This is a genomic window from Micromonospora coerulea, from assembly GCF_016598485.1.
In the GTDB taxonomy this organism is placed as follows: domain Bacteria; phylum Actinomycetota; class Actinomycetes; order Mycobacteriales; family Micromonosporaceae; genus Micromonospora; species Micromonospora coerulea.
Map to the genome: position 1 here is coordinate 1 of NZ_JAEMUW010000019.1, position 53,857 is coordinate 53,857.

Below are 53,857 nucleotides of genomic sequence, written 5' to 3' on the forward strand. Positions count from 1 at the left end.
AGGCATCTCCGCTGCTAGAAGCCCATCTGCGCAGCTTGCCGGGTCGCCATCTTGATCTCATAATCCCTCGGTCGCGGGTTCGAGTCCCGCCCGCCCCACTTCGATCCTTGATGCAAAACGCCATGGAGCCGCGCCCCGGGTCGCCGAGCTGATGGCAGTCACCTGGCGCCGCCCACATCGATGTCACGCTGTCCAGCATCGGACACATTTGCAGCATCGGACACATCTCAGGCTCCGGTCCCGGGCCGGCCGAACTGACGAGGAGTCCATGGCGTACCGTGGCACCCCCATGATCGCCTGTACAGAAGTTTCTGTACGGAAGGAGGAGACGCACGAGGTGCTGGTACGCCAAACCCTGTGTCGCTCGGCGTGCCCGTCAGAACTTCCCTGCTGATTTCTCCAACCCAGTCCACGTCCCACACGGAGGGCCTTTGCCGGACGCCTACGCCCGAAATGTGATGGCCCAACCGGCCATGGCAGGTCCAGCACCGTCGCGGCCATCTCTGGCCGGGGGCCTGCCAGCCGCCGAGAGGACGTGTCAAATGACCTTTTTCGAATATCTGGAGAGCCGCCGCGACCTGCTGGTCGCCCAGACCATCGAGCACGCCACGATCGTGTTGATGGCGATAGCGCTGGCGACGCTCATCGGCATGTCCATCGCCGTCCTCACCTACCGCCACCGGCGCGCCCGGGGAATCGCCGTCGCGGTCGCCGCAGCTGTGCTGACCATTCCCTCCTTCGCGTTGCTCGGCCTGCTGATCACGCCGCTGGGCCTGGGGTACCTCCCCGCGTTGGTCGCGCTGACCCTGTATGCCCTGTTGCCGATCATCCGTAACACGGTGGTGGGACTGACCGAGATCGACCCCGCGCTGACCGAGGCCGCCCGCGGCATCGGGATGAGCTGGGTACGGTCGCTGTGCACGGTCGAGATACCGCTGGCCTGGCCGGTCATCCTGACCGGTATCCGGGTCTCCACCCAGATGACGATGGGCATCGCGGCGATCGCCGCGTACGTCGGCGGGCCGGGCCTGGGCAACCAGATCTTCTCCGGCCTGGCCAACCTCGGCGGCGTCAATTCGCTGAACCAGGCCCTGATCGGCACGCTCGGCGTGGTCGTCCTCGCCCTCGTCGTGGACCTCTGCCTGGGCCTGCTCGGTGTGCTGACCCGGGGCGGCCGGGGCAACCGGCGGCCCCGCTCGCGGTCAACCGCGCCGTCCACCGCCGGGCAACCGGACTCCGCCACGGCGCTCACCGGCACGCCGTCCCTCGCGGCCCCGTCCACCCCACAGGGAGGTCAACGATGACCGCTGACGTGATGATCGAGCTGCAACAGGTCAGCAAGCTCTACCGGGGTCAGAAGACCCCTGCGGTCGAGGACGTTTCGATGACCATCCGGCGCGGCGAGATAGTCGTGCTGGTCGGCCCTTCGGGCTGCGGCAAGACCACCACCATGAAGATGATCAATCGATTGATCGAGCCCACCTCCGGGCGGATCATGGTGGACGGATCCGACGTCACCTCGCTCAACCCGACCGAGCTGCGTCGGCGCATCGGGTACGTCATCCAGCAGGTCGGGCTCTTCCCGCACATGAGCGTGGCGACCAACGTCGGGTTGGTGCCGAAAATGCTCGGTTGGGACCGCAAGCGGATCGACGCCCGGGTGGACGAGCTGCTGCACCTGGTCGGGCTGGAGCCCGGCCAGTACCGGCACCGCCTGCCCCGCCAGCTTTCGGGCGGCCAGCAACAGCGCGTCGGGGTTGTCCGGGCGCTGGCTGCCGATCCGCCGGTGATGCTGATGGACGAGCCGTTCGGCGCCACCGATCCGTTGACCCGGGACCGGCTGCAGAACGAGTTCCTCCGGCTGCAGGAGAAGCTGCAGAAGACCATCGTCTTCGTCACCCACGACTTCGACGAGGCGATCAAGATGGGCAGCCGCATCGCGGTGCTCGGCGACCGGTCGAGCATCCGCCAGTTCGACACCCCCGAGCGGTTGCTGAGCAATCCCGCGGACAAGACGGTGGCCCAGTTCATCGGTGCCGGCGCCTCACTCAAGCAGCTCAACCTGCGGCGGGTCGACGCGGTCGACTGGGACGAGGCCGAGTTGGTCCGGCTGGATGACTCGCCGACATCGGCGCTGCGCCGGTTGGACGAGACCGGTGAGTGGGCCGTACTGAGCGTCGACAACGAGCGGCGTCCCGTGCATTGGATCACCGCTCGGGACCTGGATCCGCATCAGGACAACCTGCGCGGGATCGGCGGACCGGCCACCGTGGTGGAACCCCGTGCCACGCTGCACGACGCGCTCGACGCGATGCTCAGCAGCAGCAGTGGTGCTGCCGTGGTGGTCGACGACGGCGGCCGGTACCGCGGCACCTTGACCATCGACCGGCTCATGCGGGCGATCGGTGAGATGCGCGAGACCGAGCGGCACCGCGATCGGCCGGTGGCGGAGGCGCCGGAGACAGCGGACGAGCCGGGAGCCGATGCGGTGCCCGTGCAGCGCCGTGGCGCCCGGTCGCCGGCGGATCGGCAGACGCCATGAGCGTGGGTACCCTCGGCTCCGGTCAGCTCGCGGACGCCCCGCCATCGCGGTGGCGGGCTCTGCTGCGCCGGCATGCGACCATGCCGCTGGTGCTCGCGGCGGCGCTGCTCGCCACGTACCTCTGGGTGGGCTCGCTTGCCCTCGACGACATCGAGCGACGCTCGCTCAACGCCGGGCACCTGTTCCGGGTGACCGGCCAGCACGCCTCGATCTCCGTGATGACCGCCCTGCTGGTGGTGGTGATCGCGGTCAGCGCCGGCGTCCTGCTCACCCGCCCGGCGCTGCGCTGGCTGGCACCGTTCGTCACCGCTCTGGCCAACATCGGCCAGGCGACGCCGGCCATCGGGCTGCTGGTGCTGCTCAGTATCTGGCTGGGCATCGGCGCCGGCACGGCGCTGATCGGGCTGGTGGCCTATGCCGTGCTACCCGTGTTGCGTAACACGATCGTCGGGATCAACCAGGTCGACCGGCATCTGATCGAGGCAGGTCGGGGCATCGGCATGTCCCCGCTCGCGGTGCTGCTCCGGGTCGAGTTGCCGCTGGCGGTACCGGTGATTCTCGCCGGCGTACGCACCGCGCTCGTGCTCGCGGTCGGGGTCGCCACGCTCGCCATCTTCATCGACGCGGGCGGACTCGGCGGATTGATCGTGACCGGGATCAAGCTTCAGCGTGAGCCCGTCCTGATCACCGGTGCGGTACTCACCGCCGCTCTCGCCCTGACGCTGGACTGGCTCGGCGGTGTGATCGCCGATCTGCTCCGGCCGCCCGGGCTCGACTGATCCGCAGATCATCCACATCCCCTTTCCCCAACCGACGCCCCGTGCGTCGTGGAGGTTATTGATGCGTACCCGGACACCCCTTTCCCGGCTGGCCGCCGGCACCGCACTCGTCGCGCTGGCACTGACCGGTTGCTCGGTCACCACGGAGCACTCCGGCGGGGAGGTGGCGGTCGGAGCGGGGTCGATCAAGAAGGATGACGCACTCGCCGGCCAGACGCTCGTGGTCGGCTCCAAGGACTTCACCGAGAACATCGTTTTCGGTCACATCACCATGCTGGCGCTGAAGGCGGCGGGCGCGAACGTGACCGACAAGACCAACATCAAGGGGTCGGTCAACGTCCGCAAGGGACTGCTCGCCGGGGAGGTCGACGTGTACTGGGAGTACACCGGCACCGCCTGGATCACCTACCTGAACCACACCGACCCGATCCCGGACTCTCGCCAGCAGTACGACGCGGTGGTCAAGGAGGACAAGGAGAAGAACCAGGTCGTCTGGGGTGGCATCGCGCCGGCCAACAACACCTACGCGATGGCGGTGCGCGCGGAGAAGGCAAAGGAGTGGAACCTGCGGACCCTGTCCGACCTCGCCGCGTTCGCCAAGAGCAAGCCGGCCGACGCGACTTTCTGCCTGGAGAGCGAGTTCGCCGGACGGAACGACGGGTGGCCCGGCATGACGAAGATGTACGGCATGAACCTGCCGAAGTCCAACATCAGGACCGTCGACACCGGAGTCGTCTACACCGAGACGAAGAAGGGCGAGTCCTGCAACTTCGGTGAGGTGTTCACCACCGACGGCCGGATCAGCAACCTCGACCTGGTGGTGCTGGAGGACGACAAGAGCTTTTTCCCGATCTACAACCCGGCGCTGACGGTCAACGGCGCGACGGCCGCCAAGTACCCGAGCCTGACCAAGATCCTTGAACCGATCACCGCCAAGCTCGACGACGACACCATCCGCAAGCTCAACGAGCGCGTCGACGTCAAGGGCGAGCCGGTGGCGCAGGTCGCCGCGGACTGGTTGAAGGAAGAGGGCTTCATCGCCTGACTTCCCGCGCGACCGTGAGCGGCTCCCCGGGACCGGGGAGCCGCTCACGGTCGTACCTATCCAGGTCAATGGTGAGCCGCAATTCAGTTGCGGGCCGCAGCGCGCCAAACTGTGACCTGGGTAACTACCGGTCATGGGGCACCGGGGCGTCTCGTCTCTGTTGCTGAGCACAACGAGCGGAGACGTCATGAAGATCTTCATTGCCGGAGCGTCCGGCGCGATCGGCAGCCAACTCGTTCCCCAACTTGTGGCGCGCGGCCACGAGGTCGTCGGCACGACCCGCTCGGCGGCCAAGACCGGAGCGCTGCGCGCGCTCGGCGCCGAACCGGTCATCGTCGACGCGCTCGACCCCGACTCGGTGGCCGATGCCGTGGCCAAGGCCGAGCCCGAGGTGATCGTCCATCAGCTGACCGCGCTGAGCGGACCGCCAGATTTTCGGCATGCGAAGCGAATGGCGGCCGCCACCAACCGGCTGCGTACCGAGGGCACCGACCACCTGCTGGCCGCCGCCCGCGCCGTCGGCGTCCGTAAGTTCGTGGCGCAGAGCAACGCCGCATGGATGGAACGTACTGGCGGGCCGGTCGCCGACGAGAACGGCCGGATCGAGCCGAACCCGCCTGCGGACGTCGAGTCGGCGGTGGCCGCACTGCGCCACCTGGAGGACGCGGTGACCGGCATCAGCTGGGCCGAGGGCATCGCGCTTCGCTACGGTGGCTTCTACGGCCCAGGGACCGGCATCGAGGCCGTACCGGACGCCGTCATGGCCGAGCAGATCCGCAAGCGAAAGTTCCCGATCGTCGGCGGCGGCGGTGGGGTGTGGTCGCTGGTGCACATCACCGATGCCGCGTCGGCCACGGTCGCGGCCATCGAACGCGGCAAGCCCGGGATCTACCATGTCGCCGATGACGAGCCGGCACCGGTGCGCGACTGGCTGCCCGAGCTGGCCCGCGCGCTCGGCGCCAGGCCGCCGCGCCGCGTGCCGGCCTGGCTCGTCCGTCTGCTGGCCGGCAAGGCCGTGGTGGACATGATGACGCAGGCACGCGGGATCTCCAGCGAGAAGGCCAAACGCGAACTGGGCTGGACGCTGCGGTACCCGAGTTGGCGCACGGGCTTCATCGAGGGACTGGGCTGACTAGACATGTCCTCCTCCGATCTGTACGGCGAGCTGCGGCCGCGGGCGTTTGCCATCGCCTACCAGATGCTCGGCAGCGTCAGCGAAGCCGAGGACGTGGTGCAGGAGGCGTTCCTGCGGATGCACCAGACCCTGCGGCGGGACGAGCGGATCACCTCGCCGCGGGCGTACATCGCCACGCTGGTCACCCGGCTAGCCATCGATCAGCTTCGCTCGGCGCGCGTGCGGCGGGAGCGGTACGTCGGTGAGTGGCTGCCGGAGCCGCTGGTCACCGACCCGTCACCGGCCGAGCACGCCGAGACCGCCGACTCGCTGTCGCTGGCGTTCCTGGTGCTGCTGGAGAGCTTGTCGCCGCGGCAGCGGGCCGCGTTCCTGCTGCGCGAGGTATTCGACTATCCGTATGCGGAGGTCGCCGAGATCATCGGCACCGATGTGGACAGTACGCGGCACCTGGTCGCGCGGGCTCGCACCCATGTCCAGGAGCGCCGACCACGCTATTACGCCTCTCGGCGGCAGCGAGAGGAGCTGGCTCAGCGCTTCTTCGCCGCCGCCGAGCAGGGCGACCTGCGGGCACTGGAGGCGCTACTGGCGCAGGATGCGGCGCTGCACGGCGACGGTGGCGGCAAGGTGCCCGCGCTGGCCCGGCCGATCAACGGCCGGGACCGGGTGGCACGGACCCTGTTGGCCGGGATGTCCGCGCTGCCGCGCCTCGGCGTGCGCATCCAGGTCACCGAGGTCAACGGCCAGCCCGGCGCGATGGCGTTCGATTCGCAGGACCGGCTGGTCGCGGTCATCGGGCTCGGCATTGCCGACGGTCAGATCCAGACGATCCACTCCATCGTCAATCCCGACAAGCTGCGGCACTTCGACCGGGTCGGCGACCTGGGCGCCCTGGTACGCGCGGGCCGCCGACCCCGGCGAAGCCGACAACCCCTGCAAGGAGATCCCTCATGAACCTCGCTCTCTGGATCGTTACCGGACTGCTGGCCGCTGTCCTCCTGGTCAGCACCGCCAAGATGTTCGTGCCCAGGGAGAAGATGGCCTCCGTGGGCCACGCCGCCGAATGGGTCCTGGACTTCAGCCCCGGCGCCCTCAGGGCCATCGGAGCCCTCGAAATCCTTGCTGCGGCGGGCCTGATCCTGCCCGCCGTACTCGACATCGCGCCGGTTCTGGTGCCCGTGACTGCTACCTGTGTGGCGTTGCTGTTCGTCGGCGCGGCGACCATGCGCCTCCGTCGTGGCGAGAAGGTAACGATCGTGCCCGACCTGGTCTATCTCGCACTGGCCGTCTTCGTGGCCTGGGGCCGCTTCGGCCCCGAGTCCTTCACCGGCTGACCCAGCGCGGTGTCGGGCCGCCCCTGCCCCGGGGCGGCCCGGCCAACAGCAGGTCCATGCAGCCGTGACCTGTTCGATATGACAAGGAAAAACAGATGAGTGGCTTTCAGACGATGCCCCCGCTGATGCCGAGGACCAGGGCCGGGCGGCTGGTCGTGATCAGCTGGTCGACGAGGAACTGTGCTCGCCGGTCAGCCTCTACTGCCAGGTCGAACCCGGCGGTCACCGCCAGGTCCTCGGCGATGTGTCGCTGCCACCCAGCCGACGCGGCGTGTGCGTGGCTCACCGGTGCACCTGCTGAATCGGCTCGGGATAGCGGGCGCCGTTGACGGTGACGCGCAGCGTGTACAGGCTCGTGGCGGCGGTGATGAACAGGTGGTTGCGTTTGGGTCCGCCGAAGGTGAGGTTGCTGACGGACTCGGGCAGCAGCAGCTTGCCGATGAGGGTGCCGTCGGGGTCGAAGCAGTGCACGCCGTCCCAGGCTGCGGCCCAGACCCGGCCGGCGTCGTCGAGTCGTAGGCCGTCGAAGCGTCCGAAGTCGCATTCGGCGAAGATCTTCCCGCCGGTCAGGGCGCCTTCGGCGGTGACGTCGAAGACGCGGATGTGACTGGGTTCCTGGCGGGTGTCGGCGATGTAGAGTCGCTGCTCATCGCGGGAAAAGGCAAGACCGTTCGGCCGGCAGAAGTCGTCGGCGACCACTCGCAGGCCACCCGTGGCCGGGTCGAGGCGGAACACGTAGCAGGCGCCACCGAACTCGCTGTCGCCCTTGTTGCCCTCGTAGTCGCTGTGGATGCCGTAGATCGGATCGGTGAACCAGATCGTGCCGTCGGCGCGTACGACGACGTCGTTGGGGCTGTTGAGCCGCTTGCCGTGGTAGCGGTCGGCGAGCACGGTGATGGTGCCGTCGTGTTCGGTACGGGTGACCCGCCGGTTGCCCTGCTCGCAGGTGATGAGCCGGCCCTGGCGGTCGATGGTGTTGCCGTTGGCGTACCCGGAGCAGTGCCGGAACTCGCCGACGGCGCCGGTGGTTTCGTCCCAGCGCATGAGCCGGTCGTTGGGGATGTCGCTCCAGACGAGGTAGCGCCCGGCCGGGAAGTACACCGGGCCCTCCGACTTGCGTGAGCCGGTGTGCAGGCGTTCGACGACGTAGTCGCCGTCGCAGTAGCGGAAGCGCTCGTCGAATACCTGGAACTGGGCAGGGATGGTCTCAGCCGTCTCAGCCACCGAACTCTCCTCGCCTTGGCATGACGTTCGGTAAAAGATCCTCTCTGTAAAACCTGATATGGTCAACATCGGAGCTAACCGATTCACATATTGGAGCGCAGATGGACAGCATCGACCGAGCCTTGCTGGCGCAGCTGCAGGTCGACGCCACGCAGTCGTACGTGTCCCTGGGTCAGGCGGTCGGGCTGTCGGCGGGGTCGGCCCATGAGCGGGTGCGCAAGCTGCGCGAGCGCGGTGTCATCCGGCGTACGGCCGTCGACGTCGATCCAGCCGCGGCCGGCCGCGGCGTGCTGTCCTACGTCATGCTGCAGGGAAGCGTCTGGATGGGCGACCCGCCGACCCGCGACGCGCTGGCGGACATCCCTGAGATCCAGGAGGCGCACATCATCGCCGGGTCGGCGTCGTTGCTGGTGAAGATCCGTACCTCGACCACCGAGGAGCTGCAGGCGGTGCTGCGACGAGTCTTCGCCGTCGACGGCGTCACCGGCACCCAGACCATCGTCGTACTGGAGACCTTCTTCGAACGGCCCATGTACCTCGGCGGCAACGGTTCCAGCTGACCCCGCCTCGGGCGGCGACGTCCGATCCGTCTCGGTGGGCGACCACCTGCTCGCCGATCACGCGCCGCCGAACCGCCGCAACGATCGATGCCGGCTGTGGCTGGCCGCGGATCCGCCTGCGGGTGTATCGGCGGGGTCGATCGACACCGCGCCCTCGTCACCTGAACTGCCAAGAATTCAGTGGCCGGACCATCTCGTGCTCTTGTCGCTCGGTCCGAGGCGTCTGGTCAGGTTCCCGCCCGGCGAGCGGCGTGCAGGATGGCGGCCAGCTCGTGCGCGCGTGGGCCGCGTGCGGTGAGTACAGCCTTGGCATGGTCGCTGGCGTTGCTCGCGGCGAACTGCAGGGCCGCGATGTCGGACAGCGCGAGTCCCAGGTACAGGCGCCGTTCGAAGGTCGTTTCGACCAGGGTGCCTTCGGCGTCGATGCCCCAGGAGTGCTGGCGCCAGAGGCCATCGTCGGACAGGGCATACCCGGTCCCGATCGCAGCCACCGTCCCGTCGATCCAGAGGATGGCCGCGTTGGCGTGGCAGCCGTTGTCTGCGCCCTGCAGCAGCCGGAAGGCCGGTCCTTGTGGCTGGGCACCGGTGAGGAGTTGATCGAGGTCGGCGTCAGGCTGCATTGGCGGGACGACCAGGTTGCCGCCGTGGGTGAGCAGACGACGGCACCAGCGGCTCCACCGCTGCCGGAAGTCGTCATCCACGTCTGCGTAGTCAGCGACGCGGCTGCGGTAGAGCGCCAGCAGTCGGCCGTGTTCCTCATCGGCCAATGACATCGGGACGAAGGATAGCGGTCAGGTCGTCTCAACGATCCTGGCCGGCCGGCCTGAGAGTGCCGGAATCCGTCGGGTGCGCTTCGCTCACCGGCACCCCGTCCGCGCGTATGTTTCCGGCATGACGCAGTGGGTGGACGGTGCGGCATACGAGGCGTACGTGGGTCGGTGGAGCCGGCTCGTCGCGGCGGAGTTCCTGCGGCGGCTCGACCTGCCGACCGGGCTGCGCTGGCTCGACGTGGGCTGCGGCACCGGCGCGCTGACCTCGACGGTCCTCACCGCCGCGAAGCCCCGTCAGGTCACCGGCGTGGACCCGTCCGAGGGCTTCGTGGCGCACGGCCGCACCCGGCTCACCGACCCGCGAGCCGCTTTCGAGGTGGGGGACGCCCGGGCGCTGCCCCTGCCCGACCGCGCCGTCGACGTGGTCGTTAGCGGGCTGGCGCTGAACTTCGTGCCCGACCCGCCCCGGGCGGTGGCGGAGTTCGCCCGGGTTGCCGTGCCGGGCGGGGTGGTCGCCGCGTACGTCTGGGACTACGCCGAGGGCATGGCGATGATGCGCCACTTCTGGGACGCGGCCGTCGAGCTCGACCCGGCGGCGGCCGAGCGGGACGAGGGCCGCCGCTTCTCGTTGTGCCGGCCCGACCCGTTGCGTGCGCTGTGGAGTGACGCCGGGCTGATGGAGGCGTCGGTCGAGGCGATCGAGGTGCCGACGGTCTTCACCGACTTCGACGACTACTGGAGGCCGTTCCTCGGCGGGCAGGGCGCCGCACCGGGCTACGTCGCTTCGCTGGACGAGCGGCATCGGGCCGAGCTGCGTGACCTGCTGTCCACGCGGATTCCCACCGGCCCGGACGGCTCGATCCGGCTCACCGCCAAGGCCTGGGCCGTGCGCGGGTCAGCGCCGGTGTGAGGCAGCCGGGCCGGGTGCCGCCAGCCCGCCGCTCACGACGGAAAACCGATCGCGGCGACATCGTCGGCGAGGTCCTCGACGGTCAGGTCGGGGTTCAGGCGTCGCACCACGTCATCGGTGAGCGGCCGCAGCGCGAAGACCGCGCCGAGGGCGGAATCGTCCACGCTGGTCTCGTAGTAGTCCTCCGCGAAGCGGTGATACGCCAGCGGCGTGGGGTCGACCAGCACCTCGAACAGCCAGTCGGCGCCGTCGGGGTCGGCGCCGTCAGGGAAGTCGATGTCGCCGGCGTGCCACCGGTCGTCGTCGCGCTGGCGCCACAGGCACACCGTCGCCTCCAAGCCGCCCGCGAAGCTGAACGCCGGCTCGTGAACCTGCGCCGAGAACACCTCCGGCACGGTGTCGACCAGGCCGGGCCACGGTTCGTCGTCGTTGCCAGCCGGGCTCATCGGCGACTCGTGATCGAACGCCCGGATGAACACCCCGGCGGACGTGAACACGACCGACCAGGCGTCACCCGAGCCGTTCCGCATCGATGCCATCTCCTCGCCCGGGCCCCAGCCGGTGTCGAAGGAGTAGTAGCGCGACTCCCAGTCCGGGCTCATGATCGAGTCCAGCACCGCCAGCGCGCGGCACCGGTCCCGAAGCGTCGCGATGTCGGGCAGGGACGCGGCTACGGCATGGGCGGTCACGACCCCATCCAACCCGACGTGCTTCTCGGGAGGTGTCGGTGGTGCCGACCGGTGATCGGCGGCCGCCGGCTGCGCGGATCCTGAGTAGGTGTACTCATCCCCGGCCGGCCCGACGAGCGAAAGGATCGGCCCGTGACCACGATGACCCGGAAACGTACGGCGCTCGGCGGCCTGATGCTCGCGGCGGCGACCTTCGGCACCTGGTGGGCCTGGCTGGGCTGGGACACCGGGTACACGGTCGACCCCGAGACCGGCGCGACCACCGGTCCGTACGCCGCGTGGCAGGTGGCCGGCTGCGTCCTCACCCTCGCCCTGCTCGCCGCCGTCGGCGGCTGGCTGCTCGACCCCTGGGTGGTGGTGCCGGTCATGACGGTCGCGTTCACCGTCGCCTGGGCGGCGCACGCCGCGTCGACCGACGACACCGGGCTCTGGGCGGTGGGCGCGGTCCTGGTCCTCGTCGGGACGGCCGCCGGGACCGCCGTGGTGAGTGTCGGCGCCCGGCTCCTCCGGCGTCGCCGTACGGGATAGTCCATTCGGCGGCCGTGCACGGCCTCGCGGCGAGCACCAAACGGCGTTCGCCATGGCTGATCATGGGCGACTGGCCGGCCGAACAGGTGCTTCAGGCGGTCGGCGTGCGGATCCCGGGGCCGGACGGCGACGGCGGGCGGATCGCTGACATCACCGTCTGGCGCAAGCCACCGTCCCGTGGCGCTGCAGACCGCTCCGGCCGACCACGTCGAGTGAGCTGAGCGGTCGCTCCCCAGCCCGCGTCGGCCGATCGCAGCAGCGGCCGGTACGCCTCGCGCCCGATCTGCCTGGCGCGATCGTCGCCTCGATCCTTCCCCGCCCGTGCTCGGCGGGCCCGCAAAGCAGGCCGGGCATACTTGCCCGATGTCCGAGCAGGCCCGACCCGCCCGACCGGAACCGGCCCCGCCGATGCTGGCCGCGCTACGCGCCGGCACCCGGGAGCACCATCTCGCCCTGGAGCGCGAGTGGAACATCCCCGGGCGCATCCGGTCCCGGGCCGACCTGTCCGCCGTGCTGTCCGCGATGCTCGCCTCCTGGGCTCCCCTGGAACGCCGGCTCGCCGCCGTCGACTGGACGGGCCTGCGGCTCGACCCCCGGCTCGGCGAGGCGGCGGACCTGATCCGGGCCGACTTGGCGGCCCTGCCGCCGCACCCGCACAGGGCGGGGACGGCACCGGCGGACGCCGACGTGCCCGCGTTCGACAGCCTGGCCCGCGCCGCCGGCGGCCGGTACGTCCTGCTCGGCAGCGCCCTCGGCGGGCGGGTCATCGCCCCGACCGTGGAGCGCCGACTGGACCTGCCCGAGGGGGTGGCGACCGGGTTCTTCCGCCGCCGCGGCATGGCGCCCGGGCGTGACTGGCGCGACTTCCGGATCGCGGTGGCCGCTCGGAACTGGTCCGCGGCGGAGCTGGCGCAGGCGACCGCCGCCGCCCGGGAGACCTTCGCGTTCGTCGACCGGGCCGCCGCGCCGTTCCTCGCCGACAATCTCGGGCCGTCGAGGCGAGTCGGGTAGACGACAGCGGCCGACGGCTGACCGGCGCCGACGGTAGGGTCCGCATTCCGTGTACCTGGGGGAGGACACATGGCGGGAGCGGGTGCTGTGCATCCGCCCGTGGGCCGTCCGGCCGGGCCGATCGCCGGCGCAGCCGCGGCGGAGTGGTGGGCGATCCCGCCGCGGCACCAGGTCAGTCATCTGTGCGGCGTCGACCCGGAGTTGCTGGCCGTGGCGGTGGACCCGTTGCCGCCTGCCGCGCCGGTGATCGTCCGCTACCGTCCGCACCGCGCCGTCCCCCTCGCCGGGCAGGTGGCCGCCGTCCTCGACGAGCTGGACTCGGTCGCCGTCGCGCTCTTCCCCCGGTGGCTGCCCGGCGCGGAACGGCTGGACGGGCCGGGAGAGCTCGGCGTGGCGGCGGTGCGCGCGCTCGCCCGCGAGGTGGCCGCCCGGTCGGCGCACTTCGGGCCGTTCCTGGCGGCGCTGGCCGAACGGGGTCTGGCCCGGGCCGCCGGCCGTCCGTCCCGGCCACCCGGCGGGTGGCCGGCCTTCCCGACGCAGGTACGCGCCGCGGGACTGATCCGGGTCCTCCAGGCGGCGTACGGGCGGGACTCCTGCGTGCTGCTGATCGACGTGCCGGACGATCTCGGCCCGTCCGACGAGCGCATCCTGGCGGGGACGGCCGAGTGGCTGATGGCGCACGGTCGCATCACGGTCTGGCTCGCCGGTCCGCCGCTGCGGGTCGTGGACCGGGTCCGGTCGGTGTCGATCTCCCTGCCGGACCGCCTCACCCGGCTCGCCCGGGACGCCGGCCGTACCGCCGCCGCCATCGAGCCGGCGCCGGGCCTGACGTGTCCGCCGCTGTCCGGACTGCCCCGCGCGGACAGCCCCGCCGAGCGGGCCCTCGAACGGGCGCTCGCACCACATGACTGGGCCCGCCAGCGGCGCTGGAACCACACCTACGACTGGCACCTCCTCGGCCGGCCCTACCGGCTGGACCTCTACTGGCCCGACGCCGGTCTTGCGGTGGAGGTCGACGGCCCGGAGCATCGGGGCCGGATCAGGTTCGCCGACGACCGGCGGCGGGACGTGCAACTACAGCTCCTCGGCCTGGACGTACTCCGGTTCACCAACGAGCAGGTGCTCACGGACGTCCAGACGGTGGTGGAGAAGATCCGGCAGCTGCTGGTCCGGCGACGCGCGGAACGTGAGGCACCGACAGAGATGAGACGCCATGTCGAGCAGTGAGGGCATCCCGAGCCTGACCCCCAACCAGATCAACGCCCTGGTGGTGCTGATGGTCGAGGCGCGGGAGCTCACCAACAGCGAGTTGCGCGACCTGGCCGGGTTCGCGCTCACCGGCAGCGACAACGCGGCCCTGGTGAAGCACGGGCTGGTGGAGACCGACCGGTCCCACCGCCCGTTCTCCCACCAGCTCAGCGAGGAGGGCTGGGCGGTCGTCCGCCGCCTGCATACCGTGCCGCCTCCGAAGCGCGGCGGTTCGGCGAGCCGCTCCCTGTTCACCCTGCTGGCGAGTCTGCACCGGTCGCTGGACCGGCAGGGGATCAGTCACGCGGACTTCTTCACCGGCACCGCCGTGGCGCCGACCTCCGCCGAGTCGCCGACCTCGGCGGCGCCGCCGGTCTCCGGTGACGCCGTCGACACCCCGGCCGCCGACCCCGAGGCGCTGATCCGCGCGGCGTACCGGGAGTTGGCGGCCGCCCCGGGCGACTGGGTCGGGCTGGCGGATCTCCGGGATCGCCTCGCCGGCCAGGAGCGTGCCAGTGTGGACGCGGCGCTGCGGTCGCTGGTCCGGCGGGAGGGTGTGCGGATCATCCCGGTCGCCAACACCAAGTCGTTGACCCCTCGCGACCGGGCGGCGGCGGTCCGCATCGGCGACGAGGACAACCACGCCCTGTCGATCGGTCCGGCATGATCGTCGACGACGAGCGCGGTGCGCTCGAGGCCCTGATCTTCCACCCGGCGGCCACCCCGGACGATGTCTGGCGCCCCGCACCGCACAACGTGCCGGAACTGCACGAGCGGGTGGTCGGCGAGATCCTGCGCGGGGTGGGTCGGGCCCGTACGGACGACACCAGCCGACCGCTCGGTGTGGCCATGCAGGGGCGGGCCGGCTCGGGCAAGACCCACCTGCTCGGGGCGGTCCGCGAGCGCATCCAGCAGGACGGCGGCTACTTCTTCCTGGTCGGCATGGTCAGCGGCAAGACCTTCTGGGAGAGCGTCGCGCTCGCCCTGGTAGAGGGCATGGGCAAGGAGACGATCGGCTGGGGTACCCAGCTGAAGAAGTTCCTGCGCCGGCTGACCGCGCAGCTCGGCATCCCGGCCGAGGTCCGGGACGCGGTCGCCGGCAGCCGCCCGGTTTCCCGGGCCGACCTGGACACGTTCGTGCGGGCGCTGCGGACGCACCACCGCGAGGTCGGGCGGGACTGTCAGGACACCGCCCGGGCGTTGGCGCTGCACGGCGCGACCGACTTCGAGGCCCAGGACGTCGGCTACGCCCACCTGATCAGCGAACCCGGCGACCCGGCCGGGCGATCGCAGTGGGGGCTGACCCCGGCGATCCGTACGCCCCAGCAGATCGTGCAGGACATCTCCCGGCTGGTGGCGTTGACGCTGGACCCCACCGTGATCGCCGTCGACCAGATGGACACGCTCTTCGCACAGACCAGCACCTCGATGTTCGACCAGCACACCGGCCTGGAGGATGAGCAGGCCAAGGTGGTCGGCCCGATCGCCGACGGACTGCTGACCCTGCGGGACGTGACCCGCCGGACGCTGATCGTGGTCTCCTGCCTGCCCGACACCTGGACCCTGCTGACCAGGAGCGCGCCCACGCCGGTGGCGGACCGGTTCCGCGAGTCGGTCCTGCCGGACCGGATCCCCACCGCCGAGATCGGCCGGGCGATCGTGCAAAAGCGGTTCACCGTCGCCTTCGCCGGGCGGAGCTTCGAGCCGCCGTACCCGACCTGGCCGATCCGGCCGGAGGCGTTCGCCGACGCGCCGAGTCTGACCCCGCGGGCGCTGCTGCGCCGGGTGGACCGGCACGTCGCCTGCTGCCGTGACCGGGATCAGGTGGTCGAGCTGGAGCGGCTCATCGCCGGTGAGGAGGCGTCCATCGACCGCACCCCGCCGGCAACCGCCGGGAATGCCGACCTGACGCCGCTGGACGAGCGCTTCGCCGAGCTGGTCTCGACGGCGGATGTGCGTGCCGCGCTGAGTCCGCGGACCGAGGACGAGCGGATGCCGCCTCTGCTCGCGGCGGGCCTTGCCGCCTGGATCGCCGAGCAGGCGCCGAGCGGCGCCACCTACAAGCACGATCCACTCCCCGGCCGGAAGCCCGCCCTGCACGCACGGTTGATCGAGGTGCTGGACGAGACCACCGAGAACGAGGCGCACTGGTGCTTCCGGGCGATCGCCCACCCGAACGCCATCGCGGTCACCGCGCGGGTGAAGGCGGCCTGCACCATGGCGGGTCTCGATCCGGCCCTCCCGCAGCGGCGGCTGGTGCTGCTGCGTAACGGCACCTGGCCGACCGGGAAGCGGACGACCGAGGTGCTGGACGCGTTCGACGCCGCCGGCGGCATCCGCTGCCCCATCTCGGAGGCGGACCTGCGGGTGTTCGACGCGCTGCGGCGGATGAGCGCCACCCCGGACGCGGCCCTCCAGGAATGGCTGGTCGCCCGCCGGCCGGCCAGCGGCACCGAGCTGTTCGCCACGGTGCTGCGGGAGCGGCCCAAGGCGCCGGCCGCGATGGTGGACGCCAACCCCGCCGGGGCCGCCCCGGGCGACGGTCAGTCAATCCGGCTCGGGCGGACCACGGACGGACGGGAACCCTTCCTGGTTGACCTGGAGTCGCTGCGGCGGCACACCGTCATCTTCGCCGGCTCGGGATCCGGCAAGACCGTGCTCATCCGGCGCCTGATCGAGGAGTGCGCCCGGCAGGGCGTGTCGACGATCGCGCTCGACCCCAACAACGACCTGGCCCGGCTGGGCGACGCTTGGCCGACGCCGCCGGCGGGCTGGGCGCCGGGTGACGAGGAACGGGCGGCCGACTATCTCGCGCAAACCGAGGTGGTCGTCTGGACGCCGCGGGTCACGGCCGGGCGTCCGCTGAGCTTCCAGCCGCTGCCGGACTTCACGCCGATCAGCGACTCGCCCGACGAGTTCGACCAGGCGATCCGCTCTGCCGTGGAGGCGCTCGCGCCCCGCGCCGGCGTCGACCGACCGACGAAGCTGGCGCGGCAGGGCAAGGCCGTACTGACCGAGGCGCTGCTCGCGTACGCGAAGAGCGGCATGGTCGGCCTGCCGGGGTTCACCGAGTTCCTCGCCGAGCTGCCCGACGGGGTGAGCCGGCTGGCGCGGGCCGACAAGCTCGCTCAGGAACTGGCCGAGACGCTCAAGGCGGCGATGGTCACCGACCCGCTGTTCGGCGGGACGGGAGCGCCGGCCGACCCGGGGATGCTGCTCACCCCGTCGCCCGGACGGCGGGCCCGGGTGTCCGTCATCAGCCTCGTCGGGCTGGCGTCAGACCAGGAACGACAGAGCTTCGTCAACCAGTTGCAGATGGCGTTGTTCGCCTGGATCAAGCGGCACCCGGCCGGCGACCGTCCGCTCGGCGGCCTGTTCGTGATGGACGAGGCGCAGACGCTCGCCCCGTCCACCGGTGCGACCGCCTGCACGGCGAGCTCCATCGCGCTCGCCTCACAGGCCCGCAAGTACGGGCTCGGCCTGGTCTTCGCCACCCAGGCCCCGAAGGGCCTGCACAACCGGATCAGCGGCAACGCCACGACCCAGTTCTTCGGGCTGCTCAACGCGCCGGCGCAGATCGAGGCGGCGCGGCAGTTGGCGGAGGCCAAGGGCGGCCGGCTGCCCGACATCGGGCTGATGACCAGCGGACAGTTCTACGCCGCCGGGGAGGGGTTCTCCTTCGTGAAGGTCGACACTCCAATGTGTCTGACCCACCACCCGAAGGCGCCGCTGAGCCCGGAGGAGGTGGTTGCCCGGTCGCGGTGACCGGCGACCGGGGAGGCCACCGGACACCGGGCGATGCGGTTGCGCTCGCGGCCGTGTCGGTCGGCATGTCCGGCCTCACGACCGCAGCCAACTACGCGATCGTCACCACGACGCTGGGCCTGCCGGCGACGTTTCTCGGCGTGCTGCTCAGCGCGCAGGGCGCCGGGTCCATCATCGGCGGTCTCCTGGTGGGTCGGCTCATCGTCCGGTGGAGTCCGGTCACCGTGGGGATCGCCGGTACCGCGCTGTTCGCCGTCAACTGCCTGGTGCGCTGCCTGCCCTGGTGGCCCGGCACGGTTGCCGCCTCCGTCGTCGCCGGCATCGGCCTGCCCTGGACCCTGGTGGCGGCGGTGACCGCCGTGCAGACGCACACGCCGGCGGCGCTGCTCGGCCGGGTGGCCGGGACCGCCAACACCGCGATGTTCGCACCCGTCGCTGTGGCGTTCCCACTGGGTTACGCGGTCGTCCACCTCGGCGGCCGCGCCACGCTCCTCGCGGCCGCCGCCATCTGCCTGGCGTCCGGTGCCGTCATCGGCAGGGATCAGCACACCCGGGTGCGGCCACGCGCTGCTCCGGTCAGGTGGTGAACCCGGCGGTGACCGTGCGCATCGCAAGGATCAGGTCCCGCGGCGTGGGAACGCTGTCCGGGTCGACGAGCCACTGGGTCGCCAGCCCGCCCAGCAGCGCCTGGTGGAAGGCGCCGAGAGCCAACGCCTGCGCCTCGTCCGTCGCCGGGTCGAGCTGGTGGAAGATCTCGGCCAACCCCAGCCGGGCCTGCCGGTTCGCGGCGGCGAACGCCTCGCGCAGTTCCGGGGCCCGGTCCATCTGGGCGATCAGCTCGAACTGGATGGCCCACAACGGCCGGAGCCGGGCGAAGGACTCGATGACCCGGGTCCACGTCGCCTCGAACCGCTCTTCGGGGGTGGCGTCAGGGCCGGTGTCCGCCGCCAGCGTCCGGTGCAGTTCCTCGCCCCACTCCGCCATCGCCTCGATGAGGGCCTCGTTGAGCAGCGCCTTCGTGGTGCGGAAGTGGTAGCCGATGGCGGCGAGGCTGGTGCCGGAGGCGGCGCTGATGTCCCGCGCGGTGGTGCCGGCGTACCCCTTCTCCATCAGGCAGCGCTTGGCGCCAGCCAGCAGGTCTTCCCGGTTTCCCATGGGGGCAGCCTAGCCGATCCGTAGGACAAATGTCTTGCACAGGCGTCTGACACGTACGTACAGTGAGCGGCATGACAACCGTCCTGATCTCCGGCGCCAGCGTCGCCGGCCCCGCGCTCGCCTGGTGGCTGCGCCGCCACGGCTTCCGTCCGACCGTCGTCGAGCGCGCCCCGGCGCTGCGCCCCGGCGGCTACAAGGTGGACATCCGGGGTGCCGCCCTGACCGTGGTGGACCGGATGGGCCTGCGTGAGCAGGTCGAGCGGCACGACACCGGCATGCGCTCCGCGCACTTCGTCGACGCGCGCGGCGCGCGGCTCGCCACCATGGATGCCGCGCTCTTCGGCGGCCGGGAGGGTGACGACGCCGAGATCATGCGCGGTGACCTGGCCCGCATCCTGGCCGACGCCACCCGCGACGTGGAGTACGTCTTCGACGACTCGATCGCCGCGCTGGCCCCGTCGGCCGACGCGGTCGAGGTCAGCTTCGAGCGCGGTCCGCGCCGGACGTTCGACCTGGTGATCGGCGCGGACGGGCTGCACTCGAACGTACGACGGCTGGCCTTCGGCCCCGAGTCGGCCCACCTGCGGTCGCTCGGGCACCACATCGCGATCTTCACCGTGCCGGCGGAGTTCGGCGCGGAGGGGATCGAGCTGATGCACCCCGCGCCGGGGCGCAGCGTCGGCGTCTACCGCACCGCCGGCGCCCCGGACGCCCGGGCGCTCTTCCTCTTCCCGTCGCCCCCGGGCGCCGCCGAGCGCCGGGACGTCGCCGGCCGCAAGGCGCTGCTGGCGGAAGCGTTCGCCGGCGCCGGGTGGCGGGTGCCGGCCCTGCTCGACGCGATGTGGGACGCGCCGGACTTCTACTTCGACGCGATGAGCCAGGTCCGGATGGACCGCTGGTCGACCGGGCGGATCGGCCTGGTCGGGGACGCCGCGTACGGGCCGTCGCCGGCGTCCGGGCAGGGCACCAGCCTGAGCCTGGTCGGGGCGTACGTGCTGGCCAGCTCGCTGGCGGCGGCGCCGGGCGACCCGGCGGCCGGCTTCGCCGACTACGAGTGGCGGATGCGCCCCTTCGTCGAGGTGAACCAGTCGCTCGCCGAGCGCAACCTGAAGGGCATGGTGCTGGGGTCGGCCGCGCAGATCCGGTTCCAGACCACGATGCTGCGGCTGATGCCGCGCCTGCCCGGCCGGGAGCGGATGATCCGTCGGGTGACCGAGCCGATTCGCCGGGCGGCCACCGCCATCACCCTCCCGGAGATCCCGGCGCCGCGCGAGGCGTGAGGTCGCGGGTCAGCGCGGCGACGCGTCGTCGTCCAGGCGTTCGGCGTACGCGGCCCGCAGCTCCTCCCAGCCGAAGTTCTTCGCCTCGGCGCCCCGGATCGGGCCGACCGGGTCGCCGTCGAGCAGATGGCCGGCGACGTCCAGGCAGAGGTGCCAGCCGGCGGCCATGATCGGCGCCAGCTCGGGCTTGTCGACGGCGTGCCGCAGGGTCAGCCGGGTGCCGGCGCCCGCCGGGGTCAGCTCCCAGCGCAGCAGGCCGTCGCCCCAGGTGTACTCCAGCAGGGTCGGCCGCTCGGCGCGGAGCACGGTCGCCGCCTCGGGGAACGTCTCGTTGCCGTTGACCGTGCTGAGCGTGGCCGCGCCCGGCGTACCGAGGTCGCGGCTGGCGAGGAAGGGGGCCCACTGGGCGAGCTGGTCCGGCTCGGTGAGCGCCGCCCACACCTTCTCCGGCGGGTGCCGGAGGTCCCGGACGAAGACCAGGTCCCAGCCGTCGTCGGCGGGCACCCGGGCGACGTCGGTCAGCGGGCCGGGCCGGAAGTGGTCGCGGTCCATCGTCACTCCTGACGGTCGAGATGGCGTTCGAGGGCGTCGAGGTGGTCGGCCCAGAGTCGGCGGTACGGCCCGAGCCAGTCGTCCACGGCTCGCAGCGGGCGTACGTCGATGCGGTAGATGCGCTGCTGGGCCGCCGTGCGGACGGTGACGAAGCCGGCCTCGCGGAGCACCCTGAGGTGCTTGGAGACGGCCGGCTGGCTCATCCCCAGCGCGTCCACCAGGTCGCCGACGCTGCTCTCGGCGTGGCGCAGCCGTTCCAGGATGCGGCGCCGGCTCGGCTCGGCCAGCACGGCGAAGGCGTCTACCGTCACCGCCCTAGCATGCCTCGTGGTTCATATGACTGTCAAGGAATACGGGGGCCCGTTATCCCGACCGGACCTGCCAGGAGTCAGCCGTCGAGGTGGTGGGTGACGATCAGTACGACCCGCCGTCGGCCACCCGGGGCGCCGGTCCGGGTCCCGGCGCGGGAGCGGGCTCCGGTTCCGGCGTCGGCACCGGCACCGGCACCGGCGCCGTCGGGTACGCCGACGGCGCGGGATCGGGACCGACGCCGGTCGGCTCAATCTCCTCCTCCGAGGGGTACACGTCGCCGCGGAGGGCCGGATCGCGGTAGCTGCTCATCGGCGTAGGGTTCCCGATCGGCGCCCGGCGTAACCGTGCCCGATCGACCGGTGTCCAGCCCTTGACAGGGCGACGGATGATGCATCCGACGACGGCGTCGCGAACGGGGGTACGAGATGGAGCTGCGCCGCAACCGGGGGCCGCTGGTGCTGGCCGTCGTCTGCGTCGTGGGTGGCGTGACCGTGCTCGCCGTCGATGGCGACAACCGGTTCCTGCCGACGCTGGTCGCCGTGGGCGCCATCGTGCTCGGCGGCGTGGTGCTGCTCGGCGCGCTGCGGCCGTTCCGCTTCACCATCGGTCCGGACGGGCTGGACGTCCGGCGGCCCGGCCTGCGGGGGACGTACCGGTGGGAGCAGTTCGATGCGCTGGCGCTCGACGAGCCCGCCCGGCCCGACGGGCGTCCCGGGGCGCCACGGCTGCTCGGCGTGCCGGGCGCCGCGCTGCTACCCGGGCCGCCGGCCACCGCCCGCCACCCGGCGGACGGCCGGCCCGCGATCGAGCTGCTCGACCTGACCCAGGTGCGCCAGCCGCCGGACGAGGTGGCTGCCGCGCTGGCCCGGTTCGCCGGCGACCGCTTCACCGACGCCCGTACGCCTGTCCCGACCGGCACGACCGGGGCGCGGCTCGGCGGGGCCGACGTCGACTTCACCGTGGGACTGCGCGGCTACCAGCCCGACCGGGTGGACGACCTCGTCCGGCGGTCCCGGGACGCGCTGCTGCGCGGCGACGCCGCCCGGCGCCGGGCGGTCCGCGCCGACATCGCGCACGCCCGGGCCGGCGGACTGCCGGTGGCGTTGCGCGGATACCACACGGCGCAGGTCGACGCGGCGCTCGACCAGCTCGACGCCGCGCTGGCCGGCGAGTCCGCCCCCGACCGGGAGTCGGCTGAGTGATCGACACTCCCGCCGCGCGGAACTGGGCCGGCAACGTCCGCTACTCCGCCCGGCGCCGGCACCGACCAGCCACCGTCGATGAGCTGCGCCGGCTGGTCGCCGGCAGCGACCGGATCCGGGCCGTCGGCACCGGGCACTCCTTCAACCGGCTCGGCGACACCACCGGCGACCTGGTCTCCCTGGCCGGGCTGCCGCCCACCGTCGACCTCGACCCGGAGCGCGGCACGGTCACGGTGGCCGCCGGCCTGCGCTACGGCGATGTCGCCACCCGGCTGCACGGCGACGGGTACGCCCTGGCCAACCTCGCCTCGCTGCCGCACATCTCGGTGGCCGGCGCGGTGGCCACCGGGACCCACGGCTCCGGCGACGCCCACGGCAACCTGGCCACCGCCGTCGCCGCCCTGGAGCTGGTCACCGCCGACGGCGACCTGCTGACCGTGGACCGCGCCGACGAGCGGTTCGCCGGCATGGTGGTCAGCCTCGGCGCGCTCGGCGTGGTCACCCGGGTCACCCTGGACGTGGTGCCCACCTTCGACGTCCGGCAGTACGTCCGGCTGGACCTGCCGGGCGACGCGCTCGACGCGGCCTTCGCCTCGGCGTACAGCGTCAGCGCCTTCACCGGGTGGCGCACCGGGCGCATCGACCAGGTGTGGCGCAAGCAGCGCGCCGACCAGCCGCCGCCCCCGGCGGACTGGCTGGGCACGAGGTCGGCCCCGGCGCAGCGCCACCCGGTGCCCGGCATGCCGGCGGAGAACTGCACGCCGCAGCTCGGCGTGCCCGGGCCGTGGCACGAGCGGCTGCCGCACTTCCGGCTCGGCTTCACCCCGAGCAGCGGGGACGAGCTCCAGTCGGAGTACCACGTGGCCCGGGAGGTGGCCGGGGACGCGCTGGCCGCCCTGGACGCGGTGGCCGACCGGATCGCCGCCGTGCTCCAGGTCTGCGAGCTGCGCACGGTCGCCGCCGACGGGCTCTGGCTCAGCCCGAATCACGGGCGGGACAGCCTGGCCATCCACTTCACCTGGATCGGTGACGAGGTGGCGGTGCGGCCGGTGGTGGCCGCGGTGGAGGAGCGGCTGGCCCCGTTCGCGCCCCGCCCGCACTGGGGCAAGGTCTTCGGGCTCGACCCCGCGTCGGTCGCCGCCGCGTACCCCCGGTACGCCGACTTCCGCGCCCTGCTGGCCGAGCTGGACCCGGCCGGGAAGTTCCGGACCGAGCTGCTGGACCGGCACTTCCCCCGGTCTTGACGCGCCGCGCCACCGGCCCGGGCGACGAGGTCTGACCGGTCACTGGTACGGATCGGTGATCTCCCGGAGCCGGGTGAGCGCCCGCCGCAACTGGCTCGTGGCCTGCCGACCCAGGTGCCGCGTCCATTCGGCTTCGACCTCCGCCTCGGCGCCCCTCGCCACCCGGATCGCGGCGTGGCCGCGCTCGGTGATGGTCACCAACCGGGCCCGGGCGTCGGACGGGTCCGGCGCCCGGCGGACGTAGCCGGCGCGTTCGAGCTGGTCGACGAGGAAGGCGGCGGTCTGCTTGGTAACCCGCGCCTGCTCGGCGAGCTCGGTCAGCCGGGTGCCGTTCGGGCCGATCCGGGCGAAGACCCGGCCCTGTGCCGCGGTGACGTCGGCGAATCCGGCGGCGGTGACGGCGTCGAGCACCCGGGACTCCATCGCCCGGTACGCGATGAAGCAGAGCAGCCCGAGGTTCGGCTCGCCGTCGGGTGGACCCTCGCTCATTCGGCCCCTTGACTTTGGTCAGATAACCTGACGATTATTGGTCAGAGGATCGTACCAAATTCGGGTCTAGTCAGGGGGCGGCGATGAACCGGGACGACGTCTGGCGGACCATCGACGACGAGCGGGCCAGCCTTGCCGACCTCCTCGACGACCTGTCCGCGTCGGAGTGGGAGACGCCGTCGCTCTGCGCCGGCTGGCGGGTACGCGAGGTCGCCGCGCACCTCACGCTCTCCCATACCGGGTTGCCGTCCGCGACGTGGGCGCTGCTGCGGGCCTGCGGCAGCTTCGACCGCATGGTCCACGACACCGCCGTACGGCAGGCCGCGCTGCCCGTCGAGCGGCACGCCGCCCACCTGCGCGGCATGGTCGGATCGCGCCGGAAGGCGCCGGTCGTGACGCACCTGGAGCCGCTGCTGGACGTCCTGGTGCACGGGCAGGACATCGCCATCCCACTGGGCCGCCGCCGTCCGATGCCGGTGGACGCCGCGGCGACGGCCGCCACGCGGGCCTGGAGCATGGGTTGGCCGTTCCACGCCCGCCGCCGGTTGGCCGGCTTCGCGCTCGTCGCCACCGACCACCCCTGGTCCGTGGGGAGCGGCTCCCGGGTCGAGGGAACCAGCGCGGCGCTGTTGCTCCTGGTCACCGGCCGGCTCGCGGTCCTTCCGCAGCTGTCCGGCCCCGGCGCCCCCGAACTGAGCGCCCGGCTGTCCCCGCTCCGCTAACGACGGCCCGGGGTCAGCTGCTCGCGCATGCTGCCGCGCTGGACCGCCCGGCTGATGTCGCTGGGCGAGACGATGCCCACCAGGCGCTGGTCGGTCACCACCAGGGCCCGGCCGTCGGCGCACTGGCTCAGCCGGGGAAGCAGGTCGTTGAGCTCTTCGTCCGGGGCGGCGAGCACCAGCTCGTCGGCCCGGCAGGAGACCTCGGCCAGGGTGGTCGACGCACGCCGGTCGGCGGGGATGCCGCGCACCCGGTCGAGGGTGACCAGCCCGACCGGCCGGCCGTCGTCGGTCAGCGGCAGCGTCGAGTGCCGGTACGCGAACAGGTAGTTGTCCACGAAGTCGGCCACCGTCGTGTCCCCCGACGCGGTCTGCGGCTGCGGGGTCATCACGTCGGCCACCCGGACGCCGCGCAGCGCGCTGCCCGTGCGTGCCTGCCGCTCCTCGGCGCCGGCCGCACCGATCAGGAACCAGCCGATCAGCGCCAGCCAGAGCCCGCCCACCCCGGCGCCGACCAGGAACTGCCACAGCCCCAGCCCGATCAGCAGCGCGCCGAGGACCCACCCCGCGCGGGCCGCCACCACCGACGCCCTGGTCCGGTCGCCGGTCGCCTTCCAGACCGCCGCGCGCAGCAGCCGGCCGCCGTCCAACGGCGCGGCCGGCAGCACGTTGAAGATCGCCAGCAGGATGTTGATGCCGGCCAGCCAGGCCAGTGACCCGAGCACCAGGCCGTGCGCGCCGGCGAGCGCGAGCAGCACCGCGATGGCGCCGAAGAAGAGCCCGATGACCAAACTCACCAGCGGCCCGACCCCGGCGATGCGCAGCTCCGCGCCCGGGTCCCGGGCCTCGCCCTTCAGCTCGGAGACGCCGCCGAAGAGCCAGAGCGTGATCCCCACGACCTCGATCCCGTTGCGTCGGGCCACCACCGCGTGGGCCACCTCGTGGGCCAGCAGGCCGAGGAAGAAGACCACCGCCGCGGCCAGGCCGGCGGTGACGTACGCCAGCGTCGGTCGGTCCGGGTACGCCCGGGGGAACTGGCTGGCCGCCAGCCCCCAGGCGATCAGCAGGAAGATGACCAGGACGCTCCAGTTGACCCCGACGGGTACCCCCGCGATCCGGCCAAGCCGGAAGCTCGCCCTCATAGGTCCGTCATACCCCGGGAGAGTCCGGCCATGCCAGGGCTGAAGGTCACCGGCGGGGCGCCTCGCCGACCACGGTCGGGGACAGGGTGTTGGCCGCCTCCACCGCCCAGTCCAGCGCGTAGTCGGCCTCCTCCTCCCAGCCCGGCTCGCCGCCCACGAAGTGCGACCGCCCCGGGAACTCGTGGTACGCGGTCAATGCCCGGGAGGGCCGGTAGAGCTGGGCGGCGGACCGGGCCAGCGTCGGCGGCACCACGTGGTCCTCGCTGCCGGTGGTGATCAGCAGCGGCGCCCGGTCGTCCCGGTGGGTGTCCGCCTTGGCGGCCGAGTTCGGGTCCAGGTTGGCGAAGGCGGCCTCGAAGAAGACGTGCCCGGCAGCGGGGACGGCGTACCGCTCCCAGGCCGCGTCGGAGTCCTCGCGGCTCATCGTGTTGCCGAAGGCGTACGCGAAGTCGTCGGCGGTGAACGGCACCGCCCGGCGCCGGTTGGCCGGGCTGCGCAGGATGGAGAACCCGGAACGCAGCGTGCTCAGCGGCAGCTTCAGCACCCCCTTGACCGGGGCCGGGTGGGCTGCGACGCCGGCGGCGCCCAGCCCGCGGGAGACCAGGAGCTGGGTGACCAGGCCGCCGAACGAGTGGCCCATGATGATCGGCGGGCGGGGCTGCTCCCGGATGATCGCGGCGTAGTGCGCGACGATACCGGTGATCGTCTGCCCGGCGATCGGCGTCGGGTCCGCGCGCAGGGCCTCCACCTCGCCCTCCATGCCCGGCCAGGCCGGGGTGAGCACCTTGAAGCCCCGGGCGGCGTACCGGTCGACCCAGTGTTCCCAGCTCCGGGGCGTCATCCAGAGGCCGTGGATCAGCACGATCGTGTCGACCCGTACCGTCGGCGCGCTGGCCATGGGGTTCCTCCCGGTTGCGCGGTGTGGTCCGGGGGCGCTTACCCAGCGGGGCCGCCCCCGCACCTGCCCGGCCTGACAAATGTCATGGCTGGAACGTGACGCCCGCTCCGGGGACGAGGTCGCCGACCGCCGGAGCATTCTGGTCATGACCGACACCGCACCGGCCGTCGAACTGGCCGGACTCACCAAAACCTTCGGCCCGGTGACCGCCGTCGACGGGCTCAGCCTCCGGATCGCACCCGGTGAGGTGGTGGCCTTCCTCGGCCCGAACGGCGCCGGCAAGACCACCACCGTGGACATGCTGCTCGGGCTGGCCCGACCGGACGCCGGCCGGGTCCGGCTCTTCGGCGGCACCCCCGCCGACGCCGTCCGGCTCGGCCGGGTCGCCGCCGTGATGCAGACCGGCGGGCTGCTCAAGGACCTCACCGTCGGCGAGACGGTCCGGATGACCGCGGAGTTCTACGGCCGGACCCGCCCGGTGGCCGAGGTGCTGGACCGGGCCGGGATCGCGCCGCTCGCCGACCGCCTGGTCGGGAAGTGCTCGGGCGGCCAGCAGCAGCGGCTGCGCTTCGCCCTGGCGCTGCTGCCGGACCCGGACCTGATGGTGCTCGACGAGCCCACCACCGGCATGGACGTCGAGGGGCGGCGCGACTTCTGGCAGGCCATCCGCGCCGACGCCCGGACCGGCCGGACCGTCCTCTTCGCCACCCACTACCTAGACGAGGCCGACGCGTACGCGGACCGGATCGTGCTGGTGCGGCAGGGCCGGGTGGTCGCGGACGGCACCACCGCGGAGATCAAGAACCTGGCCGCCGGCCGGGTCGTCCGAGCCACCCTCCCCGGCGCCGACCAGGCCGTGCTGGCCGCGCTGCCCGGCGTCCGGGCCGTCGAGGTACGCGGCGACGCGGTGCTGGTCCGCACCGACGACTCCGACGAGGTGGCCCGATACCTGCTCAGCCGCACCGCCGCCCGGGACGTCGAGATCACCTCGCGCAACCTGGAGGACGCGTTCCTGGCCCTCACCACCGACACCCCCACCACCGCCAGCCCGACCGCCCAGACCATCGGAGCCTGAGATGACCGTCGCCGCACCGTCCGTCCCGTCCGCCGCCCGCGCCGACCGGCGGCCGCCCGCCCTGGGCGGGTTCTCCACCGCCGTGCTGGCCATCGAGATCCGCCGGGTCCTACGCAACCGCCGGACGCTGATCTTCATCCTGGTCATGCCGGCGGTCTTCTTCCTCCTCTTCGGACTCCCACAGCGCGGACAGGAACTGCCCAACGGCCGACCGGTCACCGCCTGGATCATGATCAGCCTTGCCGTGTACGGCGCCATGGTGGCCACCACCAGTGCGGGCGCCGCGGTGGCCACCGAGCGGGCGCTGGGCTGGAGCCGGCAGCTCCGGCTCACCCCGCTGCGCCCGCCCGCGTACGTGGCGACGAAGGTGGCCACCGCCATGGTGCTCGGGCTGATCGCGGTGCTCGTGGAGTTCGCGGTCGGCGCGGCCGCCGGGGTCCGGCTGCCCGTCCAGGTCTGGCTGCTGTCCGGGCTCACCGCCTGGCTCGGCTCGCTGGTCTTCGCCGCCTTCGGGCTCTTCGTCGGCTACCTCGCCCCGGCCGAGAACGTCATGCAGTTCATGGGCCCGATCCTGGCGATCCTGGCCATGCTCGGCGGCCTCTTCGTCCCGCTCGACGTGCTGCCGCACGCGCTGCAGCAGATCGCCAAGTTCACCCCGGTGTACGGGGTTGGCCAGCTCGCCCGGGCCCCGCTGACCGGGGCCGGGCTGGACTGGGTGGCGCTGGGCAACGTCGCCGGCTGGACCGTGCTGTTCGGACTCGGCGCGGCCCGGCTGTTCCGCCGGGACACCACCCGGGTCTGACGGGAACGGCGACCGCTAGCGTGTTCAGGATGCAGCTTCCGCCGGACCGGAACTATCTGGAGACCCGCCGCTGGCGGGTCACCGGCTGGTTGCTCGCCGCGGTCTGGCTCTTCTTCCTCAACATCCCGCTGCTCGCCGCCCTGCACCAGCCCGAGCCGTGGCGACGGGTGGTCGGCGCGACCACGTTGGTCGCCTTCGGCGGGTGCTACGTCTTCGTCTTCCAGTGGGCGCGCGGCCGGCGTCTGGAGCGCCGAGGGATCCCCGTCGGCCGTGCGTGGGCGGCCGTGGGGCTGCTGCTCGCGCTCGGGCTGGCCGGCATCCCGGGGACCGGTGGCGACTGGTTGACCACGCTGGTCTTCGTCGCGGCGGCGGCGGTGTTCCTGCTGCCGTCCCGGCAGGCGCTGGTGGTGGTCGCCCTCGCCGCGCTGACCCCGCCGGTCACGGCCGCCCTGGTGCCCGGCTGGGAGGCGGAGGGCACCGTCGTCTTCGCGGTGCTGCTCGCCTCGTTCGCCATGTTCGGGGTGACCCGGCTGACCCAGCGCAACAGCGAACTCCAGGCCGCCCAGCAGGAGATCCGCCGGTTGGCGGTAGCCGAGGAGCGGGCGCGTGCCGCCCGGGACCTGCACGACATCCTCGGCCACTCGCTGACCGTGGTCGCGGTGAAGGCCGAGCTGGCCGGCCGGTTGCTGGAGCTGGACCCGGCCCGGGCGGCCAGCGAGATCGCCGACGTGGAACGGCTGGCCCGGGAGGCGCTGGCCGACGTGCGGGGCACCGTCGGGCGTACCGGGGGATCAGCCTGGCCGGGGAGCTGGCCGGCGCCCGCTCCGCGCTCGCCGCGGCGGGCATCGCCGCGGAGCTGCCGGACGCGGCGCCGGAACTGCCGGCGGAGCGGGACGAGCTGTTCGGCTGGACGGTACGGGAGGGGGTGACCAACGTGGTCCGGCACAGCGGGGCGCGGCGCTGCGTGATCCGGGTGGAGCCGGGCCTGGTCGAGGTCCGCGACGACGGGCGGGGACCGGCCGCCGAATCCGGCTGGAACGGGCACGGGCTGGTCGGCCTGCGCGAGCGGGCCCGGCGGCTGGACGCCACCGTCACCGTCGGCCGCCGCTCCGACGGACTGGGTTTCCTGCTCCGGGTCACCCTGCCGGCGGACCGGTGAGTTGGGTGGGTCGGCGATGAGCGGGCCGATCCGGCTGCTGCTCGCCGACGATCAGGCCCTGGTCCGGGGCGCGCTGGCCGCGTTGCTCTCGCTGGAACCGGACCTGACCGTGGTCGCCGAGGTCGGGCGCGGCGACGAGGTGGTCCCCGAGGCTCGCCGCACCACGCCGGACGTGGCCCTGCTCGACGTGGAGATGCCCGGCCTGGACGGGATCGCGGCGACCGCCGCGCTGCGCGCCGCCGTGCCCGGCTGCCGGGTGCTGGTGGTGACCACCTTCGGCCGTCCCGGCTACCTGCGGCGGGCGATGGAGGCGGGGGCGAACGGCTTCGTGGTCAAGGACACCCCGGCCCGGCAGCTCGCCGACGCGGTACGCCGGGTGCACGCCGGGCTGCGGGTGGTCGATCCGACGCTGGCCGCGGAGACCCTGGCCACCGGGGCGAGCCCGCTGACCGAGCGGGAGACCGAGGTGCTGCGGACGGCCCGGGGCGGAGGCACCGTGGCGGAGCTGGCCGCTGTCCTGCACCTGTCGGAGGGGACGGTGCGCAACCACCTCTCCGCGGCGATCGGCAAGACCGGCGCCCGGAACCGGGCCGACGCGGTCCGGATCGCCGAGGAGAACGGCTGGCTGCTCGGCGAGTGAACCTCAGCCGGCGGCCCGCGGGGTGGGCAGCTGGTCGACCACCACCACGGAGGTCCCCGTCCGCACCTCGGCGAGGAGTTGCCGCTGGCCGCTGGGGGTCAGCCGGATGCAGCCGTTGGTGACGTTCTCCCCGAGGGTGTCGTCGTTGTGCCAGCTGTGCAGTCCGATGTGGGCGCCGCGCAGCCCGGTCGGCACGGCGTCCGGGTCGTCGGGGATCGCGCCGAGCGCGAAGATGTCCACCCCGCCGTAGACCGCCTCGGGTGGGGGCGTGCGGCCGAGGATGAAGGTGCGGCCGAGCGGGGTGGCCTGGCCCGGCATGCCGAGGCTGACCTGCCAGGAGCGCACCGGACGGGCGTCGCGGTACCAGGTGAGCCGGTGGGTGCGGCGTTCCACCACGAGCTGGTCGCGCAGCGCGACGGCGGTCCAGCCGCCGGCCGGCAGCCAGGCGATCCGGCGATTGGCCGAGGGGAGCAGCACGGCGGTCCAGCCCACCCGGCGGTCGACCACCGGCATGGTCAGGTTCACGCCGCTGATGGTGGGCGCGAGGAAGGCCAGCGGCCGTCCGCCGGGCGCGTCGTAGGCGGCGATCTTCCGGGCCGGCGCCAGTCCCGCGGTGAGCGGCGTGGTGTCCGCCGACTCCGGGTCGGCCGGGAAGCCGCGCGGCGCGGGGCCGTAGTCGACCACCGGCAGGCCGGCGGGGGCGGGCGCCGCCGCCGGCACCGACTCCGATTCCGCGGGGGTCGGCGCCGGCTCGGTCGCGACCGGGCCGGTCACCACGGGGGCGATCGCGGCGCCGGTCGGCGCCGCCCCCCGGGTGAAGGCCGCGCCGACCAGCAGCGCGGTCGCCAGCAGCAGGGGTACGCCGAGCGCGGCGAGCAGCCAGCCCAGCGTCCATCGCGAGGTCAAACGGTCAAACAGCACAAAATGACTGTAAAGGAAAGGAGGCCCCCGCTCCGCGAAAAGGCGGTGCGGGGCCTCCGGTGCGGCTCGGGCCGGTCGGATCGGGCCGGCCGGGCCGGGTCAGGGCAGCTTCGCGCCGAGGTGGATGGCGACCGCGTCGTGGGCGTTGATGTTCGCCGCGAACCAGCCGCCGCCGTCCACCGTGATCACCGGTCCGCTGCACGAGCCGTTGCTGAAGTCGCCGTGGACGACGTCGCAGTACCGGCCGGCGGGCAGGCCGGTGTAGTAGGAGCGGCCGGTGACCGCGAAGTCCTCGTCGTTGATGGTCAGGTAGCCCTTGCCGGCCCGGCTGAACGCGATGTGCTGGTAGCCGTTGTCGTACCAGTTGGCCACGGCGGCGCCCTGGGTGGCGTTGTGGAACCCGACCATGTTGGCGATGACCCGCCAGCGGTGCTCGCACTCCCAGCCGGAGTAGCAGGTGGTGTTGAGCGTCTTGTTGCTGGCGTCCGACGGCGGGCCCTGGTCCTTGCCGCTGAACGTGAAGCTCGACATGACCGCCGGCGACCCGTACGGCCAGGCCAGCATGAACGCGTTCGCCAGCGCGTAGGTGGCGCCGTTGCGGTACGTCAGCACCCCACCCTCGCGCTGGGTGTCGTGGTTGTCCACGAACGAGACCGCCGAGCCACCGGGCAGGTAGCCCCAGGCCTCGCCGAAGTTCCTCAGATACGCCAGCCGCTCGCTGTTGAACATCCGGGCGAGGTCCTTGCCGTACCGGAACTCGTGCACGTCGCCGTTGCCGGTGTACTCGGTCGGCTGGATCGGCTCACCGGCGCCGTAGATGACCTCCTGCACCAGGTACGCCGAGCGGGAGAGCTTGCCCTTGATGGCGGCGATGTCCGCGGCCGGCATGTGCTTGCTGGCGTCCAGCCGGAACCCGTCCACGCCGAGCGAGAGCAGGTCGTTCAGGTACGCCGCGAGCTTCGAGCGGACGTAGTCGGACTCGGTCTTCAGGTCGGCGAGGTTGACCAGTTCGCAGTTCTGCACCTCGTACCGGTCGCCGTAGTTGACGATGTCGTCGCCGCCGTTGCGGCCGCAGTGGTGGAAGTCCTGGGTCTGGTAGCTGCCCGGGTAGTCGTAGTGGCCGTACGACGAGCCGGCCCAGCCGATGCCGCCGGCATCCTGCCCGGACATGTGGTTGATCACGGCGTCGACGAGCACCTTCACGCCGGCGCTGTGGCAGGTGTTCACCATGGACTGGAACTGCGCCCGGGTGCCCTTGCGGGACTCGATCCGGTAGCTGACCGGCTGGTAGGCCACCCACCACGGGTTGCCCTTGACGTGCTCCTGGGGCGGGGAGACCTGGACGTAGCCGTAGCCCTTGGGGCCGAGCACGTTGGTGCACTCGCTGGCCACCGAGGGCCAGTTCCACTCGAAGAGCTGGACGATGACCTTCCTGGTGCCGGACGGGGCCGCGGCGGCCGGGGGAGCCGCCACGGCGGTCGGTACGAGCAGGCTGGCGATCATGCCGAGGGCGAGGACCGCCGAGCGGCATCGGCGTCGATGCATCGGGACTCCTGGGGGTGCGGGGGACGGGGTGGCGCGGCGCGGGGGAGGGGCTTCAGTGTCGGCTTCTTGCAAAGCTGGCCTGAAATTTTCGGCAACGTTACAAGCGTGTTGCAAGAACTGTCAACGAATGGAAATACATCGTTGCGCGATGCGTCAGACGGCTCTCCAGGCGAGAAATTCGCCACCGGGCTGATCCGCTCGGCGCGCGGTTCCGTACAGGAGGAGGGAGCAGGGTCGGCCGGTGGGGGCGCCGCCGTGAGACACGATCGAGGAGCAGATGGGCCGGACAAAGCAGAACGAGAAGGCGGCGACCGTCCGGACCACCAGCACCAGCAGGGGTGTCCGGACCCGGTCGAAGGCCGCCATGGTCGCGCTGACCGCGTCCGCGCTCGCCCTCGCCTGGGCCGGCCTCGAGCTGGCCGGCGCCGGCGCGACGCTGTACGCGTACGGCTTCTTCTTCACCGAGTTCTTCGCCGGGGTGGTCGCCCTGGTCTCGCTCAGCCTCACCGTGATGATGGGCCTGCTCGCCACCGACCGGCTGGTGCTGCTGATCCGACACCGGGTGCTGCTCCAGTCCGCGCACCGGGCCACCGGCATCCTCGGCGTGGCCGGCCTGGTCTGCCACGTCATCACCAAGATCTCCATCGGCCGGGCCGCGCCGACCGACGCCGTGGTGCCGTTCATCGGTGGCCGGGGACTCTACGTCGGACTGGGCACGGTGGCCGCCTTCCTCATGGTCAGCGTGCTGTGGACCGGCCTGATCCGGGTCCGCTTCGCCGGCGTCGGTCCGAAGTGGTTGTGGCGGGCGATGCACTCCATGGCGTACGCCTCCTGGCCCTTCGCCCTGGTCCACGGCCTCAACGCCGGGCGGCCCGCGCAGTCCTGGGTGGTGGTCAGCTACCTCGCCTGCGTGCTGCTGGTGGTGGTGGCGCTGCTGGTCCGCCTCTCCGTTCACCTCGGCCGGCGCAGCCGGGAGCAGCACCAGGCCGCCGCGCGCACCAAGGCGATGGCCGGCCGGCCGGCCGAGGAGAGCCGGGGGTTGCTCGCCGGGCTGGCCCGCCGGCGCTCCGGCGCGGAGGAGAACGGCCGGGCCGGCCGTGGGCGTGAGGGCGGCTGGGCGGAGACCACGGCCACCTCGTGGACCGCGCCGGCCGGCACGGCCCGCCGCCGCGACCCCGACCGGTTCGCGGTGCCGGTGGTGCCCGAGCCCGGCTCGCTGCGGGAGCCCGTCCGCGCGGCGGCCCGCCGCCGGCGGGAGGAGGAGTTGGCGCCGGTTGCCGAGCGGCAGGGCGAGGCGCCGGCGGCCCGCCGCCGGGACGACGACCGGCCGGCCCGCCGCCGCGCCGCCGAGCCCGAGCAGACCACCCGGAGCGAGCGGTCCGCCCGCCGGTACCGGGACGAGGAGGCGGTCGCCCCGCGGCGGTCCCGGGTCGAGGTGGACGCGCGCTACTCGGCGCCTCCGCAGCGACGGCCCGAGCCGGAGGAACCGTGGGACAGCCCGAACCGGTGGGAGAGCGGCGAACAGCCGATCTCGGCGGGCCCGATCTCCGCCGGCCCGATCTCAGCCGGTCCGGTGTCGGCCGGGCCGATCTCCGCGGCGCCACGCGGCGGCAGCGGCCGGCACAGCGCCTCCGACGAGGTGCCGGAGGAGCCGGACTACTGGCGGCCGCCGGCCCGGTACGTCCCCGAGGACCTGCCCGTCGACGACACCCCCACCCTGGTCGACCTGGCCTCCCGCCGGGCGCTGCGGGCCTCAGGCGAGAGCCGGTCGTCGCGGCGGCGCCGGGCCAGCGCCGATGCGGTCGACGGCGCGTACTGGGCGGGGCTGCGGGGCGAGGCGAAGTGATGCGGACGACCGTGCCGCCGGTGGCGTGCGTCGGCGAGCCCCGGCTCACCGCCGGCTTCGCCGAGTTCGGCCGGCTCGACCTGATGGCCCACGAGGAGGTGCACGGCCCGATCGGGCCGATGGAACCGGGCAGCCTGCTCCGGCTGGCCGAGGCCATCGACCTCAAGGGCAAGGGCGGCGCGGGCTTCCCGTTCGCCCGCAAGCTGCGCGCCGTGCTGGAGTCCTGCGAGCGGCAGAGCCTCGCCGCGGCGGTCGTGGTCAACGCCACCGAGGGCGAGCCGGCGAGCTGGAAGGACAAGGTGCTGCTCACCCGGGCGCCGCACCTGATCCTCGACGGCGCCGCGCTCGCCGCGTACGCGGTGGACGCCGAGGAAATCGTGATCGGCGTGGCCGACGACGACGTGGGCCGGCCGTCGCTGACCGAGGCGCTCCAGGAACGCCGGATGCCGGTGCCGACCACCATCGTCACCGTGCCGCACCGGTTCATCTCCGGTGAGGGCGGCGCGCTGGTCAACGGCATCAACGGTCTGCCGCACATCCCGCCGGGCACCAAGAAACGCTCCAGCGACTCCGGCGTCGGCGGGCTGCCCACCCTGCTCTCGAACGCCGAGACCTTCGCCCAACTGGCGGTCGCCGCCCGGCTCGGCCCGTACGAGTACGCCGCGCTCGGCACCGACGACGAGCCGGGCACCGTGCTGCTCACCGTCACCGGTGCGGCCGCCCGCCCGGCGGTGGTGGAGTGCGCCGCCGGCACCCCGCTGCGGGAGATCCTCGACCTCTGCGAGGCGCCCGGCGGGCCAGGCGTCCTGACGGGCGGCTACCACGGCAAGTGGATCACCCCGGAGGCCGCGGACCGGGCGGAGATCTCGCGCAAGGGGCTGGTCGCCGTCGGCGGGACCCTCGGCGCCGGCATCATCGTCCCGCTCGGCCGGGACACCTGCCCGCTCGGCGAGGCCGCCCAGGTGGTCCGCTACCTGGCCGGCGAGTCCGCCGGGCAGTGCGGGCCGTGCAAGATGGGCCTGCCCGACCTGGCCCGCGCCGTGGACCTCGCGGTCTCCGGCAGCGCCCCGATCGAGATCGTCCGGGCCGCCGCCGGTGACGTGAAGGGGCGTGGTGCGTGCAGCCACCCGGACGGCACCGCGCGGTTCGCGCTGTCCGCGGTGGAGGTCTTCGCCGAGGACCTGCGGCTGCACACCACCGGTGAGGGCTGCGGCAACCGGGTCAAGGGCGTACTGGGGCTGCCCAGTGCGCCGGACGCCAACCCGCAGAAGCTGACCCTGGACTGGTCCCGCTGCGACGGGCACGGGCTCTGCGCGCACGTGGTGCCCGACTTCATCCGGCTCGACGCCAACGGTTACCCGGCCTTCCCCGCCACCCCGGTGCCGACCTGGCTGCGAGAGGGCGCGCTGAAGGCGGTCAAGGTCTGTCCCGAACTCGCGCTGCGGCTCGCCAAGGCCGAGTAGCCGACCGAGAGGAGACGCGGATGTCGCGTCGTACCACGGTGTCCCGCCGGGCCACCGCCGCCGTCGCGGTCGCCGCGCTGCTGGGCGCGGCGTCCTGCGCGGTCGGCCCGGAGCCGCGGGCGCCGGTGGGCGCGGTCGCCGCCGCGTCGCCCGCCGCCGCGTCCGCCGGGCCGGGCACGCCGACCGGCACGCCCGCCGCCGCGCCGGTGGTCCCGGCCCGGGCGCCGGACACGCTGCGGTTCACCGCGAAGACCCTGGACGGTACGACGTTCTCCGCCGCCGGGCTGGCAGGGAAGCCGGTGGTGCTGTGGTTCTGGGCGCCCTGGTGTGCCACCTGCGCCAGCCAGGCGTGGACGGTCGCCGAGATCGCCCCGAAGTACCGGGACACGGTGCCGATCGTCGGCATCGCCGGCCTGGGCGACCAGCAGGCGATGAAGGAGTTCGTCACCGAGTTCGACCTGGGCGGCACCCCGCAGCTCGACGACCGGGCCGGGGTGCTGTGGCGCCGCTTCGAGGTCGTCGAGCAGAGCACCTTCCTGATCATCGACCGGAACGGCCGGGTGGTCCACCAGGGCTTCCTCGACGGGGAGTCGCTCAGCCGGCGGGTCGCCGCGCTGGCCGGCTGATGACCACGCCGCTGCTGCTCGCGCTGACCGCCGGCATGCTCGGCGCGGTCAACCCGTGCGGCTTCGCGATGCTGCCCGCGTACCTGTCGCTGCTGGTCGCCGGACCGGCCGACGGGCGGGGCGCGGTGGGCCGCGCGCTCACCGCGACCGCCGGGCTGACCCTCGGGTACGTGCTGGTCTTCGTCGCCTTCGGGCTGGCCCTCGCCCCGCTGGCCGACTGGCTGCGCCCCCGGCTGCCCTGGACCACGGTCACCCTCGGCGTGCTGCTGGCGGTGGCCGGCTGCTGGCTGCTCGCCGGCCGGCGGCTGCCTGCCCCGCGCCCGTTCGCCCGCGCGCCCCGGCTGACCCGATCGCTGCCGTCCATGGCGCTGTTCGGCATGGCGTCCGCGCTGGCCTCGCTGAGCTGCACCATCGCCCCGTTCCTGGCGATCGTGGTGACCAGCCTCCAGGCCGGCTCGACGCTGCGCGGGCTGGCGCTGTTCGCCGCGTACGCGATCGGGATGGGGCTGGTGGTCGCGGTGGCCGCGCTCGGCGTGGCGCTGCTGCGCGGCCGGGTGGTGGCCCGGCTGCGCGGCGCCGGCCCGCTGGTGCCCCGGCTCAGCGGCCTGGTCCTGGTGCTCGCCGGCGGCTACGTCGCCTGGTACGGCTGGTACGAGGTCCGCCTCGCGCAGGGCCGGTACGACGCCTTCGGCGACCCGGTGGTGGTCGCCGCGGTGCGGGTCCAGCAGGCACTGGTCGCCGGGCTGGACGCGGCCGGCCCGGCGGTGCTCGCGGTGGCCCTGGCCGCGCTGCTGCTGGTGGCGCGGCGGTCCGATCGGTCCGTCGTCGCGCTCGGCGGACATGTCGTCGTCGCGCGGCGCGCCGCTGGCCGGCCCAGCCGGATCCGACCCGGAGCGGGCCGGGCCGTCAGCCGCGACCCGGATCGGATCACCGGGTGCGTGCGGCGGGGGGTCGAGGCGAGCGGCGGCGACGAACGGCGGGGTGCCGAGCCCGGACGACGAACGGCGGGGCCGGGAGGACCCGACGCCCGCCGTTCGGCGCGTGCGGTCAGCGGACCGGGGTGAGCCGGTCGGTGCCCATCTTGTCGCGGAGCACCTCCGGCAGCAGCACCGAGCCGTCGGACTGCTGGAACTGCTCCAGGATGGCCGGGAAGAGCCGGCTGGTGGCCAGCGCCGACCCGTTGAGGGTGTGCACGAAGCGGGTCTGCTTGCCGCCCGGCTCCCGGTAGCGGATGGCCGCCCGTCGGGCCTGGTAGTCGCCGGCCCAGGAGACCGAGGAGACCTCCTTGTACCTGCCGGTGCTCGGCATCCAGACCTCGATGTCCAGGGTCTTCTTCATCGAGGCGCTGGCGTCGCCGGCCGACAGCAGGCTGCGCTGGTAGTGCAGGCCCAACGCCTCGACCAGGCTCTCCGCGTGGGCGAGCATCTGCTCCAGCGCGGTGCCCGCCTGCTCGGGCAGGGTGAACTGGAAGATCTCCACCTTGTTGAACTGGTGGCCGCGAACGGTGCCGCGCTCGTCCGAGTGCGAGCCGGCCGCCTCCCGCCGGTAGCACGGGGTGTAGGCGAAGGCCTTCAGCGGCAGCTTCGCCGTCTCCAGGATCTCGTCCTGGTACGCCCCGAGGATCGCCGTCTCCGAGGTGGGCAGCAGGAACTGCCCGCGTGGGGCCGACTCCCGGTCCAGGTGGTAGACGTCGTCGTAGAACTTGGGGAACTGGCCAGCGGCGAAACCGGCGCTGTCCAGCAGCAGGTGCGGCGGGAGCAGGAACTCGTACCCGGCCTTGATGTTCTGCTCGACGAGCCAGTTGAGCAGCGCCCACTCCAGCCGGGCGCCCATGCCGGTGTACATCCAGAAGCCGGAGCCACCGAGCTTGACCCCCCGCTCGTGGTCGACCAGGCCCAGCGCGCGGCTCAGCTCCATGTGGTCGCGGACCTTCTCGATGACCGGCGGCTCGCCGAAGGTCTTGACGACCCGGTTCGCCTCCTTGCCGCCCGGCACGACGTCGTCGGCGGGCAGGTTGGGCAGCTCGCTCATCCTGGTGCGCAGCCGGGACTGCACCTCGTCCAGCTGGGACTCCAGCTCCGCGAGCTGCTTGCGCTCGGCCTCCGGCGCGACGGACTCCGGCGCCGTGCCGGCCCGCTTCGCCTGCGCGTACGCCCGAGCCTCGGCCTTGCGGCGCTGCCGCTCGGCGTCGATCTCAGTGATCAGGGCGCGGCGCTCCTGGTCGAGCCGCTGGATCTCGTCCAGCGCCCGGTTGACCTCGGCGGGATCCAGACGCTTCGCCAGCGCGGTCGCCACCGCCTCGCGATCCTTCCGGATCAACTCCATGTCGAGCATGCTGCTCGTACGCCTCCGTCCAGGCAGTCAGGTGGGACCCCCAGATGCTACCGTCGCGCCCCCGCCCGGCCGGGACGGCCCGAAGAGCCGGCCCCGCCGGGCCGGCGGCGAGGGTCAGAGCCTGACCGGCATCAGGATCGAGAAGGCGTGCTCGTCGTCCGGGCGGCGCACGGCCAGCGGGGCGATCGGCCCGTCCAGCTCCAGCACCAGCTGACCCCGGTCGCCGGCGTCGAGCGCGTTCAGCAGGTACTCGCGATTCACCCCGACCCGGACGGCGTCCGCGTCCGACGCCTCGTCCGGCCCGACGACGCGCAGGGTGCCCCGCCCGTCCAGGCCCAGCACGGTCACCTCGGCGCGTACCCCGTCGTGCTCCCTGACCAGCACCGGCGCGCCGGCGTCGGCCACCGCCGCGCGCAACGCCACCACGTCCACCACCACCCGGTGCGTCGGCGTGCCGGGAACGTGGCCGCGCAGCAGCCGGCGGTAGTCCGGGAAGTCGTACGGCAGGGGCGCGGTGCGCACCGTACGGCCGGCGACGGAGAGCTCGACGTGTTCCCGGTCGACGGTGACGTACGCCTCCGGGGTGATCCCGACGCCGGTGTCCAGCAGGGTGCGCGCCTCGTCGACGAAGCCGACCGGGACGAGCGCCCGCACCGGCGGGCCGTCGGTCTTCCACCCGGTGCGGGCCACCGCCAGCCGGTGCCGGTCGGTGGCGACCAGCCGTACGCCGTCCGGCTCCACCTCCAGCAGCACCCCGGCCAGCACCGGCAGTTCCGGATCGGCGCCGACGGCGAAGCGGACCGCGTCAATCGCGGCGGCGAGGTCGGCGCGGTGCAGCACGAGACGGGTGGTCATGGGGGTCTCCTCGGGATCGATCAGGGCACGGACCCGGGAGAGCTCACGGCGGGCGTCGGCGAGACCGTCCTCCAGGCGGCGCAGGTGCGCGTCCAGCAGCCGGCGGACCACGGCCGGCTCGGACCGGTGCCGCAGCGCGGCGCCGATCTCGGCCAGCGGCATCCCGACCCGGCGCAGCCCGGCCACCAGCCGGGCCGGCGCGACCTGGTCGTCGGTGTACCAGCGGTACCCGGTCACCGGGTCGACCAGCGCGGGCACCAGCACGCCGGAGCGGTCGTAGAACCGCAGGGCGCTCACCGTGAGCCCGCTGGCCCGGGCCAGCTCGCCGATGCTGCGCAGTTCGCTCTCCACGACGCCCGATCCTGTGCCCTCAACCCGGTCGAGGGTCAAGCCGCCGGGCCCTCCTCGAGCACCCGGAACGTCATCCCCGCCTTGACCAGGCGGTCCAGCAGCGCGTCGCCCATCGCGGTCACCGGCGTGACCTGCCCGACGGTCGGCGGCAGGTCGTCGCAGGCCAGGCAGAGCGCGGACTCGGCGAGCATCTTCGCGGTCTCGTCGTACCCGGGATCGCCGCCGGCCACCTCGGTCAGCACCCTGCGGCCGCCGCCGGTACCGACGAAGCGGACCTTGAACCAGGACTTCGCCCGCTGCGCGGCGCTCGGCCCCTGCCCGGAGGCGAGCCGGCCGAGCAGCCACCGTCGGGTCGGTGGCACCTTCACCAGGCCGACCAGGCCGGCCAGGCCCACCCCGGCGACCAGGATCGTCGGCAGTCGCTTCACCGCGGCGAAGTGGCGGTAGCGGAAGTCCGGGCCGTACTCGGGCCGGGCCGCCGCAGACCGGCGGACGACCTGCGGGTCGATGGTGGGCAGCGGCACCGCCCACATGCCGATCTCCTTCGACCGGCCCACCTTGCCGGGCACCGCGCGGACCCGGCGGCCCTCCGGACGTGGCTCGACCGCCTTGCGCGCCTTCGCCGCCCGGTTCGCCTCCCCGGTGCGGGAGAACGCGGTCAGCGCCGAGTGGTACGTCCCGGCGGAGAACTTCCCGCCGGCCCGGACGAAGCCGTCCACGGTGACCGGACCGTCCGCCGGGAGCTGCTTGACCGTGTACCAGGTGCCCAGGTCGTGCGGGATCGAGTCGAAGCCGCAGGCGTGCACCAGCCGGGCGCCGGTGCGTACCGCCTCGGCGTGATGCCGCACGTACATCAGGTCGACGAACTCCGGCTCCCCGGTGATGTCGAGGTAGTCGGTGCCGGCGGCGGCGCACGCGGCCACCAGCGGCTCACCGTGGTGGATGTACGGGCCCACGGTGCTGGCGACCACCCGGGCGCTCTCCGCGACCGCGCGCAGCGAGGCCGGGTCGGTCACGTCGGCGGTGAGCAGGGGCAGCTCGGCCAGCGCCGGGTCGATGTCGGCGAGCCGGTCGCGCACCCCGGCCAGCTTGGCGGGGTTGCGGCCGGCCAGCGCCCAGCGCAACCCGGTGGGGGCGTGCCGAGCCAGGTACTCGGCGGTGAGCGACCCGGTGAAGCCGGTCGCGCCGAACAGGACGAGGTCGTACGAGCGGTCGTCGCGCATCCGCCGAGTGTGCCACCCGCGGGCGCGCGAATCACGGGGAGAAGACGGCCCGGACGCAACCATCGGTGCGGTCCCGGAACAATGCGTACCCGTCGGCGCCGCGCTCCAGCGGCAACCGGTGGGTGGCCAGGTGTTCGGTGCGCAGCTCGTCGCGGGCCATCCGGTCCAGCAGCATCGGGATCCAGCGCTGCCCGTGCTGCCGGGCGCCGCGCACGGTCAGTGCCTTGTTCAGCACCGCGCCGAGCGGGAACGTGTCGACGAACCCGGTCCAGGTGCCGAGGACGACCACGGTCCCGCCCTTGCGGCAGGTGTGCACCGCCTCGCGCACCGCGAGCGACTGGTCCGCGCCGCCCCCGCCGAGCCGGCCGGCGAGTAGCCCCGGCGGCTCCGGTTCCATGCCGACCGCCTCCACGCACACGTCCGGCCCCCGGCCGCCGCTGCGCTCCCGCAGCTCGGCGGGAATGTCGACGTACCGGTAGTTCAGCGGCTCCGCACCGACGTGCCGGTCCACCATCCGCAGCCGGTCGTCGTACCCGTCGATGACGATGACCCGGTCCGCGCCGCGCAGCACGGCGGCCCGCGCGGTGAGCTGGCCGACCGCCCCGGCACCCCAGATCGCCACCACGTCGCCGGGACCGACCTCGCCCAGCTCGGCGCCCATCCAGCCGGTCGGCGCGGCATCCGAGGCGAACACCGCCCGGTCGTCGCTGACCGCCTCCGGCACCGTGAACGCGCCGACGTCGGCGTACGGCACCCGGACGTACTCGGCGTGGCTGCCGGCGAAGCCGCCCAGCGGGCCGGGATGGCCGTAGCAGCCGCCGGTCGGCTGACCCCAGGCCGACTCGGCCGCCGCCGCGCCGGTGCTGCCGTTGTCGCAGCAGGCGAAGAGGCCCTGCCGGCAGAACCAGCAGGCGCCGCAGGCCACCGCCGCGCAGACCACCACCCGGTCGCCGACCCGGTGCCGGCGGACCGCCGGCCCGACCTCGACCACCTCGCCGAGGAATTCGTGTCCGAGCACGTCCCCGGCGGCGAGGAACGGGACCCGCCCGGCCAGCAGTGGCAGGTCCGCGCCACAGGTGGCGCTGCGCCGGACCCGGACGATCATGTCGTGCGCGTTGCGCAGCTCCGGGTCGGGCACCCGTCGTACCGCCAGCTCGTCGACGCCCTCCCAGCACAGCGCCCTCACCCGGCCGCCCCCGGGCGGTCCAGCCGTGACCGGTCGGCGCGCAGCACCTCGCCGGTCTCGGTCAGCTGCTTGGCCGCGCGCAGCGCCTCCCGGATCAGCAGCCCCGGATCGTCGCCGACCAGGTGGGCGGCGAGCCCGGGTAGCGGCGGGGAGTCGCCGAGCGGTCGGGCGGCCAGTTCGGTGCCGCGTCCGCCCGGCGCCGGGCGGGCGTGCAGCTCGACCGCGCCGTCGAGCCGGCGCAACGGCTCCGGCCAGCGTCCGCCGGGCAGCACCGCCTCCGGCGGGCCGGCTACCGTGACCACCTGCCACCGCGCGGGCCGCGGGTCGGCGCCGCTCACCCGCGGCCAGCTCCGCCGCCGGCGTACGGGCAGCGCCCGGCCCGCCGCCACCCCCGCCGCGGCCACCGCGAGGGCGATCGTGCCCCGGGCCAGCCGTCCCATCCGTACCACCTGCCCCTCGCCTCGTCCCGGTTCGACGGGCGGCCGGTCACGCGCGGCCGACCGCCCGCGGAGGTCCAGCATCCGCGTGGCCCGGGTGAAGCCGGCTCGCCCCGAAGGGGTGAACCGGCGCGGGCGGGGTAACCGCCCGCCGCAGGACCGGGAGCGGACGCGACGGGGGAGGGGCCGCATGCCGGAGGACCGCGAGCGCGTCGGGACGGCTGGCGCGCCGCCGCTGCTGTCGTCGCGGCTGGCGCCCGCCGACCTGCCCGAGCCGGTGCTGGTCCGGCCGCGCCTGCTGGACCGGCTGGACCAGGGGGTCGCCGCCCCGGTGACCCTGGTCAGCGCGCCGGCCGGCTGGGGCAAGACCACGCTGCTCGCCTCGTGGGCGCGGGCGTCCCGGGCCGAACCGCCGCCCGCGTGGGTCGCGGTCGAGGCCGGCGACACCGCCGAACGGCTCTGGTCGTACCTGGCGGCGGCGCTGCGGGGGGTCGTCGAGCGGAGGTCGGACGACGCGCCGCGGCCGCCGGTGCCCGATACGCCACCCCGCCCGGACCAGCTCGAACTGCTCGCCGCGGCGCTCGCCGCCCGGGAGCGCCCGGTCCTGCTGGTCCTGGACGACCTGCACCGGGTCACCGACCCGGCCGCGCTGACCGGGCTGGAGTTCCTGCTGCGCCACGCCGAGCAGCGGCTGCGGTTGGTGATCGGTGCGCGGACCGCGCTACCGCTGGCGCTGCACCGGTGGCGGCTGGCCGGGGAGCTGACCGAGATCGGCCCGGACGAGCTGGCCTTCACCCCCGAAGAGGTCGCCGACCTGCTGGTCGCGCACGGGGTGCGGCTGCCGGCCGCCGCGCTGCCCCGGCTGGTCGAACGCACCGCCGGCTGGCCGGCCGGGCTGCGCTTCGCGGCGCTGGCGCTGCGCGCCCAGCCCGACCCGGCCCGCTGGGTGGCCGGGTTCGACGGCGACCAGCCGGACGTCGCCGGCTACCTGCGCGAGGAGGTGCTCGCCCCGCTCGACCCGGACGCCCGGGACGTGCTGCGGCGCAGCGCCGTCGCCGCCGCCGTCTGCGCCGACCTCGCCGGCGCGGTCACCGGCCGGGCCGACGCCGGGCAGCTGCTGGCCGGCCTGGCCCGCGACGGCGGGTTCCTGCGCCACGACGGCGGCAGCCCACCCTGGTACCGGTGCCACCCGCTGCTGGCCGACCTGCTCCGCGACGAGCTGAGCCGGCTGCCCGGCGACGAGCTGCGCGAGCTGCACGCGCGGGCGACCGGCTGGTACGCGGGCAACGGCCGGCCGGCGGAGGCGCTGCGGCACGCGCTGGCCGGCGGCGACTGGGACCGGGCCACCGAGCTGCTCATCGGGCACTGGCCGGAACTGGCGCCGTACGACCGGGACCTGCCGGCCGGTCCGCCGCCCACCGACCCGCCGGCCGAGGCGGTCCGCCGGGATCCGGAACTCGCGCTGGCCTGCGCGGCCGAACGGGCGTACGCCGGGGACGCCGCCGCGGCCGCCGGGCACCTGCGGCGGGCCGTGGCGCACGCCCGCGCGCTGCCCGCGCCGCGCCGTGACCGGTTCCATCGGCTGGCCACCGCGCTGGAGCTCACCCTGGCCCGGCTGGCCGGCGACCACGGGGAGGTACGCCGGGCCGCCGCCCGGCTGCTCGCCACCCGCACCGCACCCGGGCCGGGCGACGACCCGCGGGCGGGGTCCGCCGAGGACGCCGACGTACGGGCCGTCGCCGGCACCGCGCTCGGCCTGGTCGAGCTGGCCGAGGGGGAGCCGCGCCTCGCCGGGGACCGGTTCGCCGAGACGCTGGCCGCGGCCCGGCAGGCTGGCCGGCCCCGCACCGCGCTGGTCGGCCTCAGCCGCTCGGCCCTGCTCGGCGCGGTCCGGGGGGACCTGCGGATGGCCGAGCGCGCCGCCGGGGAGGCGCTGGCCCTGCCGTCCTGCGAGGGCTGGTCCTGTCGGGTGGACTGCGGGTACGCGTACCTGGCGCTGGCGCTGGTGGCGCTGCACCGGGACGACCCGGCGGAGGCGGCGGCGAACCTGGCCCTCGCCGCGCCGGCCGCCGGGGAGCCCGGGGTGGCCGCGGTGGCCGCGCTCTGCCGGGCGGAGCTGCTGGCCGAGAGCGGTGAGCCCGCCGCCGCGCTGCGGACGCTGACGGCGGCCCGGGAGGGGCTGGTCGAGGCCCGGGAAGGGTCGGCCGAGGGGCGGGAGGGGGCCGGCGCGCCGCCCGCCGGTGGGGAACTGACCGCCTCGCTGCTCGCCGCCGAGGCCCAGCTGCGCGGCGCCGTCGGCGACCTGGACACCGCCCGCGGCCTGCTGCGCGACGCCCTGGGGCCGGCCGACCGGGACACCGGGGCGGGCCCGTCGGCCGGGGAGTCGGCGGCGCTGGGGGTGGCGCTGGCCCGGGTGGAGCTGCGGGCGGGCGACACGCGGGCCGCCGCGCACGCGGTACCCGACTGGTCGGCCCCGGAGGCGGAGTCGTGGCCGCTGCCGGTACGCCTCGCCGCCGGCGTCCTGGACGCGGTGCTGGCCCGGTCCGGCGGCGACGACCGCCGGGCCGGCCGACTGGTGGAGCGGGTGCTCGACCTCGCCGAGCCGGACGGGTACCGCCGGGTCTTCACCCGCGCCGAGCCCGGGATCCGCGACCTGCTCGCCGCCCACCTGGACTCCGGCACCGCGCACTGGCCGACGGTGAGCGACCTGGTCCGGGGCGCGGACTCCCGGCGCGCCGACGAGCCGGTGGAGCACCGGCCGGGCCGGCCCGAGCGGGCGTTGGACGAGCCGCTCACCGAGCGGGAGCTGACCATCCTGCGTTACCTGCAGAGCATCCTGTCCAACGTGGAGATCGCGAGCGAACTGTCCCTGTCGGTCAACACGGTGAAGACCCACGTGCGCAACATCTACCGCAAGCTCGACGCGACCCGCCGGCGCGAGGCGGTCCGGCGGGCCCGTGAACTCAGATTGATCTGACGGCGTAGTCGCCCACCAGGATTGAGCTGACGGCTCAGCCGTTGGCGGCGGCGTCCACCGCGGCCAGCAGATCCGCCAGGTCGTAGCCGCCGTCGTGGCGGACGTCGTTGACGAACAGGGACGGGGTGCCGTTCACCCCGCTGCGGATGCCACCGACGAAGTCCCGGCGGACCCGGTCGGCGTCGGCGTGCCCCTTCACCTCCGCGTCGACCTCGTCGGCGGGCAGCCCGAGCTGTTCCACGCCGAGCGACAGGTGCACCGGGTCGAGCTGGTCCTGGTGCTCGAAGAGCCAGTCGTGCATCTCCCAGAACCGGCCCCGCCGGCCGGCGGCCTCGGCCGCCTCGGCCGCGCTCTCGGCGTACGGGTGGACGTTGGCGATGGGGAAGTGCCGGTAGACCAGCCGGACCTGGTCGCCGCGCTGGCGCAGCACCTCGGCCAGGTTCGGGTACGCGGCCCCGCAGAACCGGCACTGGAAGTCGCCGTACTCGACGAGGGTGACCGGCGCGTCCACCGGCCCGCGGGCATGGTCGGCTGCCGTCACCGGGATCCGCAGCTTCGCGGTGGTGACCTGAAGTGGCGTGGTCATCCGGCCACCACCCGCCGATCCGTCGCGCGCCGGTCGAGGGTGTCGAGGGTGATGGCGTCCAGGCCCGGGTCCGGGCGACCGCGGAACTGCTCGGGGCCCACCTGCCGTCCGTTCGGGGTGGCCGGAAGGGTGAAACCGGGCGCGGGCCGCCCGGGTCTGATCAGCCCGTTCGGATCAGTCATGTGTTCCAGACTCGCCCCGGCCCGGGTGAACCGGGCTCACCCGGGCCGGGTGGTTCCGACCGGCTCAGCGGCCGATGGTCACGTGGTTGTGCACCTCGCGGATGCCGGGCGCCGACCAGACGACCCGCTCGATCTCCTCGCGTTCCGGCACCGAGTGCACCAGGCCCGCCAGCACGATGGTGTCGCCGTGCACCCGCACGGTGATCCCCTCGGCCTCGGTCGCGCCGTTGCGGGCCAGCGCGTCCACGATCCGTTCGGCCAGGTCCCGACCGTCGGTGCGGGCCGTGGCCGGCCGGACGGTGATGCCGTTGCTCACCCCGCGTACCCCGGTCAGCCGGCCCACCGCGCGCTCGGCGGCGCGGCGCTGGTACTCCCACTCGACCTGGCCGTGCAGGGTGACCCAGCCGTCGGCCACGGTCACGTCGAGGGTCTCGATCGGCACGAAGGCGTCCCATTCCAGTGCCCGGCTGGCCGCGGTGGCGATCTCCGGGTCGCTCTTCTCCGCCGAGGTGGCGATCCGTACGGCGAGGTCGTTGGCGACCGCCCGGACCCGGGCCACCCGGTGCGCGGCCCGCTCGGCGGCCCACTTCTTGGCGTAGCTGTCCACCCAGCCGGTCAGCGTGACCACCCCGTCGGTGACGGTCACCCCGATCTCGTTGGGCCGTACCCGGGGCTCCCAGGTCAGCTCGTCGAGAACGTCGGTCTGGATGTCCTGGTCGGTGCGGCTGATGGTCGCGGTGGCCATTCCCGAACTCCTTCACCCCTAGGCTCGGCTCTTCGGCTGCGGGCGCCGCCCACCGGCACGCACCCCGCCACATCCGATCCTGTCCCCACCCCGGGTGACCCACCCTCACCCACCCCGAATGACCCCACCCCGTCGGTCTTGCCTGCGGTGCCCGGACGAACGGGACAAAACTCCCCGTTCCGGCGACCGAGGTGCGAGATCGCCGGGCGGGTGGGGGCGGGGAGGGGTGGGGGCGTCGACACGGGGTGGGTGGGTGGGGAAGCATCGCGGAGCGGGGACGGGGGACGGGGTGATGCGCGGGGTACGGGAGGCAGTTCCGGTCGGGGGCGCGGGGTCCGGCGTTCGGGCGGCGGGTCCGCGGGGGACGGTGCTGCGGGGAGTCCTGAGTGCCGGCGGGCGGCTGGCGCGGCACGAGTGGACGGTGGCGGTGGTCGGGTCGCTGGTGCTGGCCGCGGCGATGACCTGGCCGACCCTGCGCGACATCACCGGGACGCTGCCGCAGGACACCGGTGATCCGACCCTGCAGGCGTGGCAGATCGCCTGGGGCGGGCACGCGCTGCGCACCGATCCCACCCGCGTCTGGCATTCCAACACGTTCTTCCCGGAGCCCTACAGCTACGCCTATTCGGACACCCTGCTCGGCTTCGCCCCGGCCGGCCTGCTGGGCGCCGGTCCGGTGGCGGCCGTCGCCCGCTACAACCTGCTCTACGTGCTGGTGCACGCGCTCGCCTTCGTCGGGGCGTACGCCCTGTCGCGGCAGTTGGGCGCGGGGCGGGCGGGCGCCGCGGTGGCCGGGGCCTCGTTCGCGTACGCGCCGTGGAAGCTGGCCCAGGCCGGGCACCTGCACGTGCTCTGCGTCGGCGGGATCGCCCTGTCGCTGGCCATGCTGGCCCGGGGGCATGGCTGGTCGCTGCGCCGGGGCCCCCGGCGGGGTCGGGTCCGCGTGGGCTGGGCGGCGGCGGGGTGGCTGGTCGCCGCCTGGCAGGTCACCCTCGGCTTCGGCATCGGCCTGCCCTTCGCGTACGCCCTCGGCCTGCTCTGCCTCGGCGCGGCCGGCGGGTACGGCTGGTCCTGGTGGCGCCGGCGCACCCGGCCGGCCTTCCCGCGCGCGCTGCTCCTGGCCGACCTGGCCGGCGCAACGGCGTTCGCCGGGGTGACCCTGCTGATGGCCGCGCCGTACCTGGAGGTGGTGGCCCGGCATCCGGCCGGCCGGCGGACCGTCGCGCAGGTCGCGATGTTCTCCCCGCCGCCGCGCGGCTTCCTGACCGGGCCGCCGGAGTCGTGGCTGTGGGGCGACGCGCATGCCGTGGCCCGGGCCGCCCTCGGCTTCCCCACCGAGATGACCCTGCTGCCCGGGATGGCGCTGCTGGGGCTGGCCGTCGCCGGCCTGTTCTTCTCCGTCTGGCGGATCCGGTACCGGGTGGCGCTGGGGGCGGGGGTGCTGGTCAGCGCGGGGCTGGCCGCCGGGGCGACGCTGGGCGGGGACGGCGACCCCGGATACGTGACGCTGGTGCGGCACGTCCCGGGCTGGGACGCCATCCGTACCCCGGGGCGGCTGGTGCTCTGGACCACGCTGCTGCTCGGCATCCTGGCCGCCGGCGCGCTGACGGTGCACCGGTCGGAGCTGCCGCCCGGGGCCCGAGGGTGGCGGCGGTGGGCGCGCTGGGTCCTCGTCCTCCCGGTGCTGCTGGTGCTGCTGGAGGGGGTCAACCGCACGCCGCACGTGCCGGTGCCCGCCGAGCCGGCGGCGCTGCGCGGGCTGGCCGGCCCGGCCCTGGTGCTGCCCAGCGGGGGGACGCGCGAGTTCCACGTGATGCTCTGGTCGACCGACGGGTTCCCCCGGGTGGTCAACGGGCTGGCCTCGTTCACCCCGGCGAGCCAGGAGCGGATCCGGACGGCGAGCGAGAGTTTCCCGGACGCCGCGTCGGTGGCGTACCTGCGGGCGTCGGGGGTGCGCACGGTGGTGCTGCTGCCCGGGTACGCGGCAGGCACGCCGTGGCGGGAGGCGGCCGATCGGCCGGTGGACGGGCTGGGCATCCGCCGGGAAGCGGTGGGCGACGGGCTGGTCTTCCGCCTCGACTGAGGCCGACCGACATCGGCAGCGTCCAGGGCCCGGACGGCGAACGGCGGTGTCCCCGCGTCGGGGGACACCGCCGTGTCGTCGGTGCGTCGGGTCAGCCGTCCAGGCCGACGGGGGAGTTGGGCCGGTCCACGTCGACGAACTCGATCTCGTCGGCGTCCCGGGTGCGGCTGCCGGCGGCCCGGGCGGCGGTGCCGGCCGCCCACCCGAGCGCCGCGCCGACCAGGGCGGCGCTGATCAGCAGCGTCCAGGGCAGCGCGGGTCGGCGGCCGGCGAGGGCGTCGAAGGCGAGGGTGGCCCGGCGGCGGGCCTCCTCGGCGGCCGAGCCCACCAGGTCGGTGGCCCCGTCCGTGAGGCCCGAGCCGCCGCGCCGGGCGGACCGGGCGGTGTCCCGGACGCTGTCCCCGGCGGAGCTGACGGCGGAGACCAGGTGCTGCCATGCCTGATCCGTGACCCGCTCGGTCTTGCTGCGGCGGTCCAGCAGGGTGGTTCCGAACATCGTGCTTACCTCCTCGGGTGCCGAAGCCCGGCGGCCACTTCGGACTCCGGCGGCTGTCCGGCGCGTGACTGTTCGCTTACCCGCGCCAGTGCCCGGCGGGCGCCCGGCGCAAACCCTCGGACCGCTCAGCGGACCGAGACGACCGCCACCCCACGGGCGAAGTCGTCGTCGTCATCGTCGTCGTCGTCGCCCGCGCCGCCGAATCCGCAGGCCAGTACGAGAGCGAGCAGGGCGCCGACGCCCGCCAGCCCGAGCAGTCTCCTGATCATCGATCATCCTCTCCCTCGGGGACACTCCCGGCCGATGCTAGGCGGCGGGGGCAACCGAACGCGCCGATGTCAGGGGTGCGCGCCGGGCGGGCGGGGGGCGGCTACCCTGGTGCGGCGGATCGGCCGGCCATGGTCGATCGTTGGAGAATGAGAAACCCGGTCGTCGGGAGAATAGGAACCAGAAGGTCTGGATCGGGTTGCCCAGCCGTGCCCGGTCCGCAATTGCTCATCCCGAGGGGTGGCGACCGAGGCCGTCGGAGGAATACTCTCGGTCGCGGCCCGCGTACTGATGAGGCGCCCGTCAACGGGCGAGTGGAGGTGCTCGCGTGAGCCTGTCGATCGTGAAGTCGGTGCTGCCGGGCGGTGTCATCCAGATCGCCCCGCGAGGAGAGATCGACGTCGACACCGCCTACGAGGTCCGCGAGGCGATCGCGGAGGTGCTCGCAAAGGGGCGTCCGTCCCGGATCGAGCTGAATATGCGGTTGGTCACCTTCATCGACTCCGTCGGCATCAGCGCGATGGTCGCCGGCTTCCAGACCTGTGAGGTCAGCGGCGTGAAGCTGATCGTGACCGAGCCCAGCCGGTTCGTGCACCGGCAGCTCTGGGTCACCGGCCTGCTCGGCCTTTTCGGCGCCCCCGAGCCCTACTTCGCCGGCACGGCCCCCGAGGTGCTCCCCGGCGCCTGAGCGCGCCGCGACCCGTCACGGCGCCCCGCCGGCCGACAGGTCAGCCCTCGGGCGCACCGAGTCCCGAAAGGTCGACGTCGGCGACCTCGGTCACGGCCCGGATGGCGGTGACCGAGGCGTACCCGTCGGCCAGCAGGGCGAGGTCGGTGCCGGGCTGAACGGCCTGCCCCGGCTCCTCGAGCGAGGTGCGCACGAAGCCGTGCCCCGACTCGGCGACCGTCATCTGCACCTGACCGAAGCTCGCCAGGCTCCCCTTCCGCACCCCGCGCAGCCGGTCGTGCGGCAGGTCGGGCGCGTTGACGTTGAGGACGCTCTCCACCGGCGCGGCGAGCAGCCGGGGTAGCAGGTCGAGGGCGACTTGGGCGGCGGTGAACCAGTGCCGTTCGGCGTCGCGTACCCGGGCGGCGGCGGCCACCGCCGCGCCACCGCTGGCCGCCGTGGCGTCCCCGGCGGAGAGCACGTCGAGCGAGACCGCCATGGCCCGGCAGCCGTTCGCGGCGGCGGTGAACGCGGCGCCCACGGTGCCGGAGTGCAGCACCGCCCGGCCGGCGTTCGCGCCCCGGTTGATCCCGGAGAGCACCACCGACGGCGGCGGCCCGAACGCGCCGTGCACCGCGATCAGCGCGATGAAGCCGGGCGAGCCGCCGACCCCGTACGCGGGCACGTCCGGCAGCTCCGGCAGCGGGTGCTCGCGAACCACCACGTGCCCCTCCCGCTCGATCGCGGTCATCGCGGCGCTGGTGCCGCTCGCCTCCTCCAGCGGCGCGGCCACCACCACGTCCAGCCCGCGGTCCACGGCCGCCCGGGCCAACCAGCCGATGCCCGGCGCGGCGATGCCGTCGTCGTTGGTGACCAGCACCCGCAGCGTCATCATTCGGCCGCCCGCTCGGCCAGCTCGTCGGGGGTGGTCCGCTCCTGCGGGCGGCTGCCCGCCGGCACCAGCCGCACCCGCTCCACCAGCCCGGTGATGGAGTCCAGCCGACCGGTGCCGAGCCCGTGCCGGGTGACGTTCAGCGCCCCGGCGGCGGCGCCGGTACGGATCGCGGTGCGCACGTCCCCGCCGCCGGCCACCACCGCGGCCACCCCGGCGGTCATCGAGTCACCCGCGCCGCGCGGGTCGGCCGCCTCCAGGCGGGGCATCTCCACCTCGAAGACCTCGCCGTCGACCAGGGCCAGGGCCGGCCGCTCGGCGCGGCTCACCACGACATTCTCGGCGCCGGTGGCGTGCAGGTCGTACATCGCCCGGGTGAGTTGCTCCTCGTCGTCGCCCTCGGCACGCCCGTCGGCGATCAGCTCCTCGTGGCTGACCTTGAGGAAGAACACGCCGCTCTCCAGCACCGCGGCCAGGTGCGCGCCGGCCAGGTCCACCACCACCCGGCTGCCGTTGGCGCCCAGGTCGGCGGCGAAGCGCCGGTACAGGTCGGGCGGGACCAGCGTGGGGTCGTTCGGCCCGCTGAGCACGCTCACCGGTGCCCGCAGCCCCTCGCCGAGGGCCAGGTTGTAGAGCTCGTCCAGCTCGTGCCGGCTGAGCGGATGACCAGGCACGTCGACGATCTCCTGCCGGGTGCCCGCCCGCCGGTCGTGCACGTACCCGCCGCTGCCGCCGGAGTCGCGGACCACCACCTTGAGGTCGACGCCTTCGCTGACCAGCAGCGGTTCGAGAACCTGGCCGATCTCGCCGCCGAGGCTGGCGCAGAGCACCACCTCCACGCCCAGCGACATGATCATCCGGGCCTGCCAGACCCCCTGGCCGCCGGGGTGCAGGTGCAGTTCGGGATGGTCGGCCGGCTGGTCCACGGTCACGGTGAGCCGGGGCGTCGGCGCGAAGACCATCACGTGCCCGCTCATCCGCCGTACCCCTCCATGCGCGCCGCCTCCTCGTCCCGCCGGGCGCCCGGATTCCCCGCCTGCTCCGCGTCATGCCGGGGCGTTGCCAGCCCGCCGCCGGTACGGGACGATCGTGCGGACCGCCGACGGCGAGGGGGACGGTGTGCTCAGCCGCGACACGTTCAGCTACACCGTCCAGGCGCGCTGCACGCGGGCCGACGCGGTCGCGCTCCTCGGCGACCTGACCCGCCAGGGCGAGCTGCACCCGTTGATCGTCGGCGTGCGCCGGCTGCCGCCCCTGCCGGGGACGCTGGCCAGCTACGCGATCACCGACCGGTTGGCGGTCGGGCCGCTGCGTTTCCCGGTCACGTACCGGGCCGACGTGCTGATCGCCACCGAGGACGAGGTGGTGACCGTGGCCCGGCAGCGGCCGGCCACCACGGTGCGCAACCACACCCAGCTGCGGGACGAGCCGGGCGGCGTGGTGCGGATCGACGTGGAGATCACCCTCGCCGCGCCGGCGCCCCTGTTCGGGTACGCCTTCCGGCAGGCCCGGGCGGCGCACCTCGGGCTGGCCAGCCGGCTCGGCGCGGCGCTGGACCGCGGCCCGGACGCATCCGCCCCGAGCTGACCGGCCGGCTCAGGACCGGCGGCCGGCGGCCACCGGGGAGCGCCGGGCGGGGATTGCCGGGCGCAGCCGGCCCCACGGCTTGTACGTGGACAGCACGGTGGCGACCAGCAGCAGCGTGGTGGAGACCGCCGGGGCGACGACCAGGTCCACCCGGTAGTGGGTGGTGGCGGCGGCACCCAGTTCGCCGAGCTGCCGGATCCGGGGCGTCAGCAGCAGCAGGACCAGCCAGAGCATCACCGTGGTCAGCGCGAACTTGACCAGCACCCAGCGCCAGAGCAGCAGCCCCCACGGGGTGAGCAGCGCGCTGGCCACCCCGACCAGCCAGACCACGACGCTCAACGGCGCGAAGAGGTACGTGACGACGAGTCCCGCGGTGGGGTAG

The 53,857-nt window shown here is 73.7% G+C and carries 58 protein-coding genes (1 of these 58 cut by a window edge); 32 read left to right on the forward strand and 26 right to left on the reverse strand.

The window, feature by feature from the left end; all coding sequences use genetic code 11:
* Positions 1 to 542 precede the first annotated feature (542 nt).
* The 7 genes from I8N68_RS22875 to I8N68_RS22905 all read left to right on the forward strand — a co-directional run bounded on the left by I8N68_RS22875 (position 543) and on the right by I8N68_RS22905 (position 6,832).
* Positions 543 to 1,304: an ABC transporter permease gene (locus I8N68_RS22875; protein ID WP_200213862.1), complete on the forward strand. Its 762-nt coding sequence runs from the start codon at positions 543 to 545 to the stop codon at positions 1,302 to 1,304.
* The gene (locus I8N68_RS22880) at positions 1,301 to 2,542 is read left to right on the forward strand and encodes a betaine/proline/choline family ABC transporter ATP-binding protein (RefSeq protein WP_200213864.1); all 1,242 of its coding nucleotides are present in this window, start codon (positions 1,301 to 1,303) and stop codon (positions 2,540 to 2,542) included. Before I8N68_RS22875 ends, I8N68_RS22880 begins: the two co-directional genes overlap by 4 nt.
* A complete protein-coding gene (locus tag I8N68_RS22885; protein ID WP_200213866.1) occupies positions 2,539 to 3,321 on the forward strand; it encodes an ABC transporter permease in 783 nt (260 codons plus the stop codon). The genes I8N68_RS22880 and I8N68_RS22885 overlap by 4 nt, the downstream gene beginning before the upstream one ends.
* A gap of 61 nt (positions 3,322 to 3,382) precedes the next feature.
* Positions 3,383 to 4,366 (forward strand): glycine betaine ABC transporter substrate-binding protein, encoded by a 984-nt coding sequence (locus I8N68_RS22890; protein WP_200213868.1) that lies wholly within the window; start codon positions 3,383 to 3,385, stop codon positions 4,364 to 4,366.
* A 133-nt stretch (positions 4,367 to 4,499) separates the two neighbouring features.
* The gene (locus I8N68_RS22895; RefSeq protein WP_234040421.1) at positions 4,500 to 5,498 is read left to right on the forward strand and encodes an NAD-dependent epimerase/dehydratase family protein; all 999 of its coding nucleotides are present in this window, start codon (positions 4,500 to 4,502) and stop codon (positions 5,496 to 5,498) included.
* 6 nt (positions 5,499 to 5,504) lie between these two features.
* A complete protein-coding gene (locus tag I8N68_RS22900) occupies positions 5,505 to 6,452 on the forward strand; it encodes an RNA polymerase sigma-70 factor (RefSeq protein WP_200213870.1) in 948 nt (315 codons plus the stop codon).
* A complete protein-coding gene (locus I8N68_RS22905; protein WP_200213872.1) occupies positions 6,449 to 6,832 on the forward strand; it encodes a DoxX family protein in 384 nt (127 codons plus the stop codon). Before I8N68_RS22900 ends, I8N68_RS22905 begins: the two co-directional genes overlap by 4 nt.
* 106 nt (positions 6,833 to 6,938) lie before the next feature.
* On the opposite strand, the gene I8N68_RS22910 is transcribed toward I8N68_RS22905, so the two are convergent.
* Positions 6,939 to 7,118, reverse strand: coding sequence for a hypothetical protein (locus I8N68_RS22910; RefSeq protein WP_200213874.1), 180 nt, complete (start codon positions 7,116 to 7,118; stop codon positions 6,939 to 6,941).
* On the reverse strand, positions 7,115 to 8,056 hold the full coding sequence (locus I8N68_RS22915; RefSeq protein WP_307812935.1) for an SMP-30/gluconolactonase/LRE family protein: 942 nt from the start codon (positions 8,054 to 8,056) through the stop codon (positions 7,115 to 7,117). Before I8N68_RS22915 ends, I8N68_RS22910 begins: the two co-directional genes overlap by 4 nt.
* A 101-nt stretch (positions 8,057 to 8,157) precedes the next feature.
* Here I8N68_RS22915 and I8N68_RS22920 point away from each other — a divergent pair, with 101 nt between their 5' ends.
* Positions 8,158 to 8,616, forward strand: coding sequence for an Lrp/AsnC family transcriptional regulator (locus I8N68_RS22920; protein ID WP_200213878.1), 459 nt, complete (start codon positions 8,158 to 8,160; stop codon positions 8,614 to 8,616).
* Between the two features lie 227 nt (positions 8,617 to 8,843).
* On the opposite strand, the gene I8N68_RS22925 is transcribed toward I8N68_RS22920, so the two are convergent.
* Positions 8,844 to 9,389 carry a hypothetical protein gene (locus tag I8N68_RS22925; protein WP_200213881.1) on the reverse strand — a complete coding sequence of 182 codons (546 nt, stop codon included), beginning with the start codon at positions 9,387 to 9,389 and terminating at the stop codon, positions 8,844 to 8,846.
* 118 nt (positions 9,390 to 9,507) lie between these two features.
* On the opposite strand from I8N68_RS22925, the gene I8N68_RS22930 reads away from it, so the two are divergent.
* Positions 9,508 to 10,296 (forward strand): class I SAM-dependent methyltransferase, encoded by a 789-nt coding sequence (locus I8N68_RS22930; protein WP_200213883.1) that lies wholly within the window; start codon positions 9,508 to 9,510, stop codon positions 10,294 to 10,296.
* Positions 10,297 to 10,328: 32 nt separating this feature from the next.
* On the opposite strand, the gene I8N68_RS22935 is transcribed toward I8N68_RS22930, so the two are convergent.
* Complete coding sequence (locus I8N68_RS22935) at positions 10,329 to 10,985, reverse strand: hypothetical protein (RefSeq protein WP_200213885.1); 657 nt, start codon at positions 10,983 to 10,985, stop codon at positions 10,329 to 10,331.
* A 141-nt stretch (positions 10,986 to 11,126) separates the two neighbouring features.
* Between I8N68_RS22935 and I8N68_RS22940 the strand changes: the two genes are divergently transcribed.
* From I8N68_RS22940 to I8N68_RS22965, 6 genes are all read left to right on the forward strand, one after another.
* Entirely contained in the window at positions 11,127 to 11,513 is a 387-nt protein-coding gene (locus tag I8N68_RS22940) for a hypothetical protein (RefSeq protein ID WP_200214175.1), read from the forward strand.
* 363 nt (positions 11,514 to 11,876) lie between these two features.
* The gene (locus I8N68_RS22945) at positions 11,877 to 12,524 is read left to right on the forward strand and encodes a biliverdin-producing heme oxygenase (protein ID WP_200213887.1); all 648 of its coding nucleotides are present in this window, start codon (positions 11,877 to 11,879) and stop codon (positions 12,522 to 12,524) included.
* Between the two features lie 87 nt (positions 12,525 to 12,611).
* Complete coding sequence (locus I8N68_RS33990; protein WP_200213889.1) at positions 12,612 to 13,751, forward strand: endonuclease domain-containing protein; 1,140 nt, start codon at positions 12,612 to 12,614, stop codon at positions 13,749 to 13,751.
* Positions 13,738 to 14,439 carry a hypothetical protein gene (locus I8N68_RS22955; RefSeq protein WP_200213891.1) on the forward strand — a complete coding sequence of 234 codons (702 nt, stop codon included), beginning with the start codon at positions 13,738 to 13,740 and terminating at the stop codon, positions 14,437 to 14,439. The genes I8N68_RS33990 and I8N68_RS22955 overlap by 14 nt, the downstream gene beginning before the upstream one ends.
* Positions 14,436 to 17,537: an ATP-binding protein gene (locus I8N68_RS22960; RefSeq protein ID WP_200213904.1), complete on the forward strand. Its 3,102-nt coding sequence runs from the start codon at positions 14,436 to 14,438 to the stop codon at positions 17,535 to 17,537. The genes I8N68_RS22955 and I8N68_RS22960 overlap by 4 nt, the downstream gene beginning before the upstream one ends.
* 53 nt (positions 17,538 to 17,590) lie before the next feature.
* Positions 17,591 to 18,124: an MFS transporter gene (locus I8N68_RS22965; RefSeq protein ID WP_307812936.1), complete on the forward strand. Its 534-nt coding sequence runs from the start codon at positions 17,591 to 17,593 to the stop codon at positions 18,122 to 18,124.
* Here the strand turns inward: I8N68_RS22965 and I8N68_RS22970 are convergent.
* Positions 18,114 to 18,692: a TetR/AcrR family transcriptional regulator gene (locus I8N68_RS22970; RefSeq protein ID WP_200213906.1), complete on the reverse strand. Its 579-nt coding sequence runs from the start codon at positions 18,690 to 18,692 to the stop codon at positions 18,114 to 18,116. The genes I8N68_RS22965 and I8N68_RS22970 overlap by 11 nt on opposite strands.
* Positions 18,693 to 18,763: 71 nt before the next feature.
* Here I8N68_RS22970 and I8N68_RS22975 point away from each other — a divergent pair, with 71 nt between their 5' ends.
* The gene (locus I8N68_RS22975; protein ID WP_200213909.1) at positions 18,764 to 19,972 is read left to right on the forward strand and encodes an FAD-dependent monooxygenase; all 1,209 of its coding nucleotides are present in this window, start codon (positions 18,764 to 18,766) and stop codon (positions 19,970 to 19,972) included.
* Positions 19,973 to 19,981: 9 nt separating this feature from the next.
* Here the strand turns inward: I8N68_RS22975 and I8N68_RS22980 are convergent, their stop codons facing one another.
* The 3 genes from I8N68_RS22980 to I8N68_RS22990 all read right to left on the reverse strand — a co-directional run bounded on the left by I8N68_RS22980 (position 19,982) and on the right by I8N68_RS22990 (position 21,145).
* Positions 19,982 to 20,524 carry an SRPBCC family protein gene (locus tag I8N68_RS22980; RefSeq protein WP_200213911.1) on the reverse strand — a complete coding sequence of 181 codons (543 nt, stop codon included), beginning with the start codon at positions 20,522 to 20,524 and terminating at the stop codon, positions 19,982 to 19,984.
* Positions 20,525 to 20,526: 2 nt separating this feature from the next.
* Positions 20,527 to 20,835, reverse strand: coding sequence for an ArsR/SmtB family transcription factor (locus tag I8N68_RS22985; protein ID WP_200213913.1), 309 nt, complete (start codon positions 20,833 to 20,835; stop codon positions 20,527 to 20,529).
* A 103-nt stretch (positions 20,836 to 20,938) separates the two neighbouring features.
* Positions 20,939 to 21,145, reverse strand: coding sequence for a hypothetical protein (locus I8N68_RS22990; protein WP_234040422.1), 207 nt, complete (start codon positions 21,143 to 21,145; stop codon positions 20,939 to 20,941).
* Between the two features lie 116 nt (positions 21,146 to 21,261).
* On the opposite strand from I8N68_RS22990, the gene I8N68_RS22995 reads away from it, so the two are divergent.
* Positions 21,262 to 22,038 carry a DivIVA domain-containing protein gene (locus I8N68_RS22995; protein ID WP_200213915.1) on the forward strand — a complete coding sequence of 259 codons (777 nt, stop codon included), beginning with the start codon at positions 21,262 to 21,264 and terminating at the stop codon, positions 22,036 to 22,038.
* The gene (locus tag I8N68_RS23000; protein ID WP_307812937.1) at positions 22,035 to 23,282 is read left to right on the forward strand and encodes an FAD-binding protein; all 1,248 of its coding nucleotides are present in this window, start codon (positions 22,035 to 22,037) and stop codon (positions 23,280 to 23,282) included. Before I8N68_RS22995 ends, I8N68_RS23000 begins: the two co-directional genes overlap by 4 nt.
* Before the next feature lie 39 nt (positions 23,283 to 23,321).
* On the opposite strand, the gene I8N68_RS23005 is transcribed toward I8N68_RS23000, so the two are convergent.
* A complete protein-coding gene (locus I8N68_RS23005; protein WP_200213917.1) occupies positions 23,322 to 23,771 on the reverse strand; it encodes a MarR family winged helix-turn-helix transcriptional regulator in 450 nt (149 codons plus the stop codon).
* Between the two features lie 83 nt (positions 23,772 to 23,854).
* Here I8N68_RS23005 and I8N68_RS23010 point away from each other — a divergent pair, with 83 nt between their 5' ends.
* Complete coding sequence (locus I8N68_RS23010) at positions 23,855 to 24,493, forward strand: maleylpyruvate isomerase family mycothiol-dependent enzyme (protein WP_200213919.1); 639 nt, start codon at positions 23,855 to 23,857, stop codon at positions 24,491 to 24,493.
* Here I8N68_RS23010 and I8N68_RS23015 read toward each other — a convergent pair.
* Positions 24,490 to 25,632, reverse strand: coding sequence for a site-2 protease family protein (locus I8N68_RS23015; RefSeq protein WP_200213921.1), 1,143 nt, complete (start codon positions 25,630 to 25,632; stop codon positions 24,490 to 24,492). The genes I8N68_RS23010 and I8N68_RS23015 overlap by 4 nt on opposite strands.
* A 46-nt stretch (positions 25,633 to 25,678) precedes the next feature.
* Positions 25,679 to 26,530, reverse strand: coding sequence for an alpha/beta hydrolase (locus tag I8N68_RS23020; RefSeq protein WP_200213923.1), 852 nt, complete (start codon positions 26,528 to 26,530; stop codon positions 25,679 to 25,681).
* A 145-nt stretch (positions 26,531 to 26,675) separates the two neighbouring features.
* On the opposite strand from I8N68_RS23020, the gene I8N68_RS23025 reads away from it, so the two are divergent.
* Genes I8N68_RS23025 through I8N68_RS23040 form a run of 5 tightly spaced genes read left to right on the forward strand, consistent with a single transcriptional unit; the run spans position 26,676 to position 30,206 of the window.
* Positions 26,676 to 27,605 carry an ABC transporter ATP-binding protein gene (locus I8N68_RS23025; protein ID WP_200213925.1) on the forward strand — a complete coding sequence of 310 codons (930 nt, stop codon included), beginning with the start codon at positions 26,676 to 26,678 and terminating at the stop codon, positions 27,603 to 27,605.
* Between the two features lies 1 nt (position 27,606).
* A complete protein-coding gene (locus I8N68_RS23030; RefSeq protein WP_200213927.1) occupies positions 27,607 to 28,407 on the forward strand; it encodes an ABC transporter permease in 801 nt (266 codons plus the stop codon).
* A gap of 29 nt (positions 28,408 to 28,436) precedes the next feature.
* Positions 28,437 to 29,336 (forward strand): histidine kinase, encoded by a 900-nt coding sequence (locus tag I8N68_RS23035; protein ID WP_234040423.1) that lies wholly within the window; start codon positions 28,437 to 28,439, stop codon positions 29,334 to 29,336.
* On the forward strand, positions 29,333 to 29,566 hold the full coding sequence (locus tag I8N68_RS33085; protein ID WP_234040424.1) for a sensor histidine kinase: 234 nt from the start codon (positions 29,333 to 29,335) through the stop codon (positions 29,564 to 29,566). The genes I8N68_RS23035 and I8N68_RS33085 overlap by 4 nt, the downstream gene beginning before the upstream one ends.
* Positions 29,567 to 29,582: 16 nt before the next feature.
* A complete protein-coding gene (locus I8N68_RS23040) occupies positions 29,583 to 30,206 on the forward strand; it encodes a response regulator transcription factor (RefSeq protein ID WP_200213929.1) in 624 nt (207 codons plus the stop codon).
* A 3-nt stretch (positions 30,207 to 30,209) separates the two neighbouring features.
* On the opposite strand, the gene I8N68_RS23045 is transcribed toward I8N68_RS23040, so the two are convergent.
* Entirely contained in the window at positions 30,210 to 31,127 is a 918-nt protein-coding gene (locus I8N68_RS23045) for a L,D-transpeptidase (protein ID WP_200213931.1), read from the reverse strand.
* A gap of 99 nt (positions 31,128 to 31,226) precedes the next feature.
* Entirely contained in the window at positions 31,227 to 32,672 is a 1,446-nt protein-coding gene (locus tag I8N68_RS23050; protein WP_200213933.1) for an alpha-amylase, read from the reverse strand.
* Between the two features lie 277 nt (positions 32,673 to 32,949).
* Here I8N68_RS23050 and I8N68_RS23055 point away from each other — a divergent pair, with 277 nt between their 5' ends.
* The 4 genes from I8N68_RS23055 to I8N68_RS23070 are packed head-to-tail and all read left to right on the forward strand — an operon-like array spanning position 32,950 to position 37,671.
* The gene (locus I8N68_RS23055; protein ID WP_200213935.1) at positions 32,950 to 34,518 is read left to right on the forward strand and encodes a ferric reductase-like transmembrane domain-containing protein; all 1,569 of its coding nucleotides are present in this window, start codon (positions 32,950 to 32,952) and stop codon (positions 34,516 to 34,518) included.
* On the forward strand, positions 34,515 to 35,981 hold the full coding sequence (locus I8N68_RS23060; RefSeq protein ID WP_200213937.1) for an NADH-quinone oxidoreductase subunit NuoF family protein: 1,467 nt from the start codon (positions 34,515 to 34,517) through the stop codon (positions 35,979 to 35,981). Before I8N68_RS23055 ends, I8N68_RS23060 begins: the two co-directional genes overlap by 4 nt.
* A gap of 20 nt (positions 35,982 to 36,001) precedes the next feature.
* Positions 36,002 to 36,607, forward strand: coding sequence for a TlpA family protein disulfide reductase (locus I8N68_RS23065; RefSeq protein ID WP_200213939.1), 606 nt, complete (start codon positions 36,002 to 36,004; stop codon positions 36,605 to 36,607).
* Positions 36,607 to 37,671: a cytochrome c biogenesis CcdA family protein gene (locus tag I8N68_RS23070; protein WP_200213942.1), complete on the forward strand. Its 1,065-nt coding sequence runs from the start codon at positions 36,607 to 36,609 to the stop codon at positions 37,669 to 37,671. Before I8N68_RS23065 ends, I8N68_RS23070 begins: the two co-directional genes overlap by 1 nt.
* On the opposite strand, the gene serS is transcribed toward I8N68_RS23070, so the two are convergent.
* The 5 genes from serS to I8N68_RS23095 form a co-directional block, all read right to left on the reverse strand.
* The gene (gene serS, locus I8N68_RS23075) at positions 37,655 to 38,941 is read right to left on the reverse strand and encodes a serine--tRNA ligase (RefSeq protein ID WP_200213944.1); all 1,287 of its coding nucleotides are present in this window, start codon (positions 38,939 to 38,941) and stop codon (positions 37,655 to 37,657) included. The genes I8N68_RS23070 and serS overlap by 17 nt on opposite strands.
* Positions 38,942 to 39,055: 114 nt before the next feature.
* Positions 39,056 to 40,135 carry a DNA polymerase III subunit beta family protein gene (locus tag I8N68_RS23080; RefSeq protein WP_200214184.1) on the reverse strand — a complete coding sequence of 360 codons (1,080 nt, stop codon included), beginning with the start codon at positions 40,133 to 40,135 and terminating at the stop codon, positions 39,056 to 39,058.
* Positions 40,136 to 40,182: 47 nt separating this feature from the next.
* Positions 40,183 to 41,370: a saccharopine dehydrogenase family protein gene (locus I8N68_RS23085; RefSeq protein WP_200213947.1), complete on the reverse strand. Its 1,188-nt coding sequence runs from the start codon at positions 41,368 to 41,370 to the stop codon at positions 40,183 to 40,185.
* Positions 41,371 to 41,401: 31 nt separating this feature from the next.
* A complete protein-coding gene (locus tag I8N68_RS23090) occupies positions 41,402 to 42,556 on the reverse strand; it encodes an alcohol dehydrogenase catalytic domain-containing protein (RefSeq protein WP_200213949.1) in 1,155 nt (384 codons plus the stop codon).
* A complete protein-coding gene (locus I8N68_RS23095) occupies positions 42,553 to 42,996 on the reverse strand; it encodes a hypothetical protein (protein ID WP_234040426.1) in 444 nt (147 codons plus the stop codon). The genes I8N68_RS23090 and I8N68_RS23095 overlap by 4 nt, the downstream gene beginning before the upstream one ends.
* Positions 42,997 to 43,114: 118 nt before the next feature.
* Between I8N68_RS23095 and I8N68_RS23100 the strand changes: the two genes are divergently transcribed.
* Positions 43,115 to 45,970, forward strand: a complete 2,856-nt coding sequence (locus I8N68_RS23100; RefSeq protein WP_372433807.1) for a winged helix-turn-helix domain-containing protein — start codon at positions 43,115 to 43,117, stop codon at positions 45,968 to 45,970.
* Between the two features lie 34 nt (positions 45,971 to 46,004).
* On the opposite strand, the gene I8N68_RS23105 is transcribed toward I8N68_RS23100, so the two are convergent.
* The 3 genes from I8N68_RS23105 to I8N68_RS23115 all read right to left on the reverse strand — a co-directional run bounded on the left by I8N68_RS23105 (position 46,005) and on the right by I8N68_RS23115 (position 47,483).
* Positions 46,005 to 46,556 carry a DsbA family protein gene (locus tag I8N68_RS23105; RefSeq protein WP_200213955.1) on the reverse strand — a complete coding sequence of 184 codons (552 nt, stop codon included), beginning with the start codon at positions 46,554 to 46,556 and terminating at the stop codon, positions 46,005 to 46,007.
* Complete coding sequence (locus tag I8N68_RS33090) at positions 46,553 to 46,738, reverse strand: hypothetical protein (protein WP_234040427.1); 186 nt, start codon at positions 46,736 to 46,738, stop codon at positions 46,553 to 46,555. The genes I8N68_RS23105 and I8N68_RS33090 overlap by 4 nt, the downstream gene beginning before the upstream one ends.
* 64 nt (positions 46,739 to 46,802) lie before the next feature.
* Positions 46,803 to 47,483, reverse strand: a complete 681-nt coding sequence (locus I8N68_RS23115; RefSeq protein WP_200213957.1) for a BON domain-containing protein — start codon at positions 47,481 to 47,483, stop codon at positions 46,803 to 46,805.
* A gap of 292 nt (positions 47,484 to 47,775) precedes the next feature.
* Between I8N68_RS23115 and I8N68_RS23120 the strand changes: the two genes are divergently transcribed.
* Positions 47,776 to 49,566, forward strand: a complete 1,791-nt coding sequence (locus tag I8N68_RS23120) for a hypothetical protein (RefSeq protein WP_372433809.1) — start codon at positions 47,776 to 47,778, stop codon at positions 49,564 to 49,566.
* 91 nt (positions 49,567 to 49,657) lie between these two features.
* On the opposite strand, the gene I8N68_RS23125 is transcribed toward I8N68_RS23120, so the two are convergent.
* Both I8N68_RS23125 and I8N68_RS23130 read right to left on the reverse strand, forming a co-directional pair.
* Positions 49,658 to 50,062 carry a hypothetical protein gene (locus I8N68_RS23125; protein WP_200213961.1) on the reverse strand — a complete coding sequence of 135 codons (405 nt, stop codon included), beginning with the start codon at positions 50,060 to 50,062 and terminating at the stop codon, positions 49,658 to 49,660.
* A gap of 125 nt (positions 50,063 to 50,187) precedes the next feature.
* A complete protein-coding gene (locus tag I8N68_RS23130; protein WP_200213963.1) occupies positions 50,188 to 50,331 on the reverse strand; it encodes a hypothetical protein in 144 nt (47 codons plus the stop codon).
* Between the two features lie 326 nt (positions 50,332 to 50,657).
* On the opposite strand from I8N68_RS23130, the gene I8N68_RS23135 reads away from it, so the two are divergent.
* Positions 50,658 to 51,017, forward strand: coding sequence for an STAS domain-containing protein (locus I8N68_RS23135; RefSeq protein ID WP_200213965.1), 360 nt, complete (start codon positions 50,658 to 50,660; stop codon positions 51,015 to 51,017).
* Positions 51,018 to 51,057: 40 nt separating this feature from the next.
* On the opposite strand, the gene surE is transcribed toward I8N68_RS23135, so the two are convergent.
* Positions 51,058 to 51,888 carry a 5'/3'-nucleotidase SurE gene (gene surE, locus I8N68_RS23140; RefSeq protein ID WP_200214186.1) on the reverse strand — a complete coding sequence of 277 codons (831 nt, stop codon included), beginning with the start codon at positions 51,886 to 51,888 and terminating at the stop codon, positions 51,058 to 51,060.
* Positions 51,888 to 52,865, reverse strand: coding sequence for a PfkB family carbohydrate kinase (locus I8N68_RS23145; protein ID WP_200213967.1), 978 nt, complete (start codon positions 52,863 to 52,865; stop codon positions 51,888 to 51,890). Before I8N68_RS23145 ends, surE begins: the two co-directional genes overlap by 1 nt.
* A 112-nt stretch (positions 52,866 to 52,977) precedes the next feature.
* Here I8N68_RS23145 and I8N68_RS23150 point away from each other — a divergent pair, with 112 nt between their 5' ends.
* Positions 52,978 to 53,475: an SRPBCC family protein gene (locus tag I8N68_RS23150; RefSeq protein ID WP_234040429.1), complete on the forward strand. Its 498-nt coding sequence runs from the start codon at positions 52,978 to 52,980 to the stop codon at positions 53,473 to 53,475.
* Between the two features lie 9 nt (positions 53,476 to 53,484).
* On the opposite strand, the gene I8N68_RS23155 is transcribed toward I8N68_RS23150, so the two are convergent.
* Positions 53,485 to 53,857, reverse strand: partial view of a hypothetical protein gene (locus tag I8N68_RS23155; protein ID WP_200213969.1) — the 3' portion only. 137 nt of this gene lie beyond the right edge of the window; only the last 373 of its 510 coding nucleotides appear in the window; its start codon lies beyond the right edge, outside the window; the stop codon is at positions 53,485 to 53,487.

Bases quoted from the DNA above. Each gene is read 5' to 3' on its own strand.
- I8N68_RS22875 (WP_200213862.1), top strand. From the start codon at position 543: ATGACCTTTTTCGAATATCTGGAGAGCCGCCGCGACCTGCTGGTCGCC.
- I8N68_RS22880 (WP_200213864.1), top strand. From the start codon at position 1,301: ATGACCGCTGACGTGATGATCGAGCTGCAACAGGTCAGCAAGCTCTAC.
- I8N68_RS22885 (WP_200213866.1), top strand. From the start codon at position 2,539: ATGAGCGTGGGTACCCTCGGCTCCGGTCAGCTCGCGGACGCCCCGCCA.
- I8N68_RS22890 (WP_200213868.1), top strand. From the start codon at position 3,383: ATGCGTACCCGGACACCCCTTTCCCGGCTGGCCGCCGGCACCGCACTC.
- I8N68_RS22895 (WP_234040421.1), top strand. From the start codon at position 4,500: ATGGGGCACCGGGGCGTCTCGTCTCTGTTGCTGAGCACAACGAGCGGA.
- I8N68_RS22900 (WP_200213870.1), top strand. From the start codon at position 5,505: ATGTCCTCCTCCGATCTGTACGGCGAGCTGCGGCCGCGGGCGTTTGCC.
- I8N68_RS22905 (WP_200213872.1), top strand. From the start codon at position 6,449: ATGAACCTCGCTCTCTGGATCGTTACCGGACTGCTGGCCGCTGTCCTC.
- I8N68_RS22920 (WP_200213878.1), top strand. From the start codon at position 8,158: ATGGACAGCATCGACCGAGCCTTGCTGGCGCAGCTGCAGGTCGACGCC.
- I8N68_RS22925 (WP_200213881.1), bottom strand. From the start codon at position 9,389: ATGTCATTGGCCGATGAGGAACACGGCCGACTGCTGGCGCTCTACCGC.
- I8N68_RS22930 (WP_200213883.1), top strand. From the start codon at position 9,508: ATGACGCAGTGGGTGGACGGTGCGGCATACGAGGCGTACGTGGGTCGG.
- I8N68_RS22940 (WP_200214175.1), top strand. From the start codon at position 11,127: ATGACCCGGAAACGTACGGCGCTCGGCGGCCTGATGCTCGCGGCGGCG.
- I8N68_RS22945 (WP_200213887.1), top strand. From the start codon at position 11,877: ATGTCCGAGCAGGCCCGACCCGCCCGACCGGAACCGGCCCCGCCGATG.
- I8N68_RS22955 (WP_200213891.1), top strand. From the start codon at position 13,738: ATGTCGAGCAGTGAGGGCATCCCGAGCCTGACCCCCAACCAGATCAAC.
- I8N68_RS22960 (WP_200213904.1), top strand. From the start codon at position 14,436: ATGATCGTCGACGACGAGCGCGGTGCGCTCGAGGCCCTGATCTTCCAC.
- I8N68_RS22970 (WP_200213906.1), bottom strand. From the start codon at position 18,692: ATGGGAAACCGGGAAGACCTGCTGGCTGGCGCCAAGCGCTGCCTGATG.
- I8N68_RS22975 (WP_200213909.1), top strand. From the start codon at position 18,764: ATGACAACCGTCCTGATCTCCGGCGCCAGCGTCGCCGGCCCCGCGCTC.
- I8N68_RS22980 (WP_200213911.1), bottom strand. From the start codon at position 20,524: ATGGACCGCGACCACTTCCGGCCCGGCCCGCTGACCGACGTCGCCCGG.
- I8N68_RS22990 (WP_234040422.1), bottom strand. From the start codon at position 21,145: ATGAGCAGCTACCGCGATCCGGCCCTCCGCGGCGACGTGTACCCCTCG.
- I8N68_RS22995 (WP_200213915.1), top strand. From the start codon at position 21,262: ATGGAGCTGCGCCGCAACCGGGGGCCGCTGGTGCTGGCCGTCGTCTGC.
- I8N68_RS23005 (WP_200213917.1), bottom strand. From the start codon at position 23,771: ATGAGCGAGGGTCCACCCGACGGCGAGCCGAACCTCGGGCTGCTCTGC.
- I8N68_RS23010 (WP_200213919.1), top strand. From the start codon at position 23,855: ATGAACCGGGACGACGTCTGGCGGACCATCGACGACGAGCGGGCCAGC.
- I8N68_RS23015 (WP_200213921.1), bottom strand. From the start codon at position 25,632: ATGAGGGCGAGCTTCCGGCTTGGCCGGATCGCGGGGGTACCCGTCGGG.
- I8N68_RS23020 (WP_200213923.1), bottom strand. From the start codon at position 26,530: ATGGCCAGCGCGCCGACGGTACGGGTCGACACGATCGTGCTGATCCAC.
- I8N68_RS23025 (WP_200213925.1), top strand. From the start codon at position 26,676: ATGACCGACACCGCACCGGCCGTCGAACTGGCCGGACTCACCAAAACC.
- I8N68_RS23030 (WP_200213927.1), top strand. From the start codon at position 27,607: ATGACCGTCGCCGCACCGTCCGTCCCGTCCGCCGCCCGCGCCGACCGG.
- I8N68_RS23035 (WP_234040423.1), top strand. From the start codon at position 28,437: ATGCAGCTTCCGCCGGACCGGAACTATCTGGAGACCCGCCGCTGGCGG.
- I8N68_RS23040 (WP_200213929.1), top strand. From the start codon at position 29,583: ATGAGCGGGCCGATCCGGCTGCTGCTCGCCGACGATCAGGCCCTGGTC.
- I8N68_RS23050 (WP_200213933.1), bottom strand. From the start codon at position 32,672: ATGCATCGACGCCGATGCCGCTCGGCGGTCCTCGCCCTCGGCATGATC.
- I8N68_RS23055 (WP_200213935.1), top strand. From the start codon at position 32,950: ATGGGCCGGACAAAGCAGAACGAGAAGGCGGCGACCGTCCGGACCACC.
- I8N68_RS23065 (WP_200213939.1), top strand. From the start codon at position 36,002: ATGTCGCGTCGTACCACGGTGTCCCGCCGGGCCACCGCCGCCGTCGCG.
- I8N68_RS23070 (WP_200213942.1), top strand. From the start codon at position 36,607: ATGACCACGCCGCTGCTGCTCGCGCTGACCGCCGGCATGCTCGGCGCG.
- serS (WP_200213944.1), bottom strand. From the start codon at position 38,941: ATGCTCGACATGGAGTTGATCCGGAAGGATCGCGAGGCGGTGGCGACC.
- I8N68_RS23085 (WP_200213947.1), bottom strand. From the start codon at position 41,370: ATGCGCGACGACCGCTCGTACGACCTCGTCCTGTTCGGCGCGACCGGC.
- I8N68_RS23095 (WP_234040426.1), bottom strand. From the start codon at position 42,996: ATGGGACGGCTGGCCCGGGGCACGATCGCCCTCGCGGTGGCCGCGGCG.
- I8N68_RS23105 (WP_200213955.1), bottom strand. From the start codon at position 46,556: ATGACCACGCCACTTCAGGTCACCACCGCGAAGCTGCGGATCCCGGTG.
- I8N68_RS33090 (WP_234040427.1), bottom strand. From the start codon at position 46,738: ATGACTGATCCGAACGGGCTGATCAGACCCGGGCGGCCCGCGCCCGGT.
- I8N68_RS23115 (WP_200213957.1), bottom strand. From the start codon at position 47,483: ATGGCCACCGCGACCATCAGCCGCACCGACCAGGACATCCAGACCGAC.
- I8N68_RS23120 (WP_372433809.1), top strand. From the start codon at position 47,776: ATGCGCGGGGTACGGGAGGCAGTTCCGGTCGGGGGCGCGGGGTCCGGC.
- I8N68_RS23125 (WP_200213961.1), bottom strand. From the start codon at position 50,062: ATGTTCGGAACCACCCTGCTGGACCGCCGCAGCAAGACCGAGCGGGTC.
- I8N68_RS23130 (WP_200213963.1), bottom strand. From the start codon at position 50,331: ATGATCAGGAGACTGCTCGGGCTGGCGGGCGTCGGCGCCCTGCTCGCT.
- surE (WP_200214186.1), bottom strand. From the start codon at position 51,888: ATGACGCTGCGGGTGCTGGTCACCAACGACGACGGCATCGCCGCGCCG.
- I8N68_RS23145 (WP_200213967.1), bottom strand. From the start codon at position 52,865: ATGAGCGGGCACGTGATGGTCTTCGCGCCGACGCCCCGGCTCACCGTG.